Raw genomic sequence first — 54855 nt, 5'->3', positions numbered from 1 at the left:
CGGGGTCGGCGACCTTCACCTTGGCGGTGCGGCAGCCGGGGAACCGGGCGAGCACGCCGGCGACCTCGTCGGCGGTGACCGCCGGCACCGTCGCGTTCACGGGGATGCGCTCCCGAAGCAGGGGCGGCGTGGCCTGCCAACCGAAATCGAGGGCGGCCCGCAGCCAGGTGGCAGCCTCCGCGTCGTCGTATTCGGCGAACGGGGAGAACTCCGCCCAGCCTTCCGGTCCCTCCACGAGCAGGGCCTCGCGGGCGTCGAGTCCGCGAAACCGCGTCGCCAGGGGCAGGGCGACGACGCGGGCAGTTCTGAGCAACTCAGCAAGTGGTGGCAGCATGTTCCCAGTGTGCCAGCCGGGGGCTCTCCCGGGGAACGCCGGTCAGGCGGGGAACGCCAGTCAGGTCAGAGCACGTCCTGGTTGAACGCCCCGTCCACCTCGAGATCGATGTCCGGGCCGTTGTGCGGCTTGACGTTGAGAATTGCGAAGGGGATGCCCGGCGCGATCAGCAGGTAGGCGTCTTCGAAGCGCCCGCCGCCACTGTTCACCCGCAGCCAGTAGGGCTTCCCGGCCAGGAACGCGGTCTCAACCTCGGTCTGGATGGACTCCAATGACCGGCCGCCTAACGAGTACTCCGCGCCGCCGTAGACAATATCGACTCGGATCACGATTCGTCCTTCACCAGTACTGTCGCGGGTCAATGTGGTTCCGGCACGAGCTGGAGGCCGCCGGAGGAATTGGCCGAAAGCATGAGGGCTTCGATCCATTCGCGGTTGAGGCTGGGGGAGCGCCCGCCGAAATACTTGTAGGCCAGGGGTATCGCGGGATGCAGCCAGATCGTGCTGCGGCCGTCGCCGCCCTGGGGGTCGTCTCGCCACGTGAAATAGAAACACTCGCCGCGTCGCAACTTCGCCCCGATGACGACCTGGATATGGGCGAGGACCCGGTCGTCGAAATCTGCTGTCAGAGACGAGTTGTACGTGAGCTTGCCCATATATCCCCCGATAACAAAGTTTGTGCCGAGAATAGCGTGAAGTCGCCAGCACCGCTACGCTCCGTTCAGGGGGCACGGCCGAGGTTCAGTCCCGCAGGTACCGCTCCAGGCACGGCACCTTCAGCAGGGCCAGTGCGCGATTCTCGATCTGGCGCACCCGTTCCCGGGTCACGCCCTGAACGACGGCGATCTGGTCCAGCGTTTGGCGCGCGCCCCCGTCGAGACCGAACCGGGACATCAGGATCGACCGCTCCCGCGGCGGCAGGGCACTCATGTAGAAAACGATGTCCGAAGCCCGCATGGTGAGCACGGCGTGCTCGTCGGGCTGGGCCATGCCGCGGTGGATGGCTTGGCGGATCCACCAGGTGGCGTAGGTGGAGAATTTGTAGCCGGTCATGAAGTCGTATTTTTCGACGGCGCGGACGAGGCCGATGTTGCCGTCCTGCACGAGGTCCATGATGGGCATTCCGCGTCCGGAGTAGTGCTTGGCGATGCTGACCACCAGGCGCAGATTCGCTTCGATGAAGTGGTTCTTCGCGCGGCGGCCGTCATGGGCAAGCCTGGCCAACTCGCGGGCCAGGGACGGGTCGTCGACTCCGTGGGACAATTCTTCGCCGGCGAACAGCCCGACCTCGATGCGCTGCGCGAGGGTCACCTCGTCGACGGCGGTGAGCAGGGCCCCCCTGCCGATGCGGCGCAGGTAGTCGCCGAAGGCATCCGTCGATGTGCTGTAGCGGGCGGGAGCGGTCGACGGAGCGGAGGTGAAATTCGCTGACGCTGACGCTGACGCTGACGCTGACGCTGACGCTGACGCTGACGCTGACGCTGACGCTGACGCTGACGCTGACGCTGACGCCGAGGTCGGGGCTGATTCGCGGCCGGTGTCGATCGGGAGCTTGAGTGCTCCGGGGGCTGGGTCTCTTGCGTGGCCGTGCTCATCGCAGTGCCGTTCCGCTGGGTGCCGGACGGAGGGCGAGACTGGCCGTGGCGCGGTCAAAGGATGAGAAGTACGCTCGCCCCCGGGGCGGCCGAAGTCCGTCACTTCGAAGGCGTCGTCCACGCGCTGGATGAAGCCGACCAAGGCGGCCGGATCGCCGTCCGCGATCATCCGATCGCTGATGCGCCATTCCGTGGGGGAGAGTTCGTTGATCCCGATATTTCTCGCGGGTGGGGTGGGGATCGTTTTTCGTTTGTCATTGTCGGCCATCACTGCCTCCGACTATTTTTCGATAGCTCAGTACAAGGGGTGGAAACGACGGCCTCAAGGGGCTTGACTTTGCCGCTCAAACGGGGGTGCCAACCAGCTGCCGAGAGGCCCATGGCCTGCCGCATTGCGGCGCCGCAGGCCCGCGTAGGCTGGGTGCATGATCGAACAGGTTTCCGAAATCTTCGACCCGACCCAGTGGCAGGAAGTCGCGGGCTTCGACCGCCTCACCGACGTCACGTACCACCACGACGTGACTGGGAGGATCGCCCGGGTGGCGTTCAACCGGCCCGAGGTGCGGAACGCGTTCCGCCCGCACACCGTCGACGAACTGCACGCCGCCCTCGAGGACGCGCGCGTCAACCCGCGCATCGGGGTGGTGCTCCTGACCGGCAACGGACCCAGCCCGAAGGACGGCGGTTGGGCGTTCTGCTCGGGCGGGGACCAACGCATCCGAGGCCGGGATGGCTACAAGTACGCCGAGGGAGAGACCGCGTCCGGGATCGACACGGCGCGCGGCGGCCGGCTGCACATCCTCGAGGTGCAGCGGCTGATCCGGTTCATGCCCAAGGTTGTCATCGCGGTCATCCCCGGCTGGGCGGCCGGCGGCGGGCACTCCCTGCACGTGGTCTGCGACCTCAGCATCGCCAGCGCCGAGCACGGCAAGTTCAAGCAGACGGATGCCGACGTCGGCTCCTTCGACGCCGGCTACGGCAGCGCCTACTTCGCCCGCCAGGTGGGGCAGAAGACCGCGAGGGAAGTGTTCTTCCTGGCCCGCGAGTACTCCGCGCAGCGCGCCTTCGAGATGGGGGCCGTGAACGCCGTGGTGCCGCACGGCGAACTCGAGGTGGAGGCGCTGGATTGGGCCCGCACGATCCTGACCAAGTCGCCCACCGCCATCCGGATGCTGAAATTCGCTTTCAACGCCGTGGACGACGGCCTGGTCGGCCAGCAGGTGTTCGCCGGGGAGGCCACCCGCCTGGCCTACGGCACCGACGAGGCGGTCGAGGGGCGTGACGCGTTCCTGGAGAAGCGCGACCCCGACTGGGGTCCCTACGACTGGCAGTTCTAGGCGACCATGACCCGGCGGCTGAAGGTGGTGCCGGTCGGTGACCCGCTCGACCTGATGACCCCGTTGCGCCTCGCGCTGGCCGACACCGGCGACGCCGTGCTGCCGGTACCCGGCCGGCAGGAGGCCGCCGGGCGGCCGAGCCTGGTGCGCGTGCCCCGTCAGGTGGCCGTGGTGATCGAGACGTCCGGATCGACGGATGTGCCCAAGGGCGTGATGCTCAGCACCGACGCCCTGCTGAGCAGCGCCGCCGCCTCCAGCGTGCGCCTCGGCGGCCCCGGTCAGTGGCTGCTGGCCCTGCCCGTGCACTACATCGCCGGGGTGCAGGTGCTCGTGCGCTCGATCGTGGCCGACACCGTCCCCGTCGTGCTGCCGAGCGGCCACTTCGACCCGGCCGTGTTCGCCGCCTCAGCCGGGCGCCTCACCGAGCCGCTGCGGTTCACCGCCCTGGTCCCGGTGCAGCTGGCCCGGCTGGTCGCCGCGGCCGCAGACGACCCTCACCTGCTGGCCGTGCTACGCCGCTTCGACGGCATCCTGGTCGGCGGCCAGGCGCTGCCGTCGCTGCTCGCCGAGCGGGCCGTCGACCTCGACCTGCACGTGTTCGCCACCTATGGCTCGTCGGAAACTTCCGGCGGTTGTGTCTACAACGGCACCCCGATCGGCAACTCCGAGGTGCGCGTGGTCGACGGGCAGCTGGAGATCGCGGGCTCCTTGCTCGCCGAGGGGTACCTCGGTGACCCCGTGCGCACCAGCGACCGCTTCCTCGAGGTGCATGGGGGACGCTGGTACCGCACGGGTGACCTGGGCGAGGTGGATGCCGCGACGGGCCTCGTACGCGTGCTCGGGCGAGCCGACAACGTGATCATCTCCGGCGGCGAGAAGGTGTCGCTCGACGCGGTCGAGCGGGTCGTCCGGTCGCTGCCGGGCTTCGGCGAGGCCGTGGCGGTGGGGCGGCCCGACGTCACGTGGGGCCAGGTCCCGGTGCTGGTCGTGCCGGCGGAACCCGGTGCGGCCGGCCTCCCCGAGGACTCCCTCGAGAGAATCGGGGAAGCCGTGGCATCCGTGCTGGGCAAGGCGGCCAGGCCCGCGCGCCTCGTGCGGGTCGCGTCGATCCCGCAGCTTTCCACCGGCAAACCCGACCGTCTTGCGCTGGGCCGGATGCTCGCCGATCTCTGAGCTGCCGAGCTACCGAGCTACCGAGCCGCCGGCACGTACTATGAAGGCGTGGCACACGGAGCGCGGCCGGTCAGGCCCTCACAACAGCGATTGAATCCCTCGGCAGCGACCTCTTCGGCGGCCCGGAACGGGAGGTCGGGCAACCCGGCCCGGCGGAACGCCCCCGCCGGCCGCGGCCGGGCGCGAACCGGACCGGCCACGGCGGGAGACTGGGTCTCCGGAGCACGCCTGCGCACCCTCCCGCTGGCTATCGCACCGGTGGCCCTCGGCACCGGTGCGGCGATCGTCGTGAGCGGCCCCGGCGTCTTCCATCCGGTACGAGCGGTGCTCGCCCTGATCGTGGCCCTGTGCCTGCAGATCGGCGTGAACTACGCCAACGACTATTCCGACGGTATCCGCGGCACTGACGCCAACCGGATCGGCCCGGCCCGGCTGACCGGCAGCGGAGCCGCCCAGCCCCGTGCCGTACTCACGGTGGCGCTCGCATTCTTCGCGCTCGCCGCGCTCGCCGGCCTCACCCTGGTGGTGCTGACCGGTCAGTGGTGGCTGCTGCTGGTGGGTGTCCTCGCCATCATTGCGGCCTGGTTCTACACCGGTGGACGCAAACCGTATGGCTACTTCGGTCTCGGCGAGGTCTTCGTCTTCGTGTTCTTCGGCCTTGTGGCCACCGTCGGTACCACGTATGTGCAGGTCGGCACCGTGAACACCGAAAGCTGGCTGAGCGGCGTCGGGATCGGCCTGATCGCCATGGCCGTGCTGATGGTCAACAACCTGCGCGACCTGGAGCCGGACCGGGCATCCGGCAAACGCACCCTCGCGGTGCTGATCGGGAGCATGGCGTCGCGCGTCGTGTTCTGCCTGTTCCTGCTGCTGGCGTTCGCGATCGTCGCCTTCTTCGCGGTCTTCTACCCGCTGGCCTGGCTGACGTTTTTCGTGCTGCTGCTGGCGGTGCCGGCCGGGCTGATCACGGTGACGGCGACGACCTCGACCGAACTGGTGCTGGCCCTCAAGCTGACCAGCGTCTCGGCGTTGGCCTACGGGCTGCTACTGGCTGTCGCGTTCGCGCTGTAGGTCGGCATCGGCCGCCCGCGCATCGGCCCGGTCGAGGGCAGCATCCTCGGACACGGCGTCGGGGTGCGCCGGCTCCGTATCGGGGTGCCGCGCCTGGTAGAGGCCCAGCGCGACCTTCTCGCGAGGCTTCCGCAGGAAGATGAAGGAGAGCGAGGCTCCGATCACAGCGGCGGCAATCGCGGCAATCCACCACTCGATCCGGAGGAAGAGCATCACGGCGAGCGGAACGGCGAACAGGAGCACGCGGAAGACCGAATAGGACACCCAGGCGGGAACAACATTCATGGCCACAGTTTAGATCGCCGGGCTGTGCGCTCACTCACCGATCTCACGGGTGGGAGCCATACACTGTGGGAATGGTTCGCCTGTGGTTCGCTCTTGGAGTCGTCGTCGTCGTCCTCACCGTCTATGCGCTGGTGGATTGCGCGCTCCTGCAACGATCCCGGGTGCGCGGGCTACCACGCTGGGTGTGGATGTTCGTGATCGTGCTCATTCCCGTGATCGGGCCGGTGCTGTGGCTGCTGATCGGTCGCGGCCGTGCCAGCACGGGCAAGATCGTGCGATCGTTCGCCCCCGACGACGACATCGACTTCCTCAAGGGTCTGGACCGGGCCACGTCCGACCAAGAACGACTCCGTGCCCTCGAGCAGGAGCTTGCCGACCTTGACGCCCCGGATCCCCGGGACCTCGGTGCGGCAGGAACCACCGACACGACCGGTCAGGGCAGTCAGGGCAGTCAGGCCGGCCAGAACGGCCAAGCCGGGTTCGAGCCGAAAAAATCCGAGCCGGGCGAAGGCGATCTGCCTGGCCGGCGGGATGCCTGACATCGCCTCAAGCGGTAGCCCGGCCACAGACTTCAGCGTCTCTCTCCTCGGTGAATTCGTGCGTCTGGGCGTGCGCGACCTGGTTCTCAGCCCGGGCGCCCGGTCGCAGGCCCTCGCCCTAGCCGCCGCCGAACTGGAACGGATCGGGCTGATCCGGCTGCACGTGCGCCTCGACGAGCGCGGCGCGGGCTTCCTCGCTCTCGGCCTAGCCGTCGAGGCCGGCCGGCCGGCGCTGGTCGTCTGCACCTCGGGCACGGCCGTGGCGAACCTCCACCCTGCGGTGCTCGAGGCGCACCACTCGGGGGTGCCCATGATCCTGCTGACGGCCGACCGGCCGAGCGAGCTGCGCGGCATCCGTTCGAACCAGACCACTTTGCAGCCCGGCCTGTTCGGTGTGGCGACGCGCCTGTGCGTGGATGCGCCCGCACCGGAGGGTGCGGCCGGCGAGCACGCCGACGCCATTGCCCTGGCCCGGCGGGCGACGGATGCCGCCACCGGCGCCACCTCGCTCGATCCGGGCCCGGTGCAGCTCAACCTGGCGTTCCGGGAGCCGCTGTCGGCGCCGGTGGCGCTGACTCCCGAAGCGATCTCCGGCCCGGTCGGACTCGCCGAGTCGGCCGCGGTGCTCGCCGCGCCCGTCGTGGACGCTTCCCCGACCGAACCGGTCTTCCCGGTCACGGGCGGGCCGCGCACCGTGGTCATCGCCGGCACGGGCGCCGGCCCCGAGGCCGAGGAATTCGCGCGTACCGGCGGCTGGCCGCTGCTGGCCGAGGTGTGCAGCGGCGCCCGGTTCGGCCCGAACCTCGTCTCCGCCTACCGCGAGCTGCTGCTGGCCTCCGACCTCGGCGGGCGGGTCGAGCGCGCTGTCGTGTTCGGTCACCCGACGCTCAGCCGCGAGGTGCCGGCCATGATCGTCCGCGAGGGTGTGGAGACCATTGTGGTGGCTCCCACCGGCACCGAATGGTTCAACCCCGGACACCGGGTGCGCGTATTCGCCCGCGCCGCCGCCCCGGACGCCGTGGCCATCGCAGCGGCCGGCAGCCCCGAGGGGCGGGAATGGCTGGGCCGCTGGGTGATGTCCAGCCGGCACCTGCTGGCCGCGGGAGCCGCCCGCGAATCGATCCCGATCGGTGATCGCGGAATCACCCGCGAAGAGCTTGCCGCCATGCGCGCGCCGGTCACCCGGCCCATGCTCGTGGACGCCGTTTGGCGCGCCTCCTGGCCGCACGACCGTCTCGTTTTCGGTGCCTCCCGGTTGGTGCGGGTGGCCGACCGCCGCGTTCCCGGCAAGAAGATCTCCGTGCACTCCAACCGCGGACTGGCCGGCATCGACGGCACGGTCGCCACGGCCGTCGGCATCGCCCTGGCCAGCCAGACCGGTCCGACGCCGCAGTCCACCGGGGTCACCCGCCTGGTGGTCGGCGACCTCACCCTGCTGCACGATGTCGGGTCGCTCCTGCTCACCCCGGGGGAGGCGCTCCCGCGGCTCCAGATCATCGTCGGCAACGACGGCGGCGGCACCATTTTCGACGGTCTGGAGGTGGCGGCATCCGCCCGCGCCGACGCCATCAACCGGGTTCTCTTCACCCCGCAGCAGGCCGACGTCGCCAACCTCGCCGCCGCCTACGGCTGGTCATACGGTCTGGCGGCCACCCGGAGTGACCTCGAGCGCGCGCTGACCGCGCCGCACGCGGGGCCGAGCATCCTCGAGGTTCCGCTGGTTCGCTAGGTTTGCCGGGGCGTCTGCGGGACACTGATTCTGCAACGAAGGGTGCACCGTGGCTAAACGCAGTGAGCAGGAATTCTGGACCGGGGAACCGAGGGCGTTGCTGCGGGTGACGCCGGGGTTCCGGCTCGCGGGCGTGGACCCCGCCTCGACGCCCGGCTTCGACGGGGTGGAGAAGGACAGCGCGGATGAAGCGCTGGCCTCCGGGGCCGGCGTGCTGTCGGACCTGCAGGAGATGCTCTTCGCGAACAGCCGGTCCGGCGACCCGCGCCGCGTGCTCCTCGTGCTGCAGGCCATGGACACGGCCGGCAAAGGCGGCATCGTGCGCCACGTCGTCGGCGCTGTCGACCCCCAGGGCATCCGTCTGTACGCGTTCAAGGCGCCCACGGAGGTGGAACGGTCCCACGACTTCCTCTGGCGGGTGCGCAAACGGCTGCCCGACGCCGGCTTGATCGGGGTCTTCGACCGTTCACACTATGAGGATGTGCTGGTCGGCCGCGTACGCGCGCTGGCCCCGGCGGCGGAGATCGAGGAGCGCTACGGCCTGATCACCCGGTTCGAGCAGGAACTCGTCGACGCCGGCACGACGATCGTCAAGGTCATGCTGCACATCGGCTCCGACGACCAGAAGGAGCGCCTGGCCGAGCGGCTGGAACGCCCGGACAAGCACTGGAAGTTCAACCCGGGCGACATCGACGAGCGCATGCAGTGGGCCGCCTACCAGGAGGCGTACCAGCTCGCCCTCGAACGCACGTCGACCGTTGCCGCGCCCTGGTTCGTGGTGCCGGCCGAGAAGAAGTGGTACGCCCGCCTGGCCGTGCAGCACCTGTTGATCGACGCCCTGCAGCGCCTCGACCTGACCTGGCCGTCCGCGACCTTCGACGTCGAGGTTGAGAAGGCCCGCCTTGCCGCGACCTGAGTGTGTCCGTTCCGGTCGAGAGTGACCCGCGGAGCGGGCACTCTCGCCCGGAGCGGGGATCCTCGCTGAGCGGAGTCTGCGGAGGCTTCTCAGCCGAAGGCCTCCACGACGGGGCGGAACTTCATGCGGGTTTCGGCGAGCTCGCGCTCGGGCTCGGAGTCCAGCACGATGCCGCAGCCGGCGTAGGCCGTGACGCTGCCGGCGGGGCTGACCTGGGCGCAGCGCAGGGCGATTGCCCACTCGCCGTCGCCGTCGGCGCCGACCCAGCCGACCGGGCCCGCATAACGGCCCCGGTCAAACGGCTCGAGTTCGCGGATCAGGGCGAGCGCCGTCTCGGTGGGCGTGCCGGCGACCGCGGCCGTCGGGTGCATGGCGGCGATCAGGTCGAGGGAGTTCGATCCGTCGCTCAGGGTGCCCTCGACATCCGTTGCCAGGTGCCAGAGGTTCGGCAGCTTCACGGTGAACGGGATCTCGCTGGTGGTGAGGTGAGAGGTGTGCGGGCGGAGCGAGGCCAGCACGCTCTGCACCGCGAAGGCGTGTTCGTCGCCGTCCTTGGCGGAGGTGGCCAGCTGGAGGGCTGCCTCCAGGTCGGAGGCGGCATCCGCGCCCCGCGACATCGTGCCGGCGAGCACGCGGGCGTTGACCTCCCCGTGGTCGGCGCGGATGAGGGTCTCCGGGCTGGAGCCGACGAGGCCGTCGACCGCGTAGGTCCAGCAGTCGGGGTAGCCCAGCGCCAGCTCGCTGACGGCGCGGCGCAGGTCGGATTCCCCCGGCAGCCGCCCGACCAGGTCGCGGGCCAGCACGACCTTGTTGAGGTCTCCGGAGGCGATGCGGGACACGGCTTCGCCGACCGCGTCGCGGTACCCGGCGGGCGGCAGCGCGCCCGGCAGCAGGGAGATGCGGTATTCGGTGCCGAGAGGACGGCGAGCCAGGGGAATCTCCGGCGGCGTGGTGCCGGTCGGCCAGATGCGCGTCACCCAGCATCGGCCGTTGTCGCGCCCGATGACGACCTGCGGCACGATCAGCACGCTGGTCTGGGCCGAGGAGGCGTCGAAGGCGAAGGCTCCGAAAGCGAGCAGGCCCGTGCCGGTGCTTCCGATCGGGTCGGACACGGTGGCGGCGGCCGCGACGTCGCGCCAGGCGGTGGCGGCATCCGTCAGCCGGGTCGCTCCGGAGAACTCGAGCCGCAGGGCCGTGCCGATGCCGGCCAGACCCTGGTTGCGCCGCATCCAGAGCAGCGGTGCTCGGGTGTCGAGCAGAAGAATCAGTTGGCGGATGTCGGCGATGGGGGTGGTTTCAACCGTTAGAGCCTGAGCATTCACCTGCATAGCCTATGCCAGAGGCTGTGGAGAGCCCGGCGTGTCCGCGGGCAATCTAGACTGTGGGAGTGAGTAGAGCAGACCTCAATAAGCAGCCCGAGCAGGTCGCTGCCATGTTCGATCAGGTCTCCACCCACTATGACCGCACGAATGCCGTTCTCTCGGTAGGAAACGCGGCCCTGTGGCGGATGGCCGCGACCCGCGCCGTGAACCCCCGGCGCGGCGAACGCATCCTCGACATCGCCGCCGGAACGGGCACCTCCAGCGTCGCGCTGACGAAGACGGGCGCGCACGTTGTGGCCGCCGACTTCTCTGAGGGCATGATCGCGGTCGGCCGTTCACGCCACGCGGACAACCCGCAGGTCGAGTTCGTTCAGGCCGACGCCACCGCGCTGCCGTTCGCCGACAACGAGTTCGACGCCGTGACCATCTCGTTCGGCCTGCGCAACGTGGTCGAGCCCAAGAAGGCCCTGGCCGAGTTCTACCGGGTGACCAAGCCTGGGGGGCGCGTCGTGATCTGCGAGTTCTCCACGCCGCCGTTCGCACCGATCCGGCTGGGCTACTTCGCCTACCTCACTCGCGTGATGCCGATGATCGTAAAGCTCGCGTCCTCCAACGCGGAGGCGTACGACTATCTGGGCGAGTCGATCGCGGCCTGGCCGAATCAGCAGACCCTCAGTGTCTGGCTGCGGGAGGCGGGCTTCGACGCCGTCGCCTACCGCAACCTGACCTTGGGTATCGTGGCACTGCATCGCGGCGTCAAGCCGACGGATGCGTCAAACGCACCGTCTTGAATCCTCCCAGATCCGATCGTTAGGCTGACAGAGTGAAACCGAGCATGCCCCTGTTCCGTCGCGGCTCATCCGTGACGAGCCAGCTCGGCCTCAGCGATCGCATTTTCTCGACCGCCCAGGACCGTGGCCTCGCCGCGGGCATCGAAGGGGGAATCGACCAGGTCGAGGCCAGTCTGCTCGCCGAGGTGACCTTTGCCGACGAGATCGCGAACGTCACCAGCCGCTACCTGCTCAACGCGGGCGGCAAGCGCGTGCGCCCCATGCTGGCGCTACTCACCGCCCACCTCGGCAGCGGCAACCACGCGGACGTCATCACCGCGGCCACCGCGATCGAGATCACCCACCTGGCCTCGCTCTACCACGACGATGTGATGGACGACTCGGACAAACGCCGCGGGGTGCCGAGCGCGCAGACCGTGTGGGGCAACTCGGTGGCGATCCTGACCGGGGATCTGCTCTTCGCCCGCGCCAACCAGCTGATGGCACGGCTGGGCGAACGGGCCATCCGTTTGCAGGCCGACACCTTCGAGCGCCTCGTGCTCGGCCAACTGCACGAGACCGTCGGTGCGCAGCCCGGCCAGGACCCCGTGGAGCACTACATCCAGGTGCTCGCCGACAAGACCGGGTCGCTGATCGCGGCGGCCGCCCAGGCGGGCATCATCTTCTCCGACGCCCCCTCCGAGTTCGAAAAGCCGGTGATCGCGTTCGGCGAGAAGATCGGCGTCGCCTTCCAACTCATCGACGATGTGCTCGACCTCTCCCCGCAGCCGGAGGAGACCGGCAAGGTGCCCGGCACCGACCTGCGCGCCGGGGTGGCCACCCTCCCGCTGCTGCGCCTGCGCGAGCGTGCCCCGCACGACGCCGACGCCGCCGCCCTGCTCGAACGCCTCGAACGCGACGTGATGGCCAGCAACGGCGTCGCGACCGCTGCGGCGGACTCCGCGATCACCGCGCTGCGCGAGCACGACGTGACCGGGCAAACCCTCGCCGAGGCCCACGGCTGGGCGCATGACGCGGTCGAAGCCCTCGCCCCGTTGCCGGACGGCTCGGTCAAGAAGGCCCTCACCCGTTTCGCCGACACGATCGTTGAACGATCCAGTTAGACGATCAAGCTAGAAAGGCTTCCATGACCAAGTTGCGATTGGCCATTGTCGGCGCGGGACCTGCGGGTATCTACGCCGCCGACATCTTGCTCAAGGCGGAACGGAACTTCGAGGTTTCGATCGACCTGTTCGACCACCTGCCGGCACCCTATGGACTTGTGCGCTACGGCGTCGCCCCGGACCACCCCCGGATCAAGGGCATCATCACGGCCCTGCGCGATGTGCTCGACCGCGGCGACATCCGCGTCTTCGGCAACGTGCGGTTCGGTATCGACATCACCCTCGACGATCTGAAGAAGCACTACAACGCCGTCATCTTCGCGACCGGGGCCGTGCGCGACGCCGACCTGGACATCCCGGGCATCGACCTGGACGGGTCCTACGGGGCCGCCCGGTTCGTGAGCTGGTTCGACGGTCACCCCGACGTGCCGCGCTCCTGGCCGCTGGAGGGCCAGGAGGTTGCCGTCATCGGCAACGGCAATGTGGCGCTCGACGTCGCACGTATGCTCGCCAAGCACGCCGACGACCTGCTGAGCACCGAGATTCCGACGAACGTCTACGAGGGACTCAAGGCATCGCCGGTGACGGATGTGCACGTGTTCGGCCGCCGTGGACCGACCTCCGTGAAGTTCACCCCGCTGGAGCTGCGGGAACTCGGCGACCTGCCCGATGTGGACATCGTCCTCTACGACGAGGACTTCGACTACGACGATGCCGCGCGGGACGCCGTGGCCAGCAACAAGCAGGTCTTCGTGATCGACAAGGTTTTGAACAAGTGGCGGGAGCGCCCGGCCGGCACGGCCAGCCGCCGCCTGCACCTGCACTTCTTCGCCAAGCCCGTAGAGATCGTCAACGACGGCGAGGGCCGGGTCGGCGCCATCCGTTACGAACGCACCACCCCCGACGGGCAGGGCGGCGTCGTCGGCACCGGCGAGATCCGCCAGCTCCCGATCCAGGCCGTCTACCGCGCCGTGGGTTACTTCGGGTCGCCGCTGCCGGGCGTTCCCTTCGACAGGAAGCACGGCGTGATCCCCAACCGGGAGGGGCAGGTTCTCTGGAAGGGCGACCCATCGTTCGGATCGAAGAGCGCCAACACGCAGCTGTACGGCGTCTACGCGACCGGGTGGATCAAACGCGGACCGGTCGGGCTGATCGGGCACACGAAGTCCGACGCCATGGAGACCGTGCGGCACCTGATCAACGACCTCGGCAACTGGTGGCGACCGGATTCGCCCTCGGAGCAGAGCATCGTGGACCTGCTCGACGAGCGAGGGGTGCAGTACACGAACCTCGACGGCTGGCACCGGCTCGACCAGCACGAGCTCGCGCTCGGCTCCGACGAGGGTCGCACGCGAGTCAAGGTCGTTCCCCGCGACGAGATGGTCACGATTTCCCGCGGCGTGAGGTAGACGCGCGTGGCGCCCTGGCTGTCGATTGTCGCCGGTCTGATCGGCGCCGCACTCGGGGTTTTCATGACCGGGATTGCCGAACGGATGCTGCGCATCCGCCGCCGCTTCGTCTGGCCGGTGCGTGCCGCGGTGACCGTGTCGACCGGCCTGCTGGTCGCCCTGGTCGTGTGGGAGTTCGGGGTCGGGTGGGAGCTGCCGGCGTATCTGTACCTGGCGCTGATCACGGTGGTGCTCAGCGTCGTCGACATCACCGAGAAGCGTCTGCCGAACGCGTTGGTCTACCCCTCGCTGATCGTGCTGCCGATACTGTTGACGCTCGCGGCGGCGGCATCCGGGGCCTGGCAGGCCCTGCTCGGGGCCTTCCTTGGCGGTGCCGCGCTGTTCGCGTTCTATCTCGTACTCGCCCTGATCTCGCCCGGCGGCATTGGCATGGGCGACGTGAAGCTGGCCACCGTGATCGGCCTTGCGCTCGGCTACCTGGGCTGGACCCCGTTTCTCGTCGGTGCTTTCGGTGCCTTCCTGATCGGCAGTCTGGTCTCGCTGGTCGCCCTGGCGCTGCGCCGGGTGACCCTGCGGAGTTCCATCCCGTTCGGGCCGTCCATGCTCGCCGGGGCCTTTCTCGGCGTGATCCTGGGCTGAAGAACCCCCGGCACGGGGGTAGGGCGATCGTGGAGACGGGGTTACGGTGACTCTGTCGTCGACCCTACGGCGAGATCGCTTCACCCGAGGAGCACCTGTGTACCCGATTTTTCCTGCCCGCAGCGCGCCTGGAGACACCTCCCGCGCGATTCCCTGAGCCACTCGAACTGATCGGCTCGAACCCGAATGACGGCCTCGCTCGCGACAATCCCACCTCGCGAGTCATTGTCATGCTGCTTTCAGTATTTCTTCAGCTTTCATTCAGCTGCCCCCAGACGGGGACCCCCTCTTCTGGGGAGTAGTGAGGTTTTCTCGGCGAACGTAACTTGTGGTCATTCGCTCGGCCGCCCTGGCCGGCCCACACAGAACGGAAAACCCGAGATGAAGTTCTACACCAAAATTCAGGCCCTCATGAACAGCCTGCGCACCGACGAAGAGGGCGCCACCGCAGTGGAGTACGGCCTCATGGTCTCGCTCATCGCCGTCGCCATCATCGTCGCGGTCACCGCGGTCGGCACAGCCCTCACGGCGTTGTTTAACGGGGTTGCGCTAGAACTCTAACCGACGCGTGCCCGGCGGAACATGATCCGCCGGAACCCCGTGCGCCGGCGGCGGCTTGCCAAGGCGAGCCGCCGCCGCCCGCACTCACCCCCGACTTTCACCCGCAACGCCAGGCCTACCCGAAGGGGCCACCAAATGATGCGTTTCCTCCATCGACGAGGCGAACGCGGCGCTGCCGCCGTGGAGTTCGCGCTCGTGCTGCCCATTCTCCTGCTGCTGGTGCTCGGCCTCATCGAGTTCAGCCGGCTCTACAACATTCAGATTTCGCTGTCCAATGCGGCCCGCGAAGGCGCCAGGAACATGGCGATTCACAACAGTCAGTCGACGGCCAAGGCCGCGGCCATCGCCGCCGCCCCGTCAATCAGCCCGAGCGTGTCGGGCGGCCAGATCTCGATCACGCCCGCGGCGTGTGCCGCCAACCAGGCCGTCACGGTCACCATCACCTACAGCGTGTCACTTCTGACCGGTTATTTCGGCACCACGCTTCCCCTGACCGGCAAAGGAGTCATGCTATGCGGTGGTTGAATCGTGGGCTTCGTTCCGAGCGCGGTGCGAGCGCTGTGATGGTCGGTATCCTGCTCGTGCCTCTGCTGGGGTTCGTGGCGATTGCAGTCGATGTCGGGGCCCTCTACGCGGAGCGCGCACAGCTTCAGAACGGCGCGGATGCCGCTGCCCTCGCCATCGCCCGCGACTGCCAGGACGGTGTCTGCACCGATCCGGCCGGCGCCGCCGCGCGCTTCACCAACGACAACGCGAATGACGGCGCCGCCAACGTGCTGGCACCGAGCATCAGCATGGCTAACAAGACCGTGACGGTCTCCGACAGCACCCGCGTCGCCGGCACCAATGCAGGGGCCATCAGTCACCCCTTCGCGCGGTTCATCGGCGTCGACCCTACGACCGTGGGCGCGACCGCCACGGCGCAGTGGGGCGGCCCGGGGTCCGGCCCCGTGCTCGCGCTCGCGCTGTCCTGGTGCGAGTTTCAGGAGTCGTTGGCGGCGTCGGGCAAACATGTGACCATCCGCACCGACACCAACAAGATCTGCAAGCACGCTCCCTCAGAGGAAGTCATCCCCGGGGGATTTGGTTGGCTTGACAACGCCAACGCCTGCGTGGCGATCGTCAACTTGAGTCTCAACCTTGACGCGGCCGGGCAGCTCTGGGTGGGCAGCGACGCCGGCGGGAGTGTGAACACCGACTGCAAGTCGAAGCTGGAAAGCCTCAAGGGCACGACGGTGCTGGTGCCGATCTATGACCGCGTTCGTGGCACGGGAACCAACGCCGAGTATCGCATCTTCGCCTTTGCCGGGTTCACCATCACCGGCTGGAACTTCCCGTCCACCAAGGTCCTCGATCCACTGGCCCCGCTCTGCCCCGCCGCAGCCCCAACAGCTCCCAAGGCTCCCAAGGACCCCAAGGCCCCTAAACCCTGCGATGAAAGCGACAAGAGCAATAACTGGAACGGCATCCAGGGCTACTTCAATAAATGGGTCTCCATCGACGGGGCGTTCGGACTGGGCGGGCCTCAACTCAACGCAACCAGCGTCAACCTAATCAAGTAGGAGCTGCAATGAAAACCCGACTCATCGGCGCGATCCTCGCGATCGTTCTGGCCATCGTTGGCACCGTCGTGCTCACCGGTTACGTGAACAGCGCCGACGCGCGAGCAGCCGACGGCGCCGAGTTCGTATCGGTCTACCTGGTCGCCGATGAGATCCCAGCCGGCACCGAGGCGAGCGCGATCACCGACCTCATCACCGCGAAGCAGATCCCGGCCCTCGCCGCGGTGCCGGGCCGGGTGACGAAGCTGAGCGACCTGAAGGGCCTGGTGGCGGACACCGCACTGATGCCCGGCGAGCAGCTGCTCGAGTCTCGCTGGGTGACGCCCGCCACGCGGGCGGCCAGCGGAGACGTCGCACTGCCGGAGGGAATGCAGGCGGTCAGCATCGCCCTTCCCGTCGAGCGGGTGGTCGGCGGCACGATCAAGCCGGGCGACACCGTCGGCGTCGTGATTTCCGCCACCATCAAAGGCGCTGACGGCGCCGAAGACACGCCAATCAGCCGGCAGGTCTTCCACAAGGTGCTCGTCACCGCGGTACGCGAGGGAACCAGTACGCCCCCTGCCGACGGAGCGGACGCGGCAGCCGAGGCAGCCGAGACCGTCATGGTCACTCTCGCTCGGCCGACCGCAGATATCCAGAAGTTGGTTTGGGGCAAGGAATTCGGCAGCGTGTGGCTCACCATCGAGCCGAAGACGGCTGATGAGACCGGTTCAGCGGTCGTCGACGGAAGCGTCGTGTTCCAATGAGCCGCCCACGACTGAGCCCCTGGCGTGACGGGGTGCTGGGGTCGGTAGCGCAGACGGCCTCGGCCGTCGGACCCGGCGAAGAAGCCCGGGATGGCAGCCCGGGCGAGATCGGGCTAGCGGATGTCACCGCACTCGACGACCGGTCGGCAGCCGATGAGCAGGAACCGTCCACCCTCGAACCCCCTACCCTCGACCCGCCCACGACCGAGGAGACTCCGGAGCCGGAGGTCATCCCGCGCCAGACCATCGCGGTGGTGGCCGCCAAGGGCGGTGTCGGCAAGACGACGATCGCGACCAACCTGGCCGTCGGCCTCGCCAAGCAGGCCCCGCTGTCGGTGGTGCTCGTCGACGCCGATGTGCAGTTCGGAGACGTGGCCATGGCCCTGTCGCTGACACCCGGACGCTTCCTGCCGGATGCCGTCACCGCCGTCGCGGCCAACGACGCCATGGTGCTCAAGGCCTACCTCACCCCGCATCCGGACGGCTACTACGTCGTGTGCGGCGCGGAGTCGCCGGCCGACGGGGACCGGGTCACTGGCGAGCAGCTCGGTCACCTGATTCGCCAACTCGCCGGGATCTTTCGGTTCGTGATCATCGACACGGCGCCCGGCCTGGGTGAACACGCGTTGGCCGCCCTCGAGGCTGCCACAGACGCCGTATTCCTCTGCGACATGTCCGTGCCGGGTGCACGCGGCCTGCGCAAGGAGCTCGCCGTTCTCGCCACCATCGGCATCCTGCCGCCGGCCCGTCATGTCGTGTTGAACTTCGCCGACCGGGTGAGCGGGCTGAGCGTGAAGGACGTCGAGGCAACGATCGGTGTGCCGGTGGACGTCGCCGTTCCCCGATCGAGCCTGGTGACGCTGTCCACGAATCGTGGCATTCCGCTGCTCCAGAACGGAAAGAAAAATCCAGCATCGGCTGCCCTCACGGAGCTGGTGCGCCGATTCGACCCCAGCGGGTCGTTCAAACGCGGTCGCTTGCATCGAAGGGTGGTTGTCGCATGAAACTGACCGACCGAGTGGAGGCGGCACGCCGCGATGGTCCACTGCACAAGCTCGACAAGAAGACCGGCAACGGCAACCTCTCTGCATCGAGGGCGGTGACGGACGTTGCCCTTCAACCCTCCACCGAGGCCACAGCTGCACCGGAGGCTCAGGCTCCCGCTCCGGAACCCGCGCCCATCCCGGCGCCGCCGCTTGACCCACTGGCAGAACTCAAGGAACGGGCGGCACAGGAACTTTTCGGCCGTATCGGCACGCGCCTGAACGACCCGAGCCTGAGTGAGGAACAGCTGCACTCGTATGCCAGGGCCGAACTCGGCAGCATCGTCGCCGCCGAACAGGTTCCGCTCAGTCCGGAGGAGCGCACCCGGCTGATCGCCGAGATCGGTGCCGACGTGCTCGGGCTCGGCCCGCTGGAGGCACTGCTCGCCGACGTCGGCGTGACCGAGATCATGGTCAACGGCCACGAGCAGATCTTCGTCGAGCGTGACGGCCAGCTCAGTCGCAGCGCTGCCCGCTTCACCAGCGAGGCCCAGCTGCGCCGGGTGATCGAGCGCATAGTGTCGAAGGTCGGGCGCCGCATCGACGAGTCGTCGCCGCTGGTGGACGCGCGCCTCGCCGACGGCTCGCGGGTGAACGCGATCATCCCGCCGCTCGCGGTCGACGGCTCCTCGCTCACGATCCGCAAGTTCGCGCGCGAACCTTTCACCGTGAACGACCTGGTCGGCTTCGGCACGCTGAGCGCCGAGATGGCCCAGGTGCTGGATGCCTGCGTGAAGGCCAAACTCAACATCATCGTCTCCGGTGGCACCGGAACCGGGAAGACGACGCTGCTCAACGTGCTCTCCGCCTACATCCCCTCCAATGAGCGCATCATCACCATCGAGGACGCGGTGGAGCTGCAGCTACAGCAGGACCATGTGATCCGGCTGGAGTCCCGGCCGGCCAACATCGAGGGTAAAGGCGAGGTCACCATCCGTGACCTCGTGCGCAACTCCCTCCGGATGCGGCCGGACCGAATCGTGATCGGCGAGTGCCGCGGTGGCGAGAGCCTGGACATGCTGCAGGCGATGAACACCGGGCACGAGGGATCGATCTCGACCGTTCACTCGAACTCGCCGCGCGACGCGATCGCCCGGCTCGAAACCCTCGTGCTGATGGCCGGAATGGACCTGCCGCTGCGCGCCATCCGAGAGCAGATCTCGTCGGCGATCGATGTGATCATCCAGATCACCAGACTCAAGGACGGCACCCGTCGGGTCACGCACGTGACGGAGGTCCAAGGCATGGAGGGTGACATCGTCACCCTGCAGGACGCCTTCGTCTTCGACTACAGTGCCGGCGTCGACGAGGCCGGACGCCTGCTCGGCCACGCGGTGGCGACCGGGGTGCGGCCCCGGTTCGCCGACAAATTCCGGGACCTCGGAATTCCGTTGTCCCCGAGCGTGTTCCAGGCCAACCTCGTCACCCGGAGCCAGAGATGAATGAGCTGGCCCTCTACGGAGGAATCGCCGCCGCGCTGATCGCCCTGTTCGTGATCGTCTTCCTGGTGATCGCACCACCACGGCCCCGGGTGCCGCTGGAACGCCGTCGAGCGCCGGGTGCGGTGGACACGTCGACCCTCACCCGGGTGACCGACCGCACGGTCGAGGCCATCGAGGGGGCGATCCTTCGTCGCGGCCGCGCGCCGTTCACCGCGGAGGAACTGGAACAGGCCAGCATCCGGATGCAGCCGTCCGGCTTCGTGCTCATGGTGCTCTCGACGTCGACCGTGCTGGCCCTGACCGGCCTGCTCTTGGGGAACGGCACCTTCTGGGCGATACCGCTCCTGGCGACCTTCGCGGCGCTCGGCCCGATCGGAGCGAAGGTGTTTCTTCACGTGCGGGCGGGGCAGCGTCGCGCAAAGTTCGCGGAACAGCTCGACGAAACCCTTGCGCTTCTGGCCGGCGGCCTGCGGGCCGGTCACAGCCTGCTGCGGGCGGTGGACGCGGCCTCCCAGGAGACGCCGTCGCCGTCGGCGGACGAGTTGGCTCGGGTCGTGAACGAGACTCGCATCGGCCGGGACCTCGGTGATGCTCTCGACAACACCGCCACCCGGATGCGGAGCGAGGACTTCCAGTGGGTGGCGCAGGCGATCGCCATCAACCGTGAGGTCGGCGGCAACCTGTCCGAGGTGCTCGACCGGGTGGGCCACACCATCCGGGAACGCAACGAGATCCGTCGCCAAGTGAAGTCGCTCGCCGCCGAGGGAAAGATGTCAGCCTGGGTGCTGATCCTCTTGCCGATCGGGGTGTTCACGTTTCTGCTGCTGACGCAGCCGAACTACTTCGCCGGCTTCTTCGGCAGCATCTGGGGCATCGCCGCCCTGGTCGTCGCCGCCATCCTGCTCGTCGCCGGCTCATTGTGGATGATGGCCGTCGTCAAGGTCAAGTTCTAGGAGAATCCAGTGCCTTCACTCATCGCAATCCTTGCCTCGCTGGCCGTTGCCGGCGGGTTCGCGGTCCTGGTCGGCATCCTCGTCGGCGGTCGCGCCGCCAAGCCGATCACCGACATCGGGGATGCAGGTCTAAACCTCGTCGGGACGACCGCAGCGCGCGTCAGACGGGGTCGAACGATGCGCGAACTGGCCCCCCGAGGGTACCTCGGGATGCTCGAACGCAGGCTGGCGCTCGCCGGTCGGCCCCCGGCCTGGACCATCGACAAGATCCTCATCGCCAAGCCGCTCGCGGGCACCGCCGGTGCGCTCCTGGCGCTCCTGTGGATCAGCGGGGACCCGGTCCCGACGCGATTCGTGCTCGGTGCGCTCCTTGTGGTTCTGTGCTTCTTCGTGCCCGACCTTCTCCTGATCAGCCGCGGGCAGGAGCGACAAGAGAAGATCCAGAACGCCCTGGCCGACACCCTTGACCAGATGACGATCGCCGTGGAGGCCGGTCTGGGCTTCGAAGCGGCGATGGCCAAGGCGGCAACGAACGGCAAGGGGCCGCTCGCGGAGGAATTCATCCGCACCCTGCAGGACATGAGCATCGGCCGCACCCGAACGCACGCCTATCAGGCGCTCGGCGACCGCACCTCGTCATCGGACCTGCGCCGGTTCACCCGGTCGGTCATCCAGGCCGACACCTACGGCATCGCGATCGCGGACGTGCTCCGGGTGCAGGCCGGGGAAATGCGCCTGCGCCGCCGTCAGCGCGCCGAAGAGAAGGCGATGAAGATCCCGGTCAAGGTGCTCTTCCCGCTCATCTTCTGCATTCTGCCGGTGCTGTTCATCGTGCTGCTCACCCCAGCCGTGCTGAGCATGATCGAAGCGTTCTCCTGAACATCGCCGGAGCCGAACGCGCTCCTAACGAATTCGACGGAGATTCTGCTGTAAAAACACGCTTAAAGGCATTTCCGCGGCGAAATCGGCAAAATCTCCGTCGAATTGGTGAATGCAGGCGTGGGACTAGCGGAAGTTGACGAACTGCAGGGCCACGTCGAGGTCTTTGCCCTTGAGCAGGGCCATGGTGGCCTGCAGGTCGTCGCGGCTCTTCGAGCTGACCCGCAGCTCGTCGCCCTGGATCTGGCTCTTGACGCCCTTGGGGCCCTCGTCGCGGATGATCTTGTTGATCTTCTTCGCATTTTCCTGGTCGATCCCTGCCTTCATCGAGGCCTCGATCCGGAATTCCTTGCCCGAGGCGAAGGGATCGCCAGCGTCCAGGCTGCGCAGGGAGATGCCGCGCTTGATCAGCTTGGATTCGAAAACCTCGAGGATGGCCTTGACGCGCTCCTCGGAGTTGGCCTTCATGAGCACCTTCTCGCCGCTCATCTCGATCGAGGCGCCGACATTCTTGAAATCGTAGCGCTGTGCGACCTCTTTGTGCGCCTGGTTGAGGGCGTTGTCGACCTCCATCGGGTCTACCTTGCTGACGATGTCGAACGTTGAGTCTGCCATGCCTGCAATAGTACCCAGTGGGTGCCTATTCGCCCGGCCGGGCGGTGCTGGAGCGCACGAGGAGCTCGAATGGCATGGGGGTGTTCAGGGACGAGAGCTGGTTCTGGCCCGGACGCAGCCGGTCCAGCAGGATCTCGACGGCCTTCTCGCCCTGCCCCTGCGGAAACTGGGCGATCGTGGTGAGGCCGAAGAAGTCCGCGAGTTCGTGGTCATCGATTCCGATCACGGACACGTCCCGCGGCACGACGAGGCCGAGGTCCCGTGCGGCAAGGATGACTCCGATCGCCATCTCGTCTGAGCCGGCGAAAACGGCGCTCGGCCGACCGTGCGGGTTGCCAAGAAGTTGTGTGGCCGCTTGGTAGCCGCTTTTCATCGTGAAGTCCGCAGGCTTGAACAATTCGGCAGTTGGAGTGATTCCGGCTGCCGTCAGGGCTAACTCATAGCCGACCCGGCGGTTGGTTGGAAGATGGAAATCCCGGTCGACGTCCTCATTTCCCCCGATGTGTGCGATCCGTGTGTGGCCCAGGGAGAGCAGATGTTCCGTGGCGAGCCTGGCCACGGCAACATCGTCGATCGTGAGCGTGCGAACACCCTCGATCGGGCCGCCGACGCCGACCAGAGGCTTGTCGAGTGCGTGCAGGGTGGCGACTTCGGTCGTGGTCAGTTCGAGGGAAATCGCGATGACAGCATCCACTCTCTGACGCAGCAGGAAATGGTTGAACACGATGCGGCGCTCGCCTCCGCCGCCGGTCAGGCTGAACAGGGTGAGGTCATAGCCGTTCTTCAGAAGGGATTTCTGAGCACCCTCGACAACGCTGGAGAAGAACCAGCGGTCAAGGAACGGAACGACGACACCGATGTTCTTCATCCGGCCGGAGGCGAGACTCGATGCCGTGGAGGAGACGACGTAGCCGAGTTCCCCGGCGGATGCTTCGACCTTTAAACGGGTGGCAGGGGACACATGGCCGTTGCCGCTGAGTGCGCGCGAAACAGTGGCGGTAGAGACGCCCGCGTGGCGGGCGACGTCATCGATGCCTACCATGAGGTTCCTATCGGGAATGAAGTTGAGTCATCTCCGATCATATCCACCGTCCGATAGGTACCGGACGTGCCGATTTCTCACTGGGGACCAAAACCTTGTATTCTGACTGAGCGTCTCCGGTCACGTGTTTTGCATATGGTCGGGTGCGTACTGGCAAGTTACCCAAGTGGCCAAAGGGATCTGACTGTAAATCAGCCGTCTTAGACTTCGGGGGTTCGAATCCCTCACTTGCCACTCTCTCTTCCGCATCATTTAGCGTTGCACCATGACCACACGTGCCTCAGCCGGATTGCTTCGCCTCGCCCAGGACACCGCGCTCGCCGCGGGGCAACTGGCTGCCCGGCGGAGAACTGTTGGGGTGCAGGTCGCCGCGTCGAAGTCCGCCCCGGAAGACGTCGTGACCCTGGCCGACCGGGAAACCGAGTCGCTGATTCGGGCTCTCCTGGCCGACGCCCGGCCCGATGACGGTTTCTTCGGCGAGGAGTCGGCGGCCACCCGCGGCACATCCGGCCTGACCTGGGTCGTGGACCCGATCGACGGCACCGTCAACTACCTCTACGGTTTTCCGGCCTGGGCGGTCAGTATCGCCGTCGTCGAGGGTGACCCCGATCCGGCCACCTGGACCACTCTGGCCGGCGCCGTCTACAACCCGACCGGTGACGAGCTGTTCACCGCGGCAGCAGGTGACGGGGCGTGGCTGGGCGCCCACCGGCTGCAGGTGCCGACGGACGTGCCGCTGTCGCTGGCGTTGCTGGGCACCGGTTTCTCCTATCGCGCGGCCGAAAGAGAGCGGCAGGCGGACGTCGTGCGGGGCCTGATCGGCGAGGTACGGGACATCCGTCGCATCGGGTCGGCCGCACTCGACCTGTGTTCGGTTGCCGCCGGGCGGTTGAACCTCTATTACGAGCGCGGGCTGAGCCCCTGGGACCACGCGGCCGGCGCGCTGGTGGCGCGCGAGGCCAGCGCTCGAGTCGGTGGCTTCGGAGCCGACCGCGAGGGTATGGGCCTGCTCATTGCCGGGGCTCCCGACCTTTATCGGGTCTGCCAACCCCTTCTGGCCAAACTTTTCGATGACTTCATGGCCGACGCGGAAGCGTAGGCGACTGAACCGCTTCGAACGAGACGGATGCCGCGGAAACACCGGTGACCGACGTGCTCGTGGCGGCCCGGAGAGATCGCCGGAAACGGAGGCAGTGCCCCTTTTTCGGGTGTCATTCTGCTTCGAAGAGTAGGGATAACCGGCCTCCGGGCGGTAGCCTGTACTGATTCGTTACTTTGGTTGAGGCCAAGACGACTATCTTCAACCGTCCAATGCGCCGAAAGAACCGATCCTTTGCTCCCTCACTCCTCTAGCTCGGCTGCCTCGGTGCCGGGTGTGAGTGACCCTGCAACGAAGCCCCTCACGCGTCGCGAACTGCGCGAGCGCGAGCGGATGTCCGTCCCAGTGCTGGACATTCCAGGCTCCGCGGTCACCGACGCGCCGACCGCCGCCGATCCCGCTGGTGCCGGGCCGTTGACGCCGGACCTCGACCTTCTGGGCGCCGCGAGCCTCGCTGAACCCGAATTCGAGTCCGTGACGATCGCTGACTCGGACCGCCTGATCGCCGCGCCGGCCGCCGCCGACGCTCCGGTCTCCGACGTGGACCGGCTGCAGACGGCCAGCTCCGCCGTCACGACGTCCACGGAGATCCCCTTCCCCACCCGGGCGCAGCGCCGCGCGGAACAGCCCGCCTCCCGCCCCCGCCGCGCATCGGCCCGGGAGCGACTGGCGCCCGCCGTTCACCCGGCCGCCGCCACCACGCCGGCACCCCGGCCCCGCACCACCGCGACGGCCCCCGCCAATCGGGTGCGTAAGTTCGCCACGACGGGGGTCACGATGGTCGCCATGGCCTTCGTCGCCCTGATGGCCGTGGCCACCTCCCTGCCGGCCGAGGCGCTGCTGTCCTCTGCCGATGTGCAGGCCGCCGCCTACAACGCGAAGCTGAGCGCCCAGGGCGAACCTGCCCAGTCGCTCTCCATGACCGGCGGAGCGGACACCATCTCGGTCGAGCGTGACGGCTACGAGTCGAAGACCATCGCCGAGGTCGCAGCGGCCAGCGGCATCCGGATGGAAGCGACCTTCACGAACAACCCGAACGGCACCGTGCAATGGCCCTTCTCGGTGGGCGTGCACATCGGTGACGAGTTCGGCTTCCGCGACTGTGCGGGCTGCTCCTCCAACCACGGCGGCCAGGACTTCAACCCGGGCCTCGGCGCGCCGATCCAGTCGATCGCCGACGGCGTCGTGCGCTACGCCCAAGACGGCGAAGGCAGCCTCGGCGTGCACATGATCATCGACCACATGATCGACGGCGAGCTCGTCTCCAGCGTTTACGCGCACATGATCCACGGCTCGATGCTCTTCAAGACCGGCGACGTCATCACGGTCGGCCAGGTCATCGGCCAGGTCGGCGACACCGGAATGTCCACCGGCCCGCACCTGCACTTCGAGATCCGCGTCGGCGGCAAGGACGGCACCAAGGTCAACCCGCTCGTCTGGCTGTACGCCAACACGAACTAGTTCGACCCCGACACAGGCCAGCTGGAACTAGCCGGCCGCCTCGGCCTTGGTCTCGTCCTCGTCCTCAGGCTCGGTCACTGGCGCGGACTTGGGCGGGGACTCGGCGGCCCGGGCGCGGCCGATGGCCGCGAGGAGGCCCTCTGGCAGTGCCAGCTGCGACAGCCCGGCGATCTCGAGCAGGTGGGTCTCTCCGCTGCCGTTGGGCTCCATGGCCAGGACCTGGTCGTGCAGGCCCTCCATTTTCAGGTCGAGGCGATTGGCGGCATCCGCCGCCTGCTTGAGGTCGCCCACCAGATCCACCGGAACCGCCCCGTGGTACTTGTAATAGATCTTGTGCTCGAGACTCGCCCAGAAGTCCATCGCGACCGTTCGGATCTGGATCTCGACCGTGACCTCGTCGACCCGGTCGGACAGGAAGACGGGGATGTCGACGATCAGGTGCAGGCTCTTGTAACCGTTCGGCTTCGGGGCGGCGATGTAGTCCTTGACCTCGAGCACCGTGACGTCGAGTTGGCTGGTGAGCATGTCGAGAATGCGGTACGTGTCCGAGATGAAGCTGCAGGTGATGCGGATGCCGGCGATGTCTTGGATCTGGGCGCGAATGTCGTCGAGGACGAGCGGGCAGCCCTTGCGGACGGCCTTCTTCAGGATCCCGTCGGGCGTCTTTAGCCGAGAGTTGACGTGCTCGATCGGGCTGTAGTCGTGGATGGAGGCGAACTCCTCCTTCAAGATGTTGATCTTCGTCATCATCTCGTCGGTCGCGAACTTGTATGCCAGCATGAACCGGGTCAGTTCTGTCGTGAGCTCGCGAGGTTCGGCGAGATCCCCGCGCGTCGGGGCCGCCTGGTCGGCTTCGGGTTCGGTGTTGGGGTCGGTGCCGGGTCCCGGTTCGGTTCCGTGTTCGGTTCCGCTGTCGATCCCCGTGCCGGTCACTGCTACTCCTTCTATGCGCTCCCCGTTCAGGCGACGCCCTTCGATTGTCCCATGGCGGCGCTGCGGGGTCACTGATCGCGTCGCCGGAGCACGCGGCATCCGTCGCCTTCGAGCGCCGTTCTGCCCCGTGCCCCGAACGAATTCGACGGAGATTTTGCTCTAGAACTGGGTTTTGAGTTCTAAACCGGCCGTTTCGGGCAGAATCTCCGTCGAATTCGTTTGGGCAAACGCCCCGAGGGTGGGGGCTAGGCGCGCAGCCAGACGGTGGTGTCGCCGGGGAGCGTGTTGCCGGGCAGCGGGCCGCTGGCGAGGAGGAGTTCGCCGGCAGGCAGAGGCACGGATTCCGCGCCCGTGTTCGCGACGACCGTCACCGCGCCGTTGCGCAGCGCCACGATCTCGTCAGCGTGGCCGTCCAGCCACTCCACCGAGCCCAGCCCGAGGGCGTGCTCCCGGCGCAGGCCCAGGGCCAGCGTGTACAACTCGAGGGTGGAGCCGGCGACGCCGACCTGCGCGTCGCGGGCGAGGCCCGCCCACTCGTCCGGCTGCGGCAGCCAGCTCTCGGCCGAGGGGCCGAAGCCGTAGGAGGGAGCGGCGGCTTCCCAGGGGAGCGGCACGCGGCATCCGTCACGGCCGTAGCGCTCTCCGTTGGTGCGAAACCAGGTGGGGTCTTCGCGTGCGGAGTCGGGCAGGTGGATGACCTCGGGTAGACCCAGTTCCTCGCCCTGGTAGAGGTAGCTGGAGCCGGGCAGCGCGAGCATGAGCGCTGAGGCGGCCCGGGCCCGGTGCAGGCCGATCACGCTGTCGGGCAGGTCGGGCGTCGTCGGCCCGATACCGTGGCCCTGCAGGTTCTCGTGGTTGAGCGCGAGCCGGGAGGCGTGGCGCACGACGTCGTGGTTGGAGAGCACCCAGGTGCTCGGGGCACCAACTGCGCCGAACGCAGCGAGGGAATCGTCGATGACGCGGCGGAGGGCCGGGCCGGCCCAAGCCGTCTCGAGGTAGGCGAAGTTGAAGGCCTGGTGCATCTCGTCGGGGCGCACCCATTCGGCGACGTGGCTGAGCGGATCGACCCAGGCCTCGGCCGCGAGGATGCGGTCGCCCGGGTACTCGTCGAGGATGAGGCGCCAGTCGCGGTAGATCTCGTGCACACCGTTCTGGGCCCAGTAGGGCGCGGTTTCGGGCCACTCGGTGATGATGCCTGGCCCCTCCGTCGAGGCACCGCCCATGCTGCCGCCCGCGACCGGAGGCGTGTAGTCGGGAAGACCGGTCGCTTTGATCATGCCGTGCGCGACGTCCACCCGAAAACCGTCCGCCCCGCGGTCGAGCCAGAACCGGAGCACATCGCGGAATTGCGCCTTCACCCATTCGTTGTCCCAGTCGAAGTCGGGTTGTGTGGTGTCGAAGAGGTGCAGGTACCACTGGCCGGGAGTGCCGTCCGGGTTCGTGACGCGGGTCCAGGCATTGCCGCCGAAGACGGAATCCCAGTTGTTCGGGGGAAGGTCGCCGTGTTCGCCCTGGCCATCACGGAAGATGTAATGCGCGCGCTCCTCACTGCCCTCGGCTGCGGCGAGGGCAGCTTTGAACCATGGATGCTCACTTGAGGAGTGGTTTGGCACGAGGTCAACGATCACGCGGATGCCCAGCTCGTGTGCCGTGTGCTGCAGGGTGTCGAAGTCATCGAGCGTGCCGAAGAGAGGGTCGACATCGCAATAATCGGCCACGTCGTAACCAGCGTCGTTTTGCGGTGACGTGTAGAACGGCGAGAGCCAGATGGCGTCTATCCCGAGAGCCCGGAGAGCAGGGAGACGATTGGTGATGCCGGTTAGATCGCCCATCCCGTCACCGTTGGCGTCCGCAAAGGACCGAGGATAGATCTGATAGATAACTGCGGTTCGCCACCACTCTGAGCCTGTCATGAAAAGAAACCCTACGGCATTTTCGTGACTATGGAAGCGCTTGCAGGCCTGCGGGCTGTGCGCATCACCTGCTCAAGATTCAGATCCGACTATTTCAGTTGTCAATGGTTCCGATACTTGCTATAAATGTAAACGCTTGCATAAATTTTCAATGTCCTGAGAAAGGCACACCAATGATGGTGAACATGAAAGGTCTCGTCGCTGCCGGCGCAGTAGTGATCGCAGCGTCCCTCGCATTGTCCGGATGCTCCGGCGGGGCCTCCCCGCAGGGTGGCGAGGGCGATAAAGCCGCCGCCAACACCTTGACGGTTTGGGTCGATGCCGACCGCGGCGCGGTCCTCAAAGACGCGGCGGCGGCATTCACGAAGGAATCCGGCGTCAAGGTAAAACTCATCCAGAAGGACTTCCCCAAGATCCAGGAAGAGTTCATCGCCCAGGTTCCGACCGGCAAGGGCCCCGACATCACGATCGGCGCCCACGACTGGATCGGGAACCTCGTCTCGAACGGCGTGCTCAAGCCCGTTGAACTCGGCGATACGACCGCTGACTTCCAGCCGGTCGCCGTCACCGCGATGACCTTCGAGGGCAAGACCTACGGTGTCCCCTACTCGATCGAGAACATCGCCCTCCTCCGCAACACGGCCCTGGCGCCGACCGCGCCGGCGACGTACGCGGACATGGTCGCCGCCGGCACCGCCGCCGGCACTGAGTTCCCGTTCCTCGTGCCCGTTGGACCGGAATCGGACCCGTATCACCTGTACCCGTTCCAGACCTCGTTCGGCGCCCCCGTGTTCGGCACCAACTCCGACGGCAGCTATAACGCCGAAGACCTCTCGATCGGCAACGCCGGTGGAGAGGCCTACGCGGCCTGGCTCGCATCCGAAGGCGCCGCAGGGCACCTCAGCGTAAACATCACCAACGACATCGCCAAAGAGAAGTTCAACGCCGGCGCATCGCCGTTCTTCCTCTCCGGTCCGTGGAATGTCCCGGATGCCCAGAAGGCCGGCATCGACGTCGCGATCGACCCGATCCCGACCGCCAGCAGCAACCCTGCCCAGCCGTTTGTCGGCGTGCAGGGCTTCTTCGTGAGTGCGAAGACCAAGAACGCTCTCGCTGCCAATGAGTTCCTGGTGAACTACATCGGCTCCGAAGAGGTGCAGACCGCGCTCTACGAGGTCGGCGGGCGCCCGCCCGCGCTGACCAGCGCCTTCAAGGCAGCTGCCGCCGACCCGATCACCGCCGGTTTCGGTACGGTCGGAGCAACCGCCGTTCCGATGCCGAACATCCCGCAAATGGGCAAGGTCTGGCAGTTCTGGGGCGTGACCGAGGCCGCGATCATCGCGGGCGAGGGTGACCCGGCAGCGCTGTGGCAGAAGATGACCGGCGAAATCCAGGGCGCCATCGCGAAGTAACACCGTGTGCCCGGCTCCATCAGGGGGCCGGGCACAGCGTGCTCCCTCACCGCACATCAGGCAAGGTTGCCGGCAGGCGCCAGAGAACGGACGAAGATGCCCACCCCACGAACAGGTCGCGATCGCACCGTGCGCGACAACTCGCTGGTCACCCAGTGGAGGCAATCCAAGCGGGCGGGACGAATTGCCGAGGCGGCGTCCGTCGGGATCAAGATTCTCCTGGTGAAAATTCTGCTCCTCGGTATCGTCGACGCAATCAGCGTCTACGCCCTCTTTGTGCTCTTCCTGAAACAGGACTGGGTCGTCTTCGGACTCGTTCTGGCAGTCACCCTGATCGTCAACTGGATCTACTTCAGCAAAAACGCTCTGCCGGCCAAGTACCTCACCCCCGGCCTGATCTTCCTCGTGATCTTCCAGATCTTTGTTGTGGGCTATTCCGGCTACATCGCGTTCACGAACTACGGCACCGGGCACAACAGCACCAGGGCGGACGCGGTCGCATCACTCATCGCCTCCGCGCAGCAACGAGTGCCGGACTCGGTCGCGTATGACATCACCGTGATCGAGCAATTGGGTGCCTACAGCCTCCTCGTCACCGACCCTGACGGCCGGATCAGCGTCGGCAGCGCCGACGCGCCCCTGCGTGAAGTCACCGATGCCGAGACGGATGCCGACGGCGTCGCCACCGCACTTCCCGGCTACACCTCGCTCAAGTTCAGCGACATCGCTGCCAATCAAGAGGTCATCGCGGCCCTCTCGGTGCCGCTCACCGACGACCCGAACGAGGGGGTGCTCCGCACCCCGGACGGCTCAAAGGCCTATCTCTACCTGTCCGATCTGGTCTACGACGAGGCCGCGAGAACGATGACGAACACCACGACGAACGTCGTCTACGCCGAGGACGGCACGGTCGGGGCGTTCGCCGCGGAGGACGGTACCGAACTGCGCCCCGGTTGGAAGGTTGAGGTCGGATTCGATAACTTTGCCCGTGCGTTCGGCACGGAATCCATTCGGGGGCCGCTGATCAACGTGACCCTGTGGACCTTCGCCTTCGCTTTCCTTTCTGTCGCCACCACGTTCGCGCTCGGGCTCTTCCTGGCGCTGGTCTTCAATGACCTGCGGATGCGCGGACGCAACGTCTACCGCGTCGTCTTGATTCTTCCCTACGCGTTCCCGGCATTCCTGTCCGCGCTGGTCTGGGCGGGACTGCTCAACCCGCAGTTCGGCTTCGTCAACCAGGTGCTGTTCGGCGGGGCGGAAATACCCTGGCTCACAAACGAGTGGCTGGCCAAATTCAGCATCATCTTCGTGAACCTGTGGCTCGGCTTTCCCTACATGTTCCTGGTCTGCACGGGTGCTCTTCAGTCGATTCCCGGCGAGTTGCAGGAGGCAGCAACGGTCGACGGGGCGCGGCCCTGGCAGGTGTTCCGGCTGATCAAGCTTCCGCTGCTGCTCGTGTCGGTGGCCCCGCTGCTCATCTCGTCGTTCGCGTTCAACTTCAACAACTTCAACCTCATCTACATGCTCACCAATGGCGGGCCGAGAGACGTTACCGCGGGAGTGAATGTCGGTGCGACCGACATCCTCATCTCGATGGTCTACAAGGTCGCCTTCGTCGGTGCGAACCGCGACTACGGATTGGCGAGTGCGTTCTCCATCATCATTTTCCTGCTGGTCGCGATCGTGTCGATCATCAGCTTTAGGCAGACCAAGGCACTAGAGGAGCTGAACTGACATGCAGGTCAACAATCGGGAGGCAAGCGACCGCATCGTCGCGCGAAAGTCGTCATTCCAGTTCAAGCGCTGGTTCAGAGCAACGGGATGGCGCCACCTGATCGGCGTGTTCATGGCCGTGTTCTCGGCGTTCCCCCTTGTCTACGTGCTCTCGGCAGCGCTGCAACCCGGTGGCACCCTGATCACGGCAAATGGGCTATTCAGCGAGGTGAGCCTCGGCAGCTTTGTGACGCTCTTCAACCTGCCCCAACAGCCATACGCCGCCTGGTACGGCAATACCCTGATCATCGGAGTGATCACCTCGATCGGCACGGTGTTTTTGGGGGCCCTTGCGGCGTATTCCTTCTCCCGTATGCGTTTTTTCGGTCGCCGGGGGGGACTGCTCACGCTCGTATTGTTGCAGATGTTTCCCCAACTGTTGGCTGTCGTCGCGATATTCCTCCTGCTCAACGGCATCTCTGATATCTTCCCGGCGATCGGACTGGACTCGCAGGTCGGCCTGATCATGGTCTACCTCGGCGGGGCTCTTGGGGTGAACACCTACCTGATGTACGGATTTTTCAACACGATTCCCGCTTCGATCGACGAGGCCGCCAAGTTGGACGGTGCTGGTCACGCTCGCATCTTCTTCACGATCATCCTGCGACTGGTCGCACCCATTTTGGCGGTCGTCGGCCTCCTCTCCTTCATCGGCACGACGAACGAGTTCGTCATCGCGAGCATCGTGCTGATCAGCCCGGAGAATCAGACCCTCGCGGTGGGCCTCTACCAGTTCGTGTCTCAGAAATTCTCCACCAACTACTCGGTCTTCGCGGCCGGCGCCGTGCTCGCGGCCCTGCCCGTGATGGCCCTGTTCCTCTGGCTGCAGAAGTACATCGTCGGTGGCCTGACCGCCGGATCGGTGAAGTAGGGCGCGCATGCTCCCGCACCACGACGGGTCGGCCCTGTACGTCTCCGACCAGGCGCCGCGGCCGGGCGACACGGTCGGCGTGCGGGTGCGGGTGCCGGAGGCGTGGGGCGCCGTCGCATCCGTGCACGTGCGTTCGACGCCCGACCGGGAACCGCGCTTCCACGAGGCCCGCCTGCTCGGCGCGGCGGAGGGCTGGCGGTGGTGGGAGGCCGAGGTCGAGATCCTGAACCCGGTCAACGGCTACCGGTTCCTGATCAACCGGGCCGACGGCGGGCACTGGTGGCTGAACGCCGCCGGGGCGCATTCCTTCGAGACCGTCGACGCGGAGGACTTCAAGCTGCTCAGCCATCCGGCACCGCCGGACTGGGCCGCGTCGACCGTGATGTACCAGATCTTCCCGGATCGTTTCGGGCGTTCCACGGCCGCCGCGCTGCGCGAGAAGCCGGCCTGGGCTGTGCCCGCGGCGTGGGGCGACCCGGTGGCGGCGGAGCAACCGACCCGTTCGCACCAGTTCTACGGTGGGGACCTCGACGGCATCGTCGTGCACCTGGACCACCTCGAACGGCTCGGCGTCACCCTGCTCTACCTGACGCCCGTGTTCCCGGCCGGCTCAAGCCACCGCTACGACGCGCGGAGCTTCGACGTGGTCGACCCGGCACTGGGCGGCGACGCTGCCCTCGTGCGGCTGGTCGAGGCTGCCCACGAGCGGGGCTTCAAGGTGATCGGCGACCTCACCTCGAACCACTCCGGCAACCGGCACGAGTGGTTCCGGGCGGCGCACCGCACCCCGGGTGCCGTCGAGAGCGCCTTCTACTACTGGCTCGACGACCGGCACGAGGACTACGCGTCCTGGCTCGACGTGCCCAGCCTGCCGAAGTTCAACTGGTCCTCGATCGAGCTGCGCCGCCGGTTCATCGAGGGGCCGCAGTCGGTGGTGGCGAAGTGGCTGCGGGCCCCGTACCACCTCGACGGCTGGCGCATCGATGTGGCGAACATGACCGGCCGCCTGCAGGGAGAGGACCTGAACGCCCTGGTGCGGCAGACCATCCGTCGCACCATGATCGCGGAGAATCCCGACACCATCCTGCTCGGCGAATCGACCAATGATGCCTCGGACGACTTCCAGGGTGACGGCTGGCACGGCGCGATGACCTATACGACCTTCACCCGACCGGTGTGGAGCTGGCTCTCGAAACCGCACAGCCCCTCGACGTTCTTCGGGCTGCCCTACGGCACCATCCCGCTGACCGACGGGCGGGCGTTCGTGGACGCTCACCTCCGGTTCACGGCCGGCTACCCCTGGCGCACTCGCCTGGCCACCATGAACGCTCTCGACACGCACGACACTCCAAGGTTCCGCACCCATGCGATCGACGGGGGAGTGGCCGTCGCCTTCGGGCTGAGCGCGACCCTGCCGGGCATCCCGGTGGTCTTCGCCGGCGACGAATTCGGCCTGGCCGGCGACGACGGCGAGGGCTCGCGCACGCCCATGCCGTGGGATACGGCGGGCGACTCCGAGGTGGCGGCCACAATCGACCTGTACGCGGCGCTGATCCGCTTGCGCACCGCCCACCCGGCCCTGAACGGCGGCGGGATGCGCTGGGTGCACGTGGGCGCCGATGTGCTCGTCTACGTGCGCGAGTGTGCGGAGGAGTCGGTGCTGTTGGTCGCGGCCCGCGCCGCGTGCGCGGTGACACTGCCGCTCGGGGCCGTGGCAGGAGAGCCGACCCGGCTCCTGGGCGACGCCGCCGTCAGCGTGGCGGGCGGGCGCATCCGTCTGGAAACGGACGGGCCGAGCTTCACCGCGTGGGCGCTGCCGGGGGTTTCGGTGCCCGATTCCGCCCCACGGTCATCGAGCCGGCCGACTTGGTGATAATATTTACCGGTTGCCAAAATTTGGCTTGGTTTTCGTTCACACGGATGCTTCGCCCCCTTAGCTCATTGGTAGAGCACTTCCTTGGTAAGGAAGAGGTAGTGGGTCCGATTCCCACAGGGGGCTCTGGCTTGGAAGCTCTTGCAGCCGACAGGTCGTGGCGGGGTAGCTCAGTTGGTTAGAGCACACGGCTCATAATCGTGGTGTCGCGGGTTCAATTCCCGCTCCCGCTACACATAAAGGCCCTTTGACCAGGAATTCTGTCGGTCACTGGGCCTTTCTTTTTGATCGGATGCCACCCAGCTCTGCTCTAGACTCCGGTCTAGGTCTGAGTTTCGGGCAATGCTTCGTTGCGCGTCCATTCGGTCCCGCGTCTCGCAACATATCGGTGAAGGACGGCCAGGAACTTGCCGAGCGACCACTGGGACACGTGTGAGCGGGATTTCCTTACGGATGGGCCAAATGCGACTCCTGCCAGAGTGGGCCGCGCAGTCCGGTTTCGAGGAGGAGGTCCCGTAGGAGTTTCCCCTAGGACGCTCCCGCAGGGGTGGCGGCACCTCAACACATCGACCCCTGAAATCTACATCGCCAGGGGCCAGTGAGAGGGCGGTCGAGAGCAGGGTGTAGGGGAGCGCCGACGGGTGGCTATTCGTAGATTTCGACCTGACCGGCGAATTCCAGCTCGACCTGGGCGACGCCCTCGTACAGCGTGATTTCACCCATCGTGCACAAAGTCGTTCCGTGCGGGATGGGCTCCACGCCGCCGATGTCCCAGAGCACGATTTGGAATCGCCCGGTATCCGGGTAGTCGCGCCCAAGATTCAGGAAGACATCGTCGTTCGAGTCGCCGCTACCGGCTAGCGGTCCGCACACATGCTGAGTCATGCCGGCATAGTTGCCAGCCTCGTTCCCCGCGAAACCGCCCCCGGGCTGGTTCTCCACGGTGGAGGCGTCGACCAGCGACCCGGCAGTGCCGTCCGAGCAAAGGCCGTCCTCGCTCAGAAGAGCGATGGCCTCTCGTCCGATGTACTGCGTCCAAGAGTCGCAGGTCTCAGGGCACGAAGCTGTCGCCCTTCGCGAACCGGGCGACCGCGCGGTAAGCGGTGGCGCGGTAGGCGACGAGGTCGTGGAAGCTCGGCTCGAGCATGGTGAAGTCGCCGCTTTCTTCGCGGCGGAAGTGCGGCTGTCCGATTCGCACGTAGAAGCGGGTGTCGCCGCTCTCGGTGACGGATTGCTGTGGCTCCGAGGCGATGAAACGTGACAGGGAGTGTTGGGTGTGAAGTGCCATGGGACTTGACCTCCTGTGATCGGGCGGATCCTCGTGATTTGCGCTCACTACGAGGTGCGCCGCGCACGCCCGTTGCGCGATTGGACCCTGCAAGGCGTTCCTGCGCCGTATCCGCATAAATCGTTTGACGGAGCAAAGAGAAATCAAGTCACTCCGCTTGGCTGTCCGGGTGATCCGCGGGCTTGTCGTGAGTCGGCGCGCGCATCAGCGGTCCGCTGTCTGCTCGGTTCGCGGGTAGCCCCTGAGCACTGGGGCGTGCGTTCCACCTTCACCGCCTTGCGACGAAAAACTGGAGGGGCTGCGCGGAGCATGATCGCGACGCGGCGGCTCGAGCGCTGCGATGAGCGCATTCTTGGCGCGTGCTTCTGTCATCGCGCGCTGGGACCGGGCTTCCAGAGGCTGCTGAGGAGGTACGCGGATCTGCTTTGCCGCCAATCCGTCATAGGAGAAACCATAGAAACTCTTGACATCATCGGTTCAAAAAAGTGTAACTTTGTTACAGGCTCGGGATGGCCCCGAGACTGCAACCCGAGGGGAGGAGGGCGCCCATGACACCCAAGAAGGACTACAGGCATGCTCCTGATCGTGGCGTCGCGACCGATGCTAGGCGTGAGCTCATCGGACCAACCACTCCGGCTCCGTCGGATGTGGTCGCGAGGCTCCGGGCGATGTTGCCTGGCCTGACCCCGGCGGAGGGCCGGATCGGGCGGGTCCTGCTGTCTGACACCACGGCGGCGTCGGCTCTGACAGTCAACGAACTCGCCGAATGCGCGTCGACGAGCACCGCGAGCGTGGTCCGCACCGCGCGGCGTCTCGGTTTTGACGGATACCCGCAGCTCCGGCTCGCGCTGGCTGCGCAGGGCGGTGCGAACCACGACGGTGGTGTCCCGGTGGGCGCCGACATCGCCGACGGCGACCGGATCGGCGTGGTGTTGACCAAGCTGGCCGCGTTCGAGTCTGAACAGCTCCGCGCTACCGCCGAACTCGTCGATCCCGTCGCCCTGGAGAAAGTGATCAATTTGATCCGGGCCGCTCGCCGGATCGACGTGTATGGCATCGGCGCGTCTGGCCTGGTCGCGGAGGATCTAACTGCGAAATTGAACCGGGTCGGACTGGTCGCCCGGGCATACACCGAACACGACGCGGCAATGGTCAGCGCTTCGCTGCTCGGCCCCGCCGACCTGGCCATCGGCGTTTCCCACTCGGGAGAGAACCCCGGCACCGTCGCCCCACTGCAATCGGCCCGGTCGACCGGCGCCGGCACGGCGGCCATCACTGGCGCCGCCCGCTCCCGATTGGCGGCCCACGGCGAACACGTCTTGGTCACCGCGGGTCGAGAGTTTGGCTTCCGTTCCGCAGCGATGGCCAGCCGCACTGGGCAGCTCCTGCTCGTCGACGCCATCTTTGTCGGCGTCGCACAGACGCTGCCCGGGGCCCGAGCCGCGCTGGAACGCACCTACGCCGCCGTCACCTCTCATCCGGGACGAAACAAACAACCATGAATAGCTTCAACAACACCAGGAACAGGGACAACACCATGGCACTCGCCACATTGGGCACCGAGACCGCGAATGACCGCACCACTGACTTGGACACGATGTCCGTCGCGGACCTGCTCACCGTGATGAACCAAGAGGACCGCACAGTCCCGGTTGCGGTGGCGGCGGCACTACCGGCGATCGAGAACGCAGTAAATGCGATTGTGGGCGCCCGCCGCCGCGGCGGACGGCTGATCTACCTAGGTGCCGGCACCAGCGGCCGACTTGGGGTGCTGGACGCCGTCGAATGCCCACCGACGTTCGGTACCGACCCCGGGGAAGTCCTCGGGCTTATCGCCGGCGGGGAGCGTGCGTTCCTCCAGGCCGTCGAAGGTGCCGAAGATGATCCCGACCTCGCGGTGAACGACCTGCGGGCAGTCGGACTCACCGTCGCTGACGTGGTCGTCGGCATCGCCGCCAGCGGCCGAACCCCCTATGTCATCGGCGGTCTGGACCATGCCCGAAGCGTTGGGGCGGCCACCGTCTCCGTCGCCTGCAATCTCGGCGCGGAGATCAGCAGACACGCCGATGTCGCCATCGAGGTCGACACCGGACCCGAGGTCCTGACCGGCTCTACCCGGCTGAAGGCAGGGTCGGCGCAAAAGCTGGTGTGCAACATGCTCTCCACCGCCAGCATGATCCGCACCGGAAAGGTCTTCCACAACCTGATGGTCGACGTCCAACCCACGAACGCCAAATTGGTCGACCGGGCCCGCCGCATCGTCACCGACGCCACCGGGGCGGATCCGGATACCGCCGCCGCTGCAATCGATCAGGCCGGCGGACATGCCAAGACCGCCGTGGTCATGCTGCTCACCGACACTGATTTCCCCACGGCCACCGCTCGCCTCGAACAGGCTCACGGCGACGTCCGCACCGCCATCACGTCACCCTGAGCGAACCGTCACCCGCTGCCGCGGGTCGCATCGTGTGGCACGGGCGTGCATCGCTGACGACCATAACAACTCTCGATTCGTCTGCAGTTCCCCGCACGTCACACTCCAGGAGATACAGCCATGCCCGAAAACATCCTCAGCCCCCTGCGCGGCACCGTGGTTTCGCTCGGCGATGTTCCCGACCCCGTGTTCGCCCAGGAAATCGTCGGCGGGGGAGTGGCATTCAACCCTCCCCGGAAATCGGCCCCGTGACGGCTCGTGCGCCGGTGAGTGGCAACCTCGTCCGGGTCGAGCCGCACGCCTTCGTCATCCAGTCCACGTCGGGGACCGGGATCCTGGTCCACCTTGGCATCGACACGGTTCACATGAATGGCGAGGGCTTCGAGGTGTTGGCCACCGAAGGGTCCACCGTTCGCGGGAGGTGTGGCGTTTGGACCTGCTTATAGCGCTGTGGCCGCAGTGGGGCAGGGATCCACCAGTGCGATGGATGGAGCGAGGATAGGCCATCTTTCCAATGGCTGAGGATGTGCTCGGCCACCCGGGTGACCAGTTCAGAATTAAGCGCCGCCAATTCCAAACCGGACACCCATCGAGTAATACTCACGCGGGGCCGGTCTGCTAGCGCCCGATGTTCGTGCGGCGGGTGCTGCCGGTGATGGCGGAATTCATGCTGTTCTGCATCTTGTTCTTCGCCTGCTCGGCCTGTTCTTTCATCTTCGGGGCTTCTTCCTCGGCTTTGACGAGGTAGGACTCCCAGCGGGCCTGCATGGGCTTGATCAGGCCGCCGCCAGCGCCCAAGATGATAATAACGCCTGCGATGATGGCGAGCACGGCGATCAGGATCGGGGTAGTCACGGTGGTGGCGACTTCGATTTGGTTCAGGGCGGCCGTCACACCAAGGAACAGGATGAAGATGCTGGCGATGTTGGCGAGGACCTTGCCTTAGGACAGCCCGCCGAGGGTGCCCTGGATGAGGGTCTTCACGCCCGCGGCAACGGCCGCGGCGATGACGATGATGATGATTGCCACGATGATCTTCGGCAGGAAAGCGATGATCCCGGCGAGCAGATCACTGACCGGGTTGGGCCCGAATACTCCGAATGCGAACTGTAAAACGAACAACACCAGCGTGTACTACAGAATCTTTGCGATGATGTCCGTCGCGTCCATGGACGAGCTGGCCAAGGCCTTTTTCACACCGCCGCGCTCCACAACGCGGTCAAAGTCCACCTTTTCGAGCGGCTTCGCCAGCGCCTTGGAGATCAGCTTCGCCACGATCAAGCCGACGATCAAAATGACCAGGAACAACAGAAGCTTCGGGACAAAGTCCATGAGAGTAGCCAGCCCAACTGCAAGGGCGCTGGTGAATTCGTTTTGCATGTCAACCTCCAGGGTTGGGTCGCGCCGATTGGTCGGCAGGGTCACTTCGTGTGTTGCGCCTGTCCTAAGTTAAGGGGCGCGTTACGATGCGAACCGAGCGCAAGAGTGCCACACCTCAAAGACGCAGCTACCGGCCGTTTCGTCACGCTCGGCGAAAAATGGCCGTACTTCTAGCCGATGCTGGCAACCGTCACAGAGATGGTGTTGATGGGGGCAAGCGCCAAAATGGCGGGATTCGCGGCGATCGTGTCATGCACGCGTCGGCACACCTCGGTGGATGACGCTGCGTCGGCGACGCCGATTCTCGCGGTCACGCTCAGCCTGGCCATTCCCGTCGTCACGGTAACTAGTTTCGGTGCCTTTTCCCGCTGCGTAAGGGCATCGACAACAGACCCGACAATCGTGACGACGATCGGCGTGGTCGGGTACAAAGCTGTCACCCCCGGGACAGACCTTACGATAGCTTCGAGATTCTCTGCGAGCTCGGCGGCATCCGTCATGGTGTTGCTTCTTCTTCGCCGTGCTCTGGCTTAATGAGGTAGATGTCGCGAATGATCACGTCGATGCCCGCGATGGCGAGCTCGGTGTGGGTGCGTAGCGCGCCGACGAGCGTGTCTCGCAACTTGTCGGCAAGGGCGGGAATGTTCTCACCCTTGTAGACGCTGGCATCGACCGTGACCGTGATCGGAGCTCCCAGCGCAGTGAGGTCCCCGTCGAGCCGGCATCGACCCACGATGAGGTTGTCGACGGTATCGCCTGCCGCGCGAACGAGTCCGCGGACAGCTCCCTCGGTGACGAAAAGTTGCGCGTTCGGCGACGGGTGCGAGATGGGGATGTCACGCCCGGACCGGACGTCGAGCACGATCCTGTCCAGGATGGCGGTGACCCAGTTGTCGTCTCGGGCCGGTTGCTCTTCTGCCTCATCCCGGAGCAGCGTGCTCATTGCGCCGCGCAGGCGCTTAAGGGAGGCCATCGCCATCTGGCACGCAGCCGATGTGTCGATCGACGGGTCGGTGGGCATCTTGCCTCGGTCGAGGTAGTCGCTGAGTTCGTCAATGGTGTGGCCATCAAGGAGGTCAGGTTCATCATTTGACACGTACCAGGCCGGGGAGGGGGGGGGCGGACGTTTCCGAGTCGTCACCGCCAGGCCTCCATCTCGCGAATCAAAGTTTTGCGGGCGCGAGCAAGCAGCCCGCGAACGGTAGAAAGGGGCAAGTCGAGTTCCTCAGCGATCTCGGAATAACGGTAGTCCCCAAACTCTCTCAGCTCCCAGCATCGTCGTTGATCCTCCGGAAGGGCGGACAAGACTTGGGAGAGTGCCTCGTTACACGAACGCGCCTCCCTTATCTGCGTCGGTGAATGGTCCTCCGATGCAGGCACGCCGACGTCGTCGAGGTTGGAGTTCTGCCGCCGTGCGCGGATTCGATCAATGCTCTTGTGGCTGGCGATGCGCATCAGCCAACTTTTTACCAGCGCAGAATCTTTCAAGGTCGATAGCTTCGCCCATGCCGTGATGAACGTGTCCTGTACGACATCGTCTGCATCGTGGCTGCAGCCCAGGATGCGGGTCGCGTAGGCGCGTACCTACGGGCCGTACCGTCGCACAATCACTTCGAATGCTCGAACGTCTCCGTCAACAGCGCGGTCCACCAAGGTGCGGTCGTCGGCGTGGGCCAGCAGTGCCCTGCTCTTGCTATCTGGAATGGTTGCCCCTCGATTCGCTGGGAACTGTAGCACCGGGTGTGACGAACGCGTCGTGGCATGCGTCTACATAATAACTAGTGCAAATACGCCCCGTTCAGGGGCCACGAACAAGGAGCCTCCCATGGCAGATCTCACCAGACCTACTCTTTCCACCGCACCGAACTCCGCCTCGACGACCCCCGGCCGCGGCAAGACCGTGATCAACGACGCTGTGGTGGCAAAGATCGCCGGCATTGCAGCCCGTGAGGTCAGCGGTGTGCACGCCCTTGGCGGCGGAGCCGCCCGGGCGCTCGGTGCCATCCGCGATGCCCTGAATACCTCGGACGTGAGCCAGGGCATCAACGTGGAGGTCGGAGAAACTCAGGTCGCGGCCGACGTAACCATTGTCGCGGAGTACCCCGTGGCCCTGCAGGATGTGGCCGAGCGGGTGCGGTCTGCCGTGATCCGTGTGATCGAAGACCTGGTTGGAATGGAGGTCACCGAGGTGAACGTGAACATCAACGACGTGTATCTGCCGGCCGACGACAAGGACGAGAAGTCCGAGGCTCGGGTTCAGTGAGCACTTTGGCGAAAACGGGGGCCGTGTTCGGAGCCGTGCTTGCTCTGACGTGGCTGGTCCTTGGCTTTTGGCCATTCGCGTTCGTGGCCGCGGCCATGGCGGTCGGCGCGATCGTCGGGCGGATTATGGACGGAAAGCTGAGCGTTGCGAACCTGGTTGACGCATTCCGGGGCAAGCGTTCGTCGTCATGACAACCCTAAGTTCCGAAACAGCGGCCCGTCATACGCTCTCGCCGACGACGCTCAAAAACGGCTGGACCACCGTCTCGACCCGAGCTTTGAATCGGCTAGTGTGTGCGGTCGCGGCGGACGCTCTGGGCGTTGACCCCTCGGCGGTCGGTGCCGAGCTCACCGATGATCAGGGCAACCTCGCCCTCACGGTCAGCGCCCCCATCCGGGTCGTTGCGCTCACCCGTGTGCACCGGGATCCCTCCATCGTGACTCGCACCGGGGGCACGATTCTGGAGCGGGCCGAGCACGCCAGGCAGCACATTCATTACCAGGTGAGCGAGTTGACCGGTTCTACCCTGTCCCGGGTGACCGTGCGGCTCACCGATGCCGACATTCGACCAGAGGACCGCGTGCAATGACCAAGTATCGTTCCACCTACCAACGGATCAGCCGTCGCGAGCTCTACTCGCCGCGTTCGGTCGCAGCGATCACTCTCGCCATCCTGGCCATCGCCGCCTGCCTCTGGCTCATGATCGAGATCGTGCTGAACCTGCTCGGCCGGCCGGGGCTCCTCACGGCCCCCGCGGGTATGGCGGGCGCGGTCGCGGGCGCCTCCTCTGCACCGCCCGTGCTCGTGGGCGGGCTGGGCCTCACCGGCGCCCTCATCGGGCTGCTTCTCCTTGTCGTGGCCGTCACTCCTGGCCGGCGATCTCGCCATCTGCTCGAGACCGACCGGGCCGCGACCATCGTCGACAACGAGGTGATCGCATCCGCGTTGGCTCGTGAAGCGGCCCGCGTTGCTGGGTTGACCCCAGATAACGCGCGGGTCACCGTGACCCCCCGTAGCGCAACCGTGCACCTCACTCCTACTTCTGGAACTGCGATCGATCAGCAGGCGGTGCTCACGGCCGTGCGCGAACAGATTGAGGCTTTTAGATTGCTGCGTTCCCTTCACGCGAAAGTCATTGTTGTCTCCAGGGGGAGGGTGGGGGGATGAACTCCACCAATCGCATCCTCAACCGCGTCTTTGTTTTCCTGGTCGGAATCCTCGTCTTGATCGGTGGCGCGACCCTGGTCCTGGTGGCACTTGTTCCGCTCGTCCGCGACAGCTGGACGAACGCAACTCGTGTCGGCATCGATAAGGCAAACCGGTGGCTGCAGGCCACCCCATTGCCCGAATCCCTGGTCCCGGTCAACGGCAGCTGGTTATGGCTCATCGTCCTCGTCGCTGGAGCGCTGCTCATCGCGGTGCTGGTCACCTTCAGCCTGCGTCAAGGCCACGGCCACACCGGCCGACTCGTCACGCTGAACGGAAGAACCAGCAGTGGCGCGGTTGCCATTGAGTCGAAAGTGGCCGAGCACGCCATCCAGGATGCTCTTACGAACCGACCGGAACTCGTTGCCTCCCACGTCTCCACCTATCGCGTCAAGAACCAGTCAGCGCTGAAGATCGCCATCACCTGCCGCCGAGGAGTCTCACCTCGGGAAGCCAGCCGGATTGTCGACGAGGTGCTCTTTTCTTTTGATAATCTCCTCGGCCTACAGCTCCCTGCCCTCGTGCAGATCAGCGGAGGCTTCCGCGCGCGAACGACCAAGGCCGCCCGTCTCCGCTGATAACTCACCGGCTCAAAGAAATCAGCAGGCGGCGGTCAGCCGTGCCGCCTCAACCGGCAACACCCGCTGCTTTTCGATAGAGAGTCACATCATGACGAACCAAAACGACGACCCGAGGACGAAATACATCACCGGCGGCAACCCAAAACAGGAACAGAGTCAACCCGGCCTGACCGAGGCGACTAAGCCCCGCCCGGATCGTGGCGAAGACACCTATCACGGCGCCGGAAAACTCGTCGGGAGGCGGGCACTCATCACAGGCGGCGACTCCGGCATCGGCCGGGCCGTGGCCATCGCCTACGCCAAAGATGGTGCCGATATTGCGATCTCCTACCTGCCTGACGAACAGACGGATGCCGAATTCACGGAAGAGCAGATCCGGGCCGCCGGCCGCACCGTCCTGCTCATCCCGGGCGACATCCGCGAGGAAACCCGCTGCGTCAATCTCGTAAAGGATACCGTGGCAACCCTCGGCGGCTTGGATATCCTGGTGCTCAACGCCGCCTACCAAAAAAACCGGAACGGTCCAGAAAACCTGTCCACGACAGAATTCGACCGGGTCTTCAAAACCAATCTTTATGCGACTCTGTGGATCGCGCGCACCGCCATCCCGCACCTCTGGCCGGGAGCATCGATCATCTCCACGTCATCAATCCCGGCATCGAGCCCCGCACAGGCGTTGATCGACTATGCCATGACCAAAGCCGCACTCGTAGCGTTCACACAGGCGCTCGCCCAAGAATTAGGCCCAGCCGGGGTTCGGGTCAACGCAGTCGCGCACGGGCCAATCTGGACGCCGCTCATCCCCGCAGTTCCATGGCCAGACAAGCTGTCCACTTTCGGTCGGGAAACCCCACTGGGCCAGGCAGGACAAACAGCCGAACTCGCCGCCGCCTACGTTTTCCTAGCCTCACCCGAAGCGTTCTACATTTCAGGCGCAGTAGTGCCCATAACGGGCGGCCGCAGCTTCTAAGAGTCGAGCGAAAACTCGGACCCTGTGGCGCACGCGTTACACGCAATTCTACGAAAGAGCCCAGCCGTATTCCTGCTTCTGCCGAGGATCGCGGAAATTGTGCGGATAGCCACGTCAGCGAGATTGATTCAGCGAACACGGGATTACGCAGTTTTTTTGAGGCTCCTGACTCTTCTGTGGGTCGGCTCCGGCCAGCTATTGTCGCTCCGAACACTTCGGCCACCGCCGTCCTCGCGATAGGTACGGTCGCACAGGCGTTACCCGCCACATACGGCGCACCCGTGTGGTTCCGACAGGGTCGTGGCCTGCCTGGCTCCGTTACCGAGGGACTACAACTTACGGTTTCAAAATAACTACATCAGCTGCAAAGTGGTCCACTCGTTTGAGTGCATCAGAGCCACACCTGATCTCCCCGGTAACCAGTGCGCAGCAGCGCAGCAGAGATTTCAGCCTGGGGATTGTCGAAACATGTCGTCAACAACGCAGATAAGAGGTGAAAGTAATTACCTCTTGACTCCTAAGTCTGTGAAAGCTATTTTCATATCACGACATAATTTTGTAGCCCGGGTTCTCCATCCCGCTAGGAGCCCCGTGCAACCCCGCACTTTGCTCGAAAGGACATCAGTCATGGCCGACTCACGAGTCATCGCAGACCAGTTGCTCATTGGTCTGGGCGGCGCCGAGAACATCATCGACGTCGAGAAATGTATGACCCGATTGCGTGTCGGCGTCCGTGACCAGGATCGAGTCGATGTCGCCGCACTGCGTGCGATCGCCGGGGTGCTCGCCGCGCTGCCCGGCGATAACTGCCAGATCGTGCTGGGCCCGGGTCTGGTCGACCGGGTGGCCATCGACGTGGAGTCGGCCCTCAGCGCCGCCCGCGCGGAAGGGTCGGCTGCCTCCTCGGCCGCTCAGCTGGCCGACAAAGGTGCGGCCATCCGGCAACAGAACAAGCAGCGCAACAACACCCCGGTCAAGAACGCTCTGAGGCGCATCTCCAACATCTTCGTCCCACTGATCCCCGCACTGATCGCCTGCGGACTCATCGCCGGCATCAACGGAATCCTGACCAACCTGGCCACAAGCGGCCAGGTTCCGTGGTTGGCCACCCTGTCTCCGATCTTCAGCGTCATGGCCAGCGGGTTCTTCGCCCTACTCGCCGTGTTCGTTTCGATGAACGCTGCCAAAGAGTTCGGCGGCACACCCATCATCGGCGGCGTCATCGGGGGAATCATCGTGGCTCCTGGAGTTGCAAACATCGTCGTCTGGGGTCAGCAACTGGCCCCCGGCCAGGGAGGGGTTCTTGGCGCCATGGCCGCCGCCATCCTGGGCGCGTACGTCGAGCGGTGGGCCCGCAGATGGGCGCCCGACGTGCTCGCCTTGTTCATCGTGCCCACGTTGACCGTGCTGATCGCCGGCCTCGCCGCCCTGTTCCTCCTGATGCCGGCCGCCGGCTGGGTGTCTATCCAGATCGGTATCGGCGCCACCTGGCTGCTGAGCACTGCGGGTGTCTTCGCTGGCTTCGTCCTCGGCGGGCTGTTCCTGCCGTTGGTGATGACCGGGTTGCACCAAACACTCACCCCAATCCACACCACCCTGATCGAACAGGTCGGTTACACCACCCTGCTGCCGGTCCTGGCCATGGGCGGCGCCGGCCAAATCGGTGCCGCCATCGCCGTGTTCTTCAGGCTCCGCCGCAACACCAGCATCGGACGTACCATCAAGAGTGCACTGCCCGCAGGATTCCTCGGCGTTGGCGAGCCACTCATCTACGGCGTCACCCTGCCGCTGGGCCGTCCCTTCATCACCGCCTGCATCGGCGGCGCATTCGGCGGCGCAGTAATCGGCCTATTCGATCAGCTCGGCTACACCGTCGGCGCGATCGCCATCGGCGCCAGTGACGTCTCGCTGTTCCCACTGCTCCAGGGCAGCCAGGGCTGGGGCGCCGCCGCACTTGGCTACGCTTGCGGCTTGATCGTCGCCTACACCGTGGGATTCTTCGCCACCTGGTTCTTCGGGTTCACCCGCGACCAGCTGGTACGCCTGAACACCGACGACACTATCGACGCAGGATTGGTGCCCGCCGACGAGACCCCGGCGGGGGCGGAAGACCCCGCCGATCAGATCCCCACCCTGGCCGGTGCCCACTACCGCTCCTAAACTCTCACCTCTAGCCCTCTTCGGACGAGCAGGAGAGAAGATCGATGGCGCCTAGACCAGGCGGTGAAGCCGACAAACTAGGCAACAAGAACCGGCATGTGCGGTATGACGTTCGGGACGTGCTCGCCTGGGTCCAGGAGCACCGGCTTGTTTAGGCCGGAGCTTTCTTCCGGTGAGCTGGGCGCCATAATTGTAGAAATTCTTCCGAGCGGCTGGCGGAAGCGGCGGCACCTGGCGAGTAGCCCGAGTTGGTAGCGCTAGTCCAGGCACCTGGTAGCGGAGTACTGACGAGGTGGTAGCGGCCCGGGCTTTGTGCCCGGGCCGCCTCCGGTTTTACTCCCAGTAGGTCTCGTGGGCGCGTGCTTGGTCGTTGCGGTGCCGGCGCATGTCGATCTGGCCGAGGTTGATGATCCGGGCGTTGTTGGCGAGGAGGCAAACCGCGTTGGCGAGATAATCGATATCCCAGGCTGGTCCCTTGATGGACCGGTGAGCATGCCAGAACAAGCGTTCGGCATCGAGGATGTTGGCGTCCTGATGAACTCCGCTTATCCGTGGGCCCGACCGGCAGTCGGCGTGGAGCTTCGCGATGGAGTCGGAGAAATCGATGCCGGTGCCCTTCTCGAGGTGTATCTGTACTCCCAAACGGCCTCAGCGACCGCACGCTCCCAAACGGGAACCGTCGCCACCAAGCATGGCTTGGTCGTCCGTACCGCACTGCTCGAAGACGCCAAGGGCGAGATTCTAGTGGCCGGGCAACTCGGACAAGGCACGCCCGGTGGGCTTGATGGCGCCTTCCAACAGCTAGGGAGGACGACAAGCGGCGCCGTCGTGGACTCGGTCGGCAAGATGCTCGAGTATCCCCTCGACCGCGTCGCGATTCAAGGCGCGCCGACGAAGGCTCAGCTGCGCCCGACGATATTCCTGCTTCTCAGCATCCTGCTCGCGGTCGCTGTCGGATCCGTACCCCGATTGATCCGGAAGACGCGCGAACGCCGCCGCCTCCGCGCCTGAGAACAGTCAGCGCCTTGACTCGGAGGCGCGCTGTGGCCGAATTGTGTTTCCAACACCTACGAAATCGAGATAACTCATGCAATACAACCCAGGACGCAATCATCACGCGCGAACATCGACCCCTTTGCACGCAACGTCGGCTCGCGGACGAACCTGGCGTCAATATCTTCATCACGCAGCGCATCTCGGCCTGATGATCGTTTTGATGTACGTAGGAATGTTCACCCTCGACCCGGTGTACGACCTCATCATGCACGCCGCTGGAGCGAGCGATCCGTGGAGCCAGCTACCGATCTTGTCGAACTTCGTCATGGCTTCCAACATGACCATACCGATGGTCACCTACATGATCCTTAAACGTCACCGCCGGCGAGTGATCGGGGAGATGTCGACAGCAATGTTCATTCCTGCCGTCATCCTCCTCGGCCCATACCTTTATGGACTGATCACGACGGAGACCATGATGTCTCTCAGCCACTCCGCCATGATCCCGCTCATGACCGCCGTAACGATATATCGAATCTGCAGGGATGGCGCCTCCCCTGATTCAGGCCGGCCGACATCCGCTGACACGTCTATGTCGGCAGCTGTGTATCGCCGGTTCGGCGGACCGGACATTGTTCACGTCGAGAATGTTGCAAGGCCGTCGCCCCGTCAGAACGAGGTGCTCGTCAGAGTCGAGGCAAGTACGGTGAGCGCCGCCGACCGCCGAGCCCGTAGCCGGGACGTGCCAAAGGGGCTGGGGTTGCTCGCCGTCGTCGGCGTCGGCTTATTCTGGCCGCGACCTCAGGTCCTGGGAATGGATATTGCCGGGGTCATCGAAGCCATCGGCTCCAGATCGATATGGATCAAACGTGATTGAAAATTATGATTCGCCAGTCGTATTCAGCAAGACGCTAACTGGACAGCCCTAGCAATCGGTGTCATCTCAGCTGGCGCACTCGTCGACCGCTACGTCATTCCTCGGCGTGACGCCCGGAACAAGACCGGCTACCAACGAGAAGTTAGCGTCACTCGCGTGAACCGCCTGATGAAGGATCTACGCACACGACGAGTAGACCTCCCCACCTCGGTACTCGTAAACCACGGACGGGTCAGAATTCAAACGACGCCACGGGGTCAGTATTCACCAGGCATTGGCAATTCCTAACTCATGCCACTCATGCCACTCGTGCTGAGGCGATCGCATCGCGCAGTTGCTCCAGCGTTGGGGCACCGGCCAATCCCGTGGGGGTTGTGTAGATGCGGCAGGCCAGCCCCACCGAAGCCGATAGGTCGGGAAAGAGGTCTGTTCCGCCCGCCAGTATGCTCGGAGAACCTCGAAAACCGATTGTCTCTGCGTCTTCCAGATTCTCGACCAACTGCCGGGTCACGATGATGCCGGGGCATGCAGCCGCGATCAACGCCAGCCGCTCAGCAGCGATTTTCCAGTTCGGGCACCCATCGAAGTACTGCAACGCAATATCCATGCCTTTACCGTAAACGTTGCACCGCAGTGCAAGGTCAAATGCTGGAATGGAAGTATGCAGATTAAAGACCTGGCCATCGCGAGCGGCGTAACCGCACAGACCATTCGGTTTTACGAGCGGCGCAGCCTGTTGGATCCCGCCGAACGTGGGGGGAACGGTTACCGCCGGTACAACGAAGCGGCCCTATCGCGCCTGCGATTCATTCGGTCTGCCCAGACGGCTGGTCTGACATTGGCCGAAATTGGCAGCATCATCACTGTTAGAGAAGCTGGTGAGGTGCCGTGCGAACACGTCTCCAACCTTCTCGCAAAAAAACTTGCGGATGTGCACCGCCGCCAACAAGAACTTGTACTTCTTGAAACAGAACTGCAACACATCATCGACGCGAGCCAGCATGTCAACCCAGGCGACTGCGAAGCGGGCAGTGTCTGCCACGTCATCACCCAAGCTCGCCATTAGCGCGCAACGTTCATTCACGCCATTGAGCGAAGCGAATTCACCGACATATAGCGCTGCAATTCACACGCAAAGGCTAGGCGCTCAGCCAGTGTGTATTAGACCCCAGTAACTTTGGCGACCCCATCTTGGGTACTGAATCGGATGCATCAGATCCGCATAAAGCGGAAACGCACATCACTCGGCAAGTGTGCACTGCGACAGCAGCGCGCTGCGATCATGCGGCAAGCCATGGCTGAGTCATATCTGTTGCCGGCACTGTCGGCGCGGAGGCAGATATTGCCACCCCGCCACCTGTGATTTGCCGGATTGACCTCTCGGGCACCGTGGTAATCGAGGGAGCAAGAGCCGCCCACGGCGGCTTGGCGGTCTGCGGGCGGCGCGCCTCCTCAGCCCGCACCGTCATGACCTACTGGCTGAGACGGCTCCATGATGAGGCTATTGCGGCTCTGCCCGCCGATTGGGTGCCTGTACCGACATGGAACCAGGAACATTCTTAGCCAAGTACATAGCGGTGTCGGCGTCACGAAGCAATGCCGATGGCTCTGTTGTGGCAGAATCCGCCACGGCGAAACCAATGCTCACGTGAACGGGCATGAACCAGCCCTGGGCATCCCATGGCGCGGCGGTCACGGCCACGACCCGAGCCGCCAATTGTTCGGCATCGCCCACGCCACCGAAGTTCTCGCAGAGGATCACGAACTCATCCCCACCGAAGCGCGCCACCGTATCGGTGGGGCGCAACACGCTGGCCAGTCTCTTCCCAAACTCGATAAGGATATCGTCGCCCCCGCCGTGCCCGAGAGTGTCGTTGATGGTCGTCGATGTCGAGGTACATCACGCACACCATTCCGCCGTTGCGCTCAAGTCTCGCCACCGCCCCCGCGAGGCGTTCCCCGTAAAGGGCGCGGTTGGGCAACCCGGTCAGGCAGTGTGGCAATCTTCGACCACCATGCGCGGGCGTTCTCCGCTGACGTCCTGGACATACACTGGATGACCCTGGCCAGCTCTCGGTGCACCTGGCCCAAGTCACGGATCTCTTCCCGCGCCAACTGGCGTGGGGCTCGGTCTTCATCACGGCCGTGGTCCTTCGCGCAGATGGCCGATGCGATGGCTGAGGTTCTCGACGACCGCGACGTCGCCAATGCTCATGTTTTCGGGTGGAGCGATGGGGCAATAGTCGGGCTTTACCTGGCGCTTCGCCGTCCGGACCTGGTCTCAACGCTGGTATTTGGCGGAGCGGCTTTCCGCCATGACGGGTGGTTGGACGGCGTTCTCAGTGAGGAGGACCCGCCGCAGATCATGGGGGACTCCTAGAACCGGATCTCAGCCTGGCTCGGCTTAGCAACGTGAAGGCCCCAGTTCTCATCATCGTCGGCGATGACGACGAGGTGCAGTTCAGTCACTTGCTCGTGATGTACGACGCGCTTCCAAACGCAGAGCTAGCTGTGGTCCCGCGATCGACACACGGTCTGATTACCGAGAAGCCAGTCATTCTGGCTCGATTCGCCCGAGACCTACACCGCTCCGATCGAACAAACGGCGTCGCCCCTCTGCGAAGGACATGACTGCGGATCCACTTACCAGCCACCCCGCGAAGAGCGCCACCGATAGCTCGTCTTCCAGGCAACCACTCTCATGGCTAACCTCGCCCGTCTCGCAACCCTAGAGTTACGAGACGTTCCAATGCCGGTCCTCAGTTGTCTCATGGTCGTTCCAGAAAGGAACACGCAATCGGGCAATCTTAAATCCAGCTTTCCGCCGGAGACGTTTGGTATCCTCTATGGGTGCATAGGACTCCTCACGAGCCATCTTCCGACGGTCATAGACCCTGCGTCTCGACCCCTCCCCTCATGTCGACGGTCGAGACATTTTGAACGGCGATCTCGTACTAAACATCACCCTCGTCCTCATCTTCGTCCTGATCGGCGGGGTTTTCGCAGCCACGGAGATGGCGCTCGTCACGCTCCGTGATAGCCAACTCAATGCGATCGCGGCCCGCGGGCGGCGCGGCGAGAAGGTCGCGGCTCTGGCGCGCAACCCCAATCGGTTTCTCGCAGCCGTACAGATCGGCGTTACCGTAGCCGGGTTTGCGTCCGCCGCTTACGGGGCCGCCTCAATCGCTCCATCGGTAGCGCCGTTATTCGTCGCCCTGGGCCTCAACGTAGCGCTCGCTGCCACGGTTGCCACGATCGCGCTCACCCTAGTGATCGCGTATCTGTCTCTGGTACTCGGTGAGCTCGCCCCCAAACGTCTCGCGATCCAGCGCAACTCAGCATTCGCCTACGCAGTCGCGCCCGCACTCAATGGGTTTGCTGTCGCGATGCGCCCGGTTATCTGGCTGCTGTCGAGGTCGACGAACGTGATCGTTCGTCTACTCGGCGGAGACCCGCACAAAACCAGCGAGGAGATGACCGAAGAGGAACTGCGAGACATCGTTTCGAGCCATGAGGGGCTACCCGAAGACGAACGGCGGATCCTCGACGACGTGTTCTCTTTGCGGCACCGCCAGCTCAGCGAGATTATGCGGCCCCGTCCCGAAGTCGCAGCCCTCGACGGCACGGTATCCGTTCGCGAAGTATTTACCGAAGTGCATGACCTGCCGTACTCGCGATACCCGGTCATCGATCGCACCATCGACGACATCATCGGCTTTGTCCACGTGCGGGACCTCTACGAGATGATCGCAAAGAATCCCGACAAGCAGGTTCGCGAAATCATGCGTCCCATCTTGTACTTCCCAGCGACCGCGCGGGTGCTCCCGACTCTCACGATAATGAGAGCAGAAAAACATCAGATCGCCGTCATCGTCGATGAATACGGCGGAACCGACGGCATCGTCACCCTCGAGGACCTCGTGGAGGAAGTTGTCGGTGAAATCTTCGACGAATACGACATAGACTCGCTCGCTCATGACCTCCAGTCAGGGAGAGGGTCACTTGACGGCCGACTCAACTTCCAGGACTTTGAAGAGGCGACTGGCGTGCGGTTGCCCGTAAGCGCATCCGATACCATCGCCGGTTTCGTGATCGAACGGCTCGGACGTCTCGCGCGGATGGGTGATGTCGTCCAACTCAACGACATCAGTCTGCAAGTCACGGCGATGGATCGCCGGCGCATTTCGGAACTGCTCGTCGTCCCGCGAGGAGAGACGCCGTCACCGCCATCTCAGGAAACAAGTGCGAACACTACGCAGAGCTGACCGACCGGTCCTGAATGGTGGCGCGATCGCCCCACGCACCGGGTGCCAGCAGGAGCGTTGACAGGTCAGCCGGCACGGAAGGGAATTGCCGATAGCCACGAGGCCCGCTTCGCCGATCTCAACGAGGGCGGCGGCATCGGCTAGGAGCCTGCTGATTTAGATGGCTGCAGTGGGCCCGGCGAGTCGGGTAGGCCGTTTTTTGAGCCGCGTGTGGGTGTATTTGGGCTGCTCGCGGGAACGATTCGGTGTTGCGGGTTTGGCCTGGCCGGCGAGGTCGTCTCTGTCGACGCGAGTGCGGGGGTCTCTGCCTTGCCCGGAATCTTCAGCCAAGGGCCCAAACCCCGTTCTGAGTGGTGAGTCCGAGGCCCAGGAGTCGTTTCAGGTTGATTGCGGCGGCGCGGGTGTTCCACCAGGCGTGGTTCTTCACCACGCCGCGGTAAGGGACTCGTCTCGCGCCGCGAGTCATCCATGCGATCGAGCGTTCAACCATGGGCCGGTGCTGCCGGTAAACGGCTTGAAAGTCTGGGTTCAGGGCGCGTGCCCGGTGCTCACGTTGGATCTGTTGCTGCGGATGCAACACCATTTTGCGGCCGTCGACGGCGGTCGTGCACTGAGCCCTGGGCGGGCAGCCCGCGCAAACGGCGCCGAATGTCACGTTGCGTTTCAAGGTGATCGGCCGGGTATTCCCCGCCGGACAAGTCACCGTCCGGTGGGCCTCGTCAATGATGAAGTCATCGATCGTGAACCCGCCCGGGACCGCCCGGCTAATCGGCATCGGTTTGATGATCGGTGTGTGTCCCGCGGCGGTGACCTGGGCGAGGAGGTCGCCGCTGCCATAAGCAGAATCGCCGAGGACCTCACTTGGTTCGGACCCGATACTCGTGTCGGCGGCGACCAGCCCGGCGCCGCGGGCAGCGTCACTATTCTCCGCCCCGGACGCTTTCGTTAACGCGGCCGCGGTCACCAAGCCGGTGTCGGGCTCGATCGCGATGTGGGCTTTGAAGCCGTCTTGCTTCTTCTCCCGGCTCTTGTGCGCATGGCGGGCATCAGGGTCAACAGTCGAGATCACCCGATCCGGTGCGACTTTCCGGGCGATCCGCCACCGCCCATCCGTGCCGTCCGGGCCCTCTGCCGGCTCAACGTCCTGGCCCGCGACGAGGGTGAGCAACGCGACCGTTTCCTGCTGCGGCCCGGTCAACGCCGTCGTGTCGATCGTCGCCAGCAACGCGAGGGCGTCGGTCACGAGGCGGGAAACGAGCTCGTCCCTGGCCCCTTTATCGTCCCAAGCGATGTCCGGTTTGCCCGGCTTCGCGTAGTCGTGGCCGGTCAGCACGGCGACGACGCTGTCCGCGCCCGGGACCTCCCGCCCGACCCGGCGAATCTGCGCCACCAACTGCATGACCGTGTCCTGACGGGCGACCGCGTCATCGAGAATCGTGGAGTCCAACGCCCGGCGCCTCCGGCCCGACAACGCCCCCGACTGCGCAATAACCTCAGACACTGCCTCGAAAATACGGTGCGGGTGCGTGCTCGCCGCCAAACGGCGGCGCCAATACGTCAACACCGTCGGATGAAACGAGGTTTCCGTCAACCCGAACCCGCACGCCGCTTTCCAGCGCAGGTCGAACGTGACAGCTTCCGCTGTTTCCCGGTCTGATAACGAGTGCAGGGTCTGCAGCACCAGCACGGACGCGATCACGTCCGCGGAGATCGAGGGCCGGCCCCGACCCGACGGGAATAAGTCCGCGAACGCGTCATCGGGGAACAACTCCTGCCGGTGCTCAGCGAGGAAAACGAACACCGACCCAACCGGCAGCATGTGCCCGGCGAACGCACCGACATCCAACAACTGACGCTGACCATCATCACGACCCTGCATGAACCAAGTCTTAAACACTTCGGCGAAACCGACAAAGGCGCGCCTTAATCCGTCGTGTTAACGCCGACCCAAAACAGGGCCAGTAGTGCCGTTTGAAAACAGGGCCACTATGTGTGTTTCTACTATGCCGTACCGG

The 54855-nt window shown here is 65.4% G+C and carries 60 protein-coding genes, 3 tRNA genes and 1 pseudogene (1 of these 64 only partly in view); 43 read left to right on the top strand and 21 right to left on the bottom strand.

Annotation, left to right across the window (positions count from 1 at the left end; genetic code table 11):
• The 4 genes from CXY82_RS08155 to CXY82_RS08140 form a co-directional block, all read right to left on the bottom strand.
• Window positions 1-334 carry the beginning of an o-succinylbenzoate synthase gene (locus CXY82_RS08155; RefSeq protein ID WP_104170473.1) on the bottom strand. 647 nt of this gene lie to the left of the window's left edge, so 334 of the gene's 981 nt are visible here — the first part of the coding sequence; its start codon is at window positions 332-334; the stop codon falls past the left edge of the window.
• A gap of 65 nt (window positions 335-399) precedes the next feature.
• Complete coding sequence (locus tag CXY82_RS08150) at window positions 400-663, bottom strand: hypothetical protein (RefSeq protein WP_104170472.1); 264 nt, start codon at window positions 661-663, stop codon at window positions 400-402.
• Window positions 664-692: 29 nt separating this feature from the next.
• Window positions 693-989, bottom strand: a complete 297-nt coding sequence (locus CXY82_RS08145) for an ATP-dependent DNA ligase (RefSeq protein ID WP_104100695.1) — start codon at window positions 987-989, stop codon at window positions 693-695.
• A gap of 85 nt (window positions 990-1074) precedes the next feature.
• Entirely contained in the window at window positions 1075-2196 is a 1122-nt protein-coding gene (locus tag CXY82_RS08140; RefSeq protein ID WP_104170471.1) for a sigma-70 family RNA polymerase sigma factor, read from the bottom strand.
• A gap of 157 nt (window positions 2197-2353) precedes the next feature.
• On the opposite strand from CXY82_RS08140, the gene CXY82_RS08135 reads away from it, so the two are divergent.
• The 3 genes from CXY82_RS08135 to CXY82_RS08125 all read left to right on the top strand — a co-directional run bounded on the left by CXY82_RS08135 (window position 2354) and on the right by CXY82_RS08125 (window position 5509).
• Window positions 2354-3265, top strand: a complete 912-nt coding sequence (locus CXY82_RS08135; RefSeq protein ID WP_104100698.1) for a 1,4-dihydroxy-2-naphthoyl-CoA synthase — start codon at window positions 2354-2356, stop codon at window positions 3263-3265.
• 6 nt (window positions 3266-3271) lie between these two features.
• The gene (locus CXY82_RS08130) at window positions 3272-4438 is read left to right on the top strand and encodes an AMP-binding protein (RefSeq protein WP_199180914.1); all 1167 of its coding nucleotides are present in this window, start codon (window positions 3272-3274) and stop codon (window positions 4436-4438) included.
• Between the two features lie 90 nt (window positions 4439-4528).
• Window positions 4529-5509 (top strand): 1,4-dihydroxy-2-naphthoate polyprenyltransferase, encoded by a 981-nt coding sequence (locus tag CXY82_RS08125; RefSeq protein ID WP_104170470.1) that lies wholly within the window; start codon window positions 4529-4531, stop codon window positions 5507-5509.
• Here the strand turns inward: CXY82_RS08125 and CXY82_RS08120 are convergent.
• The gene (locus CXY82_RS08120; RefSeq protein WP_104170469.1) at window positions 5483-5794 is read right to left on the bottom strand and encodes a DUF4229 domain-containing protein; all 312 of its coding nucleotides are present in this window, start codon (window positions 5792-5794) and stop codon (window positions 5483-5485) included. The two genes, CXY82_RS08125 and CXY82_RS08120, sit on opposite strands and share 27 nt — an antisense overlap.
• 71 nt (window positions 5795-5865) lie before the next feature.
• Between CXY82_RS08120 and CXY82_RS08115 the strand changes: the two genes are divergently transcribed.
• From CXY82_RS08115 to CXY82_RS08105, 3 genes are read left to right on the top strand one after another with little or no spacing between them, the layout of a single operon-like run.
• Entirely contained in the window at window positions 5866-6333 is a 468-nt protein-coding gene (locus tag CXY82_RS08115) for a PLD nuclease N-terminal domain-containing protein (RefSeq protein ID WP_104170468.1), read from the top strand.
• Window positions 6326-8062: a 2-succinyl-5-enolpyruvyl-6-hydroxy-3-cyclohexene-1-carboxylic-acid synthase gene (menD, locus tag CXY82_RS08110; protein ID WP_104170467.1), complete on the top strand. Its 1737-nt coding sequence runs from the start codon at window positions 6326-6328 to the stop codon at window positions 8060-8062. Before CXY82_RS08115 ends, menD begins: the two co-directional genes overlap by 8 nt.
• Window positions 8063-8111: 49 nt before the next feature.
• Window positions 8112-8978, top strand: coding sequence for a PPK2 family polyphosphate kinase (locus tag CXY82_RS08105; protein WP_104170466.1), 867 nt, complete (start codon window positions 8112-8114; stop codon window positions 8976-8978).
• Window positions 8979-9067: 89 nt separating this feature from the next.
• Here the strand turns inward: CXY82_RS08105 and CXY82_RS08100 are convergent, their stop codons facing one another.
• Window positions 9068-10306, bottom strand: coding sequence for an isochorismate synthase (locus CXY82_RS08100; RefSeq protein WP_104170465.1), 1239 nt, complete (start codon window positions 10304-10306; stop codon window positions 9068-9070).
• 59 nt (window positions 10307-10365) lie between these two features.
• On the opposite strand from CXY82_RS08100, the gene ubiE reads away from it, so the two are divergent.
• The 12 genes from ubiE (at window position 10366) to CXY82_RS08040 (ending at window position 21428) form a co-directional block, all read left to right on the top strand.
• Window positions 10366-11091 (top strand): bifunctional demethylmenaquinone methyltransferase/2-methoxy-6-polyprenyl-1,4-benzoquinol methylase UbiE, encoded by a 726-nt coding sequence (gene ubiE / locus CXY82_RS08095; RefSeq protein ID WP_104170500.1) that lies wholly within the window; start codon window positions 10366-10368, stop codon window positions 11089-11091.
• Between the two features lie 32 nt (window positions 11092-11123).
• Entirely contained in the window at window positions 11124-12194 is a 1071-nt protein-coding gene (locus tag CXY82_RS08090) for a polyprenyl synthetase family protein (protein WP_369828363.1), read from the top strand.
• 23 nt (window positions 12195-12217) lie between these two features.
• Window positions 12218-13603, top strand: coding sequence for an FAD-dependent oxidoreductase (locus CXY82_RS08085; RefSeq protein WP_104170463.1), 1386 nt, complete (start codon window positions 12218-12220; stop codon window positions 13601-13603).
• A 6-nt stretch (window positions 13604-13609) separates the two neighbouring features.
• Window positions 13610-14242 carry an A24 family peptidase gene (locus CXY82_RS08080; protein ID WP_104170462.1) on the top strand — a complete coding sequence of 211 codons (633 nt, stop codon included), beginning with the start codon at window positions 13610-13612 and terminating at the stop codon, window positions 14240-14242.
• Between the two features lie 381 nt (window positions 14243-14623).
• Entirely contained in the window at window positions 14624-14803 is a 180-nt protein-coding gene (locus tag CXY82_RS08075; RefSeq protein ID WP_104170461.1) for a Flp family type IVb pilin, read from the top strand.
• 135 nt (window positions 14804-14938) lie between these two features.
• The gene (locus CXY82_RS08070; RefSeq protein WP_233194071.1) at window positions 14939-15328 is read left to right on the top strand and encodes a TadE/TadG family type IV pilus assembly protein; all 390 of its coding nucleotides are present in this window, start codon (window positions 14939-14941) and stop codon (window positions 15326-15328) included.
• The gene (locus CXY82_RS08065; RefSeq protein WP_104170460.1) at window positions 15316-16365 is read left to right on the top strand and encodes a TadE/TadG family type IV pilus assembly protein; all 1050 of its coding nucleotides are present in this window, start codon (window positions 15316-15318) and stop codon (window positions 16363-16365) included. The genes CXY82_RS08070 and CXY82_RS08065 overlap by 13 nt, the downstream gene beginning before the upstream one ends.
• A gap of 8 nt (window positions 16366-16373) precedes the next feature.
• On the top strand, window positions 16374-17111 hold the full coding sequence (gene cpaB, locus CXY82_RS08060; RefSeq protein WP_158252035.1) for a Flp pilus assembly protein CpaB: 738 nt from the start codon (window positions 16374-16376) through the stop codon (window positions 17109-17111).
• The gene (locus CXY82_RS08055) at window positions 17108-18115 is read left to right on the top strand and encodes an AAA family ATPase (protein WP_104170458.1); all 1008 of its coding nucleotides are present in this window, start codon (window positions 17108-17110) and stop codon (window positions 18113-18115) included. The genes cpaB and CXY82_RS08055 overlap by 4 nt, the downstream gene beginning before the upstream one ends.
• Window positions 18112-19596 (top strand): CpaF family protein, encoded by a 1485-nt coding sequence (locus CXY82_RS08050; RefSeq protein WP_104170457.1) that lies wholly within the window; start codon window positions 18112-18114, stop codon window positions 19594-19596. Before CXY82_RS08055 ends, CXY82_RS08050 begins: the two co-directional genes overlap by 4 nt.
• Complete coding sequence (locus CXY82_RS08045; protein WP_104100712.1) at window positions 19593-20549, top strand: type II secretion system F family protein; 957 nt, start codon at window positions 19593-19595, stop codon at window positions 20547-20549. The genes CXY82_RS08050 and CXY82_RS08045 overlap by 4 nt, the downstream gene beginning before the upstream one ends.
• A 9-nt stretch (window positions 20550-20558) precedes the next feature.
• Window positions 20559-21428, top strand: coding sequence for a type II secretion system F family protein (locus CXY82_RS08040; protein WP_104170456.1), 870 nt, complete (start codon window positions 20559-20561; stop codon window positions 21426-21428).
• Between the two features lie 126 nt (window positions 21429-21554).
• Here the strand turns inward: CXY82_RS08040 and CXY82_RS08035 are convergent, their stop codons facing one another.
• Together CXY82_RS08035 and CXY82_RS08030 are read right to left on the bottom strand one after the other, a co-directional pair.
• A complete protein-coding gene (locus CXY82_RS08035; protein WP_104170455.1) occupies window positions 21555-22043 on the bottom strand; it encodes a YajQ family cyclic di-GMP-binding protein in 489 nt (162 codons plus the stop codon).
• A 25-nt stretch (window positions 22044-22068) separates the two neighbouring features.
• A complete protein-coding gene (locus tag CXY82_RS08030; RefSeq protein ID WP_104170454.1) occupies window positions 22069-23085 on the bottom strand; it encodes a LacI family DNA-binding transcriptional regulator in 1017 nt (338 codons plus the stop codon).
• Between the two features lie 152 nt (window positions 23086-23237).
• On the opposite strand from CXY82_RS08030, the gene CXY82_RS08025 reads away from it, so the two are divergent.
• The 3 genes from CXY82_RS08025 to CXY82_RS08015 all read left to right on the top strand — a co-directional run bounded on the left by CXY82_RS08025 (window position 23238) and on the right by CXY82_RS08015 (window position 25645).
• Window positions 23238-23319 (top strand) — tRNA-Tyr (locus CXY82_RS08025).
• Window positions 23320-23350: 31 nt separating this feature from the next.
• Window positions 23351-24184 (top strand): inositol monophosphatase family protein, encoded by an 834-nt coding sequence (locus CXY82_RS08020; protein WP_104170453.1) that lies wholly within the window; start codon window positions 23351-23353, stop codon window positions 24182-24184.
• A gap of 276 nt (window positions 24185-24460) precedes the next feature.
• Window positions 24461-25645: a M23 family metallopeptidase gene (locus CXY82_RS08015; RefSeq protein WP_146069076.1), complete on the top strand. Its 1185-nt coding sequence runs from the start codon at window positions 24461-24463 to the stop codon at window positions 25643-25645.
• Between the two features lie 27 nt (window positions 25646-25672).
• Here CXY82_RS08015 and CXY82_RS08010 read toward each other — a convergent pair whose 3' ends face one another.
• Window positions 25673-26578, bottom strand: a complete 906-nt coding sequence (locus tag CXY82_RS08010; protein WP_233199258.1) for a GTP pyrophosphokinase family protein — start codon at window positions 26576-26578, stop codon at window positions 25673-25675.
• Window positions 26579-26823: 245 nt separating this feature from the next.
• Window positions 26824-28491 carry a glycoside hydrolase family 13 protein gene (locus CXY82_RS08005; RefSeq protein WP_104170451.1) on the bottom strand — a complete coding sequence of 556 codons (1668 nt, stop codon included), beginning with the start codon at window positions 28489-28491 and terminating at the stop codon, window positions 26824-26826.
• 173 nt (window positions 28492-28664) lie between these two features.
• Here CXY82_RS08005 and CXY82_RS08000 point away from each other — a divergent pair, with 173 nt between their 5' ends.
• The 6 genes from CXY82_RS08000 to CXY82_RS07975 all read left to right on the top strand — a co-directional run bounded on the left by CXY82_RS08000 (window position 28665) and on the right by CXY82_RS07975 (window position 34653).
• Window positions 28665-29903, top strand: coding sequence for a maltose ABC transporter substrate-binding protein (locus CXY82_RS08000; protein WP_104170450.1), 1239 nt, complete (start codon window positions 28665-28667; stop codon window positions 29901-29903).
• A 96-nt stretch (window positions 29904-29999) separates the two neighbouring features.
• Window positions 30000-31637, top strand: coding sequence for an ABC transporter permease subunit (locus CXY82_RS07995; protein ID WP_104170449.1), 1638 nt, complete (start codon window positions 30000-30002; stop codon window positions 31635-31637).
• 1 nt (window position 31638) lies between these two features.
• Window positions 31639-32547 (top strand): sugar ABC transporter permease, encoded by a 909-nt coding sequence (locus CXY82_RS07990; RefSeq protein WP_104170448.1) that lies wholly within the window; start codon window positions 31639-31641, stop codon window positions 32545-32547.
• A 7-nt stretch (window positions 32548-32554) separates the two neighbouring features.
• Complete coding sequence (locus tag CXY82_RS07985; protein WP_104170447.1) at window positions 32555-34420, top strand: glycoside hydrolase family 13 protein; 1866 nt, start codon at window positions 32555-32557, stop codon at window positions 34418-34420.
• Between the two features lie 54 nt (window positions 34421-34474).
• A tRNA-Thr gene (locus tag CXY82_RS07980) sits at window positions 34475-34546 on the top strand.
• A 33-nt stretch (window positions 34547-34579) separates the two neighbouring features.
• A tRNA-Met gene (locus CXY82_RS07975) sits at window positions 34580-34653 on the top strand.
• Window positions 34654-35065: 412 nt separating this feature from the next.
• Here CXY82_RS07975 and CXY82_RS07970 read toward each other — a convergent pair.
• Window positions 35066-35305: a hypothetical protein gene (locus CXY82_RS07970; RefSeq protein ID WP_134544110.1), complete on the bottom strand. Its 240-nt coding sequence runs from the start codon at window positions 35303-35305 to the stop codon at window positions 35066-35068.
• A 166-nt stretch (window positions 35306-35471) separates the two neighbouring features.
• Window positions 35472-35708 carry a hypothetical protein gene (locus CXY82_RS07965; protein WP_104170445.1) on the bottom strand — a complete coding sequence of 79 codons (237 nt, stop codon included), beginning with the start codon at window positions 35706-35708 and terminating at the stop codon, window positions 35472-35474.
• A 548-nt stretch (window positions 35709-36256) separates the two neighbouring features.
• Here CXY82_RS07965 and CXY82_RS07960 point away from each other — a divergent pair.
• The 4 genes from CXY82_RS07960 (at window position 36257) to CXY82_RS18560 (ending at window position 38588) form a co-directional block, all read left to right on the top strand.
• Window positions 36257-37210: a MurR/RpiR family transcriptional regulator gene (locus tag CXY82_RS07960; protein ID WP_104170444.1), complete on the top strand. Its 954-nt coding sequence runs from the start codon at window positions 36257-36259 to the stop codon at window positions 37208-37210.
• A complete protein-coding gene (murQ, locus tag CXY82_RS07955; RefSeq protein WP_199180913.1) occupies window positions 37207-38142 on the top strand; it encodes an N-acetylmuramic acid 6-phosphate etherase in 936 nt (311 codons plus the stop codon). Before CXY82_RS07960 ends, murQ begins: the two co-directional genes overlap by 4 nt.
• 120 nt (window positions 38143-38262) lie before the next feature.
• Complete coding sequence (locus tag CXY82_RS17575; protein WP_134401013.1) at window positions 38263-38394, top strand: PTS glucose transporter subunit IIA; 132 nt, start codon at window positions 38263-38265, stop codon at window positions 38392-38394.
• Entirely contained in the window at window positions 38391-38588 is a 198-nt protein-coding gene (locus CXY82_RS18560) for a PTS glucose transporter subunit IIA (RefSeq protein ID WP_158252034.1), read from the top strand. Before CXY82_RS17575 ends, CXY82_RS18560 begins: the two co-directional genes overlap by 4 nt.
• A gap of 172 nt (window positions 38589-38760) precedes the next feature.
• Here the strand turns inward: CXY82_RS18560 and CXY82_RS17570 are convergent, their stop codons facing one another.
• The 6 genes and pseudogenes from CXY82_RS17570 to CXY82_RS07930 form a co-directional block, all read right to left on the bottom strand.
• Window positions 38761-39036: a hypothetical protein gene (locus CXY82_RS17570; protein WP_199180912.1), complete on the bottom strand. Its 276-nt coding sequence runs from the start codon at window positions 39034-39036 to the stop codon at window positions 38761-38763.
• A gap of 48 nt (window positions 39037-39084) precedes the next feature.
• Window positions 39085-39267, bottom strand: coding sequence for a hypothetical protein (locus CXY82_RS17565; protein ID WP_199180911.1), 183 nt, complete (start codon window positions 39265-39267; stop codon window positions 39085-39087).
• 9 nt (window positions 39268-39276) lie between these two features.
• Window positions 39277-39567 carry a hypothetical protein gene (locus CXY82_RS17560; RefSeq protein ID WP_199180910.1) on the bottom strand — a complete coding sequence of 97 codons (291 nt, stop codon included), beginning with the start codon at window positions 39565-39567 and terminating at the stop codon, window positions 39277-39279.
• 125 nt (window positions 39568-39692) lie between these two features.
• Window positions 39693-40022 (bottom strand): hypothetical protein, encoded by a 330-nt coding sequence (locus CXY82_RS07940; protein ID WP_104170442.1) that lies wholly within the window; start codon window positions 40020-40022, stop codon window positions 39693-39695.
• Window positions 40019-40618: a hypothetical protein gene (locus CXY82_RS07935; protein WP_199180909.1), complete on the bottom strand. Its 600-nt coding sequence runs from the start codon at window positions 40616-40618 to the stop codon at window positions 40019-40021. Before CXY82_RS07935 ends, CXY82_RS07940 begins: the two co-directional genes overlap by 4 nt.
• Before the next feature lie 41 nt (window positions 40619-40659).
• Window positions 40660-41094, bottom strand: a pseudogene (locus CXY82_RS07930) (RNA polymerase sigma factor); the annotation flags it as partial.
• A gap of 253 nt (window positions 41095-41347) precedes the next feature.
• Here CXY82_RS07930 and CXY82_RS07925 point away from each other — a divergent pair.
• The 9 genes from CXY82_RS07925 to CXY82_RS07880 all read left to right on the top strand — a co-directional run bounded on the left by CXY82_RS07925 (window position 41348) and on the right by CXY82_RS07880 (window position 48575).
• Complete coding sequence (locus CXY82_RS07925) at window positions 41348-41785, top strand: Asp23/Gls24 family envelope stress response protein (protein ID WP_104170440.1); 438 nt, start codon at window positions 41348-41350, stop codon at window positions 41783-41785.
• On the top strand, window positions 41782-41976 hold the full coding sequence (locus CXY82_RS07920) for a DUF2273 domain-containing protein (protein ID WP_233199257.1): 195 nt from the start codon (window positions 41782-41784) through the stop codon (window positions 41974-41976). The genes CXY82_RS07925 and CXY82_RS07920 overlap by 4 nt, the downstream gene beginning before the upstream one ends.
• Complete coding sequence (locus CXY82_RS07915) at window positions 41973-42374, top strand: hypothetical protein (protein ID WP_146069075.1); 402 nt, start codon at window positions 41973-41975, stop codon at window positions 42372-42374. Before CXY82_RS07920 ends, CXY82_RS07915 begins: the two co-directional genes overlap by 4 nt.
• Window positions 42371-42952, top strand: a complete 582-nt coding sequence (locus CXY82_RS07910) for a DUF6286 domain-containing protein (RefSeq protein ID WP_104170438.1) — start codon at window positions 42371-42373, stop codon at window positions 42950-42952. Before CXY82_RS07915 ends, CXY82_RS07910 begins: the two co-directional genes overlap by 4 nt.
• Window positions 42949-43569: a hypothetical protein gene (locus CXY82_RS07905; RefSeq protein WP_104170437.1), complete on the top strand. Its 621-nt coding sequence runs from the start codon at window positions 42949-42951 to the stop codon at window positions 43567-43569. Before CXY82_RS07910 ends, CXY82_RS07905 begins: the two co-directional genes overlap by 4 nt.
• A 91-nt stretch (window positions 43570-43660) precedes the next feature.
• Window positions 43661-44542 carry an SDR family oxidoreductase gene (locus tag CXY82_RS07900; RefSeq protein WP_104170436.1) on the top strand — a complete coding sequence of 294 codons (882 nt, stop codon included), beginning with the start codon at window positions 43661-43663 and terminating at the stop codon, window positions 44540-44542.
• Window positions 44543-45169: 627 nt separating this feature from the next.
• On the top strand, window positions 45170-46702 hold the full coding sequence (locus CXY82_RS07895) for a PTS transporter subunit EIIC (protein ID WP_104170435.1): 1533 nt from the start codon (window positions 45170-45172) through the stop codon (window positions 46700-46702).
• Between the two features lie 363 nt (window positions 46703-47065).
• The gene (locus tag CXY82_RS17025) at window positions 47066-47713 is read left to right on the top strand and encodes a hypothetical protein (protein WP_199180908.1); all 648 of its coding nucleotides are present in this window, start codon (window positions 47066-47068) and stop codon (window positions 47711-47713) included.
• Window positions 47714-47930: 217 nt separating this feature from the next.
• Window positions 47931-48575 (top strand): hypothetical protein, encoded by a 645-nt coding sequence (locus CXY82_RS07880; protein ID WP_146069074.1) that lies wholly within the window; start codon window positions 47931-47933, stop codon window positions 48573-48575.
• 298 nt (window positions 48576-48873) lie between these two features.
• On the opposite strand, the gene CXY82_RS07875 is transcribed toward CXY82_RS07880, so the two are convergent.
• Window positions 48874-49182 (bottom strand): thioredoxin family protein, encoded by a 309-nt coding sequence (locus tag CXY82_RS07875; RefSeq protein ID WP_104170432.1) that lies wholly within the window; start codon window positions 49180-49182, stop codon window positions 48874-48876.
• Between the two features lie 54 nt (window positions 49183-49236).
• On the opposite strand from CXY82_RS07875, the gene CXY82_RS07870 reads away from it, so the two are divergent.
• The gene (locus CXY82_RS07870) at window positions 49237-49641 is read left to right on the top strand and encodes a heavy metal-responsive transcriptional regulator (RefSeq protein WP_104170431.1); all 405 of its coding nucleotides are present in this window, start codon (window positions 49237-49239) and stop codon (window positions 49639-49641) included.
• Window positions 49642-50076: 435 nt separating this feature from the next.
• On the opposite strand, the gene CXY82_RS07865 is transcribed toward CXY82_RS07870, so the two are convergent.
• Window positions 50077-50454 carry a diguanylate cyclase domain-containing protein gene (locus tag CXY82_RS07865; protein WP_104170430.1) on the bottom strand — a complete coding sequence of 126 codons (378 nt, stop codon included), beginning with the start codon at window positions 50452-50454 and terminating at the stop codon, window positions 50077-50079.
• A gap of 177 nt (window positions 50455-50631) precedes the next feature.
• Between CXY82_RS07865 and CXY82_RS18555 the strand changes: the two genes are divergently transcribed.
• Both CXY82_RS18555 and CXY82_RS07855 read left to right on the top strand, forming a co-directional pair.
• The gene (locus CXY82_RS18555) at window positions 50632-50955 is read left to right on the top strand and encodes an alpha/beta fold hydrolase (protein WP_370443689.1); all 324 of its coding nucleotides are present in this window, start codon (window positions 50632-50634) and stop codon (window positions 50953-50955) included.
• 556 nt (window positions 50956-51511) lie between these two features.
• Window positions 51512-52840 carry a hemolysin family protein gene (locus CXY82_RS07855; RefSeq protein ID WP_104170428.1) on the top strand — a complete coding sequence of 443 codons (1329 nt, stop codon included), beginning with the start codon at window positions 51512-51514 and terminating at the stop codon, window positions 52838-52840.
• Between the two features lie 322 nt (window positions 52841-53162).
• Here CXY82_RS07855 and CXY82_RS07850 read toward each other — a convergent pair whose 3' ends face one another.
• Complete coding sequence (locus CXY82_RS07850; RefSeq protein ID WP_104170495.1) at window positions 53163-54719, bottom strand: IS1182 family transposase; 1557 nt, start codon at window positions 54717-54719, stop codon at window positions 53163-53165.
• Between the last annotated feature and the right edge of the window lie 136 nt (window positions 54720-54855).

It is taken from the genome of Cryobacterium sp. M23, assembly GCF_002929655.1.
Classification (GTDB): domain Bacteria; phylum Actinomycetota; class Actinomycetes; order Actinomycetales; family Microbacteriaceae; genus Cryobacterium; species Cryobacterium sandaracinum.
This window is presented reverse-complemented; position numbering and strand designations above follow the sequence as displayed.

Excerpts from the sequence above, each read along its gene's own strand:
- CXY82_RS07870 (WP_104170431.1), top strand. The coding sequence starts at position 49,237 with ATGCAGATTAAAGACCTGGCCATCGCGAGCGGCGTAACCGCACAGACC.
- CXY82_RS07995 (WP_104170449.1), top strand. The coding sequence starts at position 30,000 with ATGCCCACCCCACGAACAGGTCGCGATCGCACCGTGCGCGACAACTCG.
- CXY82_RS07910 (WP_104170438.1), top strand. The coding sequence starts at position 42,371 with ATGACCAAGTATCGTTCCACCTACCAACGGATCAGCCGTCGCGAGCTC.
- CXY82_RS07915 (WP_146069075.1), top strand. The coding sequence starts at position 41,973 with ATGACAACCCTAAGTTCCGAAACAGCGGCCCGTCATACGCTCTCGCCG.
- CXY82_RS08070 (WP_233194071.1), top strand. The coding sequence starts at position 14,939 with ATGATGCGTTTCCTCCATCGACGAGGCGAACGCGGCGCTGCCGCCGTG.
- CXY82_RS07965 (WP_104170445.1), bottom strand. The coding sequence starts at position 35,708 with ATGGCACTTCACACCCAACACTCCCTGTCACGTTTCATCGCCTCGGAG.
- CXY82_RS08000 (WP_104170450.1), top strand. The coding sequence starts at position 28,665 with ATGATGGTGAACATGAAAGGTCTCGTCGCTGCCGGCGCAGTAGTGATC.
- CXY82_RS08020 (WP_104170453.1), top strand. The coding sequence starts at position 23,351 with ATGACCACACGTGCCTCAGCCGGATTGCTTCGCCTCGCCCAGGACACC.
- CXY82_RS08030 (WP_104170454.1), bottom strand. The coding sequence starts at position 23,085 with ATGGTAGGCATCGATGACGTCGCCCGCCACGCGGGCGTCTCTACCGCC.
- CXY82_RS08035 (WP_104170455.1), bottom strand. The coding sequence starts at position 22,043 with ATGGCAGACTCAACGTTCGACATCGTCAGCAAGGTAGACCCGATGGAG.
- CXY82_RS08045 (WP_104100712.1), top strand. The coding sequence starts at position 19,593 with ATGAATGAGCTGGCCCTCTACGGAGGAATCGCCGCCGCGCTGATCGCC.
- CXY82_RS07985 (WP_104170447.1), top strand. The coding sequence starts at position 32,555 with ATGCTCCCGCACCACGACGGGTCGGCCCTGTACGTCTCCGACCAGGCG.
- CXY82_RS07900 (WP_104170436.1), top strand. The coding sequence starts at position 43,661 with ATGACGAACCAAAACGACGACCCGAGGACGAAATACATCACCGGCGGC.
- CXY82_RS07960 (WP_104170444.1), top strand. The coding sequence starts at position 36,257 with ATGACACCCAAGAAGGACTACAGGCATGCTCCTGATCGTGGCGTCGCG.
- CXY82_RS08140 (WP_104170471.1), bottom strand. The coding sequence starts at position 2,196 with ATGGCCGACAATGACAAACGAAAAACGATCCCCACCCCACCCGCGAGA.
- CXY82_RS17575 (WP_134401013.1), top strand. The coding sequence starts at position 38,263 with ATGCCCGAAAACATCCTCAGCCCCCTGCGCGGCACCGTGGTTTCGCTC.
- CXY82_RS07970 (WP_134544110.1), bottom strand. The coding sequence starts at position 35,305 with ATGACTCAGCATGTGTGCGGACCGCTAGCCGGTAGCGGCGACTCGAAC.
- CXY82_RS08055 (WP_104170458.1), top strand. The coding sequence starts at position 17,108 with ATGAGCCGCCCACGACTGAGCCCCTGGCGTGACGGGGTGCTGGGGTCG.
- CXY82_RS08145 (WP_104100695.1), bottom strand. The coding sequence starts at position 989 with ATGGGCAAGCTCACGTACAACTCGTCTCTGACAGCAGATTTCGACGAC.
- cpaB (WP_158252035.1), top strand. The coding sequence starts at position 16,374 with ATGAAAACCCGACTCATCGGCGCGATCCTCGCGATCGTTCTGGCCATC.
- CXY82_RS08075 (WP_104170461.1), top strand. The coding sequence starts at position 14,624 with ATGAAGTTCTACACCAAAATTCAGGCCCTCATGAACAGCCTGCGCACC.
- CXY82_RS07925 (WP_104170440.1), top strand. The coding sequence starts at position 41,348 with ATGGCAGATCTCACCAGACCTACTCTTTCCACCGCACCGAACTCCGCC.
- CXY82_RS08135 (WP_104100698.1), top strand. The coding sequence starts at position 2,354 with ATGATCGAACAGGTTTCCGAAATCTTCGACCCGACCCAGTGGCAGGAA.
- CXY82_RS18555 (WP_370443689.1), top strand. The coding sequence starts at position 50,632 with ATGACCCTGGCCAGCTCTCGGTGCACCTGGCCCAAGTCACGGATCTCT.
- CXY82_RS08050 (WP_104170457.1), top strand. The coding sequence starts at position 18,112 with ATGAAACTGACCGACCGAGTGGAGGCGGCACGCCGCGATGGTCCACTG.
- CXY82_RS08085 (WP_104170463.1), top strand. The coding sequence starts at position 12,218 with ATGACCAAGTTGCGATTGGCCATTGTCGGCGCGGGACCTGCGGGTATC.
- CXY82_RS07850 (WP_104170495.1), bottom strand. The coding sequence starts at position 54,719 with ATGCAGGGTCGTGATGATGGTCAGCGTCAGTTGTTGGATGTCGGTGCG.
- CXY82_RS07880 (WP_146069074.1), top strand. The coding sequence starts at position 47,931 with ATGTTCACCCTCGACCCGGTGTACGACCTCATCATGCACGCCGCTGGA.
- CXY82_RS07990 (WP_104170448.1), top strand. The coding sequence starts at position 31,639 with ATGCAGGTCAACAATCGGGAGGCAAGCGACCGCATCGTCGCGCGAAAG.
- menD (WP_104170467.1), top strand. The coding sequence starts at position 6,326 with ATGCCTGACATCGCCTCAAGCGGTAGCCCGGCCACAGACTTCAGCGTC.
- murQ (WP_199180913.1), top strand. The coding sequence starts at position 37,207 with ATGAATAGCTTCAACAACACCAGGAACAGGGACAACACCATGGCACTC.
- CXY82_RS07905 (WP_104170437.1), top strand. The coding sequence starts at position 42,949 with ATGAACTCCACCAATCGCATCCTCAACCGCGTCTTTGTTTTCCTGGTC.
- CXY82_RS08115 (WP_104170468.1), top strand. The coding sequence starts at position 5,866 with ATGGTTCGCCTGTGGTTCGCTCTTGGAGTCGTCGTCGTCGTCCTCACC.
- CXY82_RS08130 (WP_199180914.1), top strand. The coding sequence starts at position 3,272 with ATGACCCGGCGGCTGAAGGTGGTGCCGGTCGGTGACCCGCTCGACCTG.
- CXY82_RS07940 (WP_104170442.1), bottom strand. The coding sequence starts at position 40,022 with ATGACGGATGCCGCCGAGCTCGCAGAGAATCTCGAAGCTATCGTAAGG.
- CXY82_RS08120 (WP_104170469.1), bottom strand. The coding sequence starts at position 5,794 with ATGAATGTTGTTCCCGCCTGGGTGTCCTATTCGGTCTTCCGCGTGCTC.
- CXY82_RS08005 (WP_104170451.1), bottom strand. The coding sequence starts at position 28,491 with ATGACAGGCTCAGAGTGGTGGCGAACCGCAGTTATCTATCAGATCTAT.
- CXY82_RS08065 (WP_104170460.1), top strand. The coding sequence starts at position 15,316 with ATGCGGTGGTTGAATCGTGGGCTTCGTTCCGAGCGCGGTGCGAGCGCT.
- CXY82_RS07875 (WP_104170432.1), bottom strand. The coding sequence starts at position 49,182 with ATGGATATTGCGTTGCAGTACTTCGATGGGTGCCCGAACTGGAAAATC.
- CXY82_RS08100 (WP_104170465.1), bottom strand. The coding sequence starts at position 10,306 with ATGCAGGTGAATGCTCAGGCTCTAACGGTTGAAACCACCCCCATCGCC.
- CXY82_RS07895 (WP_104170435.1), top strand. The coding sequence starts at position 45,170 with ATGGCCGACTCACGAGTCATCGCAGACCAGTTGCTCATTGGTCTGGGC.